The following is a 57520-nucleotide window of genomic DNA, read 5'->3' as shown; positions in this document are numbered from 1 at the left end:
CATCGAAGTGTGGCGGATAAACCACCCAGCAGAGTTCCTGCTTGCCGTCTGAAGTCGGTACCCAGCGTTCTTTTACCTCACCTAAAGTGAGTTGCTTGAGGATATGCTCGTTTTCCTGAGTCAGTTGGGTGATCTTGGCCTTCTTGCCTTTGGAGATGCTGTAGATGTCGTCCGGAGCGCTGAGGCTGTGACGCATCACCAACAGCTGGTCGCCATTGTCGGCCACACTGCTGTAGTCATAATCTCCTTCGGTCAGCGCGCGTACATTACCTTTCAGGTCGGTCTGATATACCATGCTGCGGGCGTGCCATACTCCGGTAAAGTAAAGCTGCTTGCCGTCCTTGCTCCAGTTGAATCCGTCAACACCCGACTCGAATGACTCGGTCACATAGGTCTTCTTTCCGGTCTTCAGGTCGAGGACACACAGACGGGTGCGGTCGCTTTCATAACCGTCGCGCTCCATGCTCTGCCAGGCCACTTTCGTACCGTCGGGAGAGTATTGCGGATTGGTGTCGTAACCCATGTTGCAGTCCTGGGCATTCTGATTTACGGCCTGGTGCTGCAGCGAACGACTCGGATCTGTTTTCGGAGCCTGATAACCGGCGGGCTTGCACAGGTTGGTAGTCTTGCCGGTGCTCACTTCATAGGCGAAGATGTCACTGTCGGTGCTGATGGCATAATCCACGCCCGTTTTCTTACGGCAGGTATAGACAATAGTCTTGCTGTCGGGACTCCAGTTGAATTGCTCGCTGCCGCCGAACGGAAGCATCGGACATTCGTAAGGCTCTCCGTTCAGAATGTCGGTAGTCTGGTCCGAGATGCGTGTTCCGTCAAAGTTGGCCAGGAAGATATGCGGAATAGTGCGCACATAATGATCCCAGTGCTTATAGTTCAGGTCTGTGATGACCATACCGCTGGTCAGAGGCAGATCGTCGTAAGTCTTTTCAATGGAAGCGGTGGTCTCTACTTCCTGAACCAGAATCACCTGTTTGTTGTCGGGAGAGAATTTGAAACCCTGCACTCCCTGCTCGGTGAACGACAGCTGCTTGCGGTCGCTTCCGTCGAGAGCGGCCTGCCATACTTCCGGTTTGCCGCTGGCTGTGCTCAGGAAAGCCAGATGCTTGCCGTCGGCCAGGAACTGCGGTTCCATCTCGCTGGCATTTCCCTGAGTGAAGAGCTGTTTGTCCGATCCGTCGGTATTCATCAGATAAATCAGGGTGCGACTCTTGTTCTGCTGCACACTGTAGTAAGTCACGGTGTAGGCAATCTTCTTGCCGTCCGGTGAGGTGGTCATGCCGCCGATGCGTCCCATGGCCCAAAGCGTTTCGGGAGTCATCCGGTCGTTTTTCAGTTGAATTTCATTCTTGCCGATCACCGGAGTTTCGGCAGGGCTTTGCTGCGGCGCGGCGGCCGTCAGTGCCAAAGTGGTGGTCATAATATGTAGAAAGTTCATAGGATAAATATGAAAAAGCCGGACGCGAAAAGACACGTCCGGCATAAAATGATTACTTTTTATTTTTGTCCCTGTCTTCTTTTCTGTTCTTCCAGAATAGCCTGTTGCTTTTTCTGCATTTCCTCCAGACGAGCTGCAAAGCCGGAAGTCTTTTTCGGATTCTTCTTGTTGGCTTCATACTTGGCCTCCATCTTTGCCAGCAGTTTCTTCTCATCGGTAGTCTTCTTGAGATACCACATGATCAGGATACTGGTCAAGCTGGACAGGAAGTAGTAATAGTTCAGTCCTGAAGAGTAATTGTTGAACATGAAGAAGAAGAACACAGGCATGAAATACATCATGTACTGCATCATCTTCATCTGCTGCGCCTGTTCACCAGCCATGGCAGACTGCTGCTGCTTGGTGCTGATCCAGGTATTGATGATATTGGTGGCACAGAACAGCAAGCAGAAGATGCTGATGTGATCACCGATGAGCCAGATGTGAGTGTCCCAACGGATCAGGTCGTCGTATGCCGACAGGTCGTTGGCCCACAAGAAGCTTTCTCCGCGCAACTCAATGGCGTTCGGCACAAAGTTGAAGAGCGCAATCCAGAACGGCATCTGGATGAGCATCGGCAGACAGCCGCCCATCGGGTTGGCACCGTACTGGCTGTAGAGTTGCATCATTTCCTGCTGTTTCTTCAGTGCGTCGTTCGGGTCCGGATATTTTTCGTTCAGCGCGTCGATTTTCGGCTTCAGAACGCGCATCTTGGCCGAAGCGATGTAAGACTTGCGTGTTGTCGGGTAAACCAGAACCTTGATGATAATGGTCAGCAACAGCAACACAATACCCATAGACAAGCCCAGACCGTTGAGCCAGTCGAACAGATAGATGATGAAGAAACGGTTGATCCACTTGAAGAGCGGCCAGCCCAAGTAAACCAGATCCTGCATTTCCAAATCCTTGTCGCTAAGGCTCAAATCATTGGTCGTGCTCAGAATGTGGTAGTTGTTCGGACCGAAATAGAGCTGCAAGTCGGTTGTCTTGCTGCCCGACGGATCGAAGTAAGTCTTCATTTCTGCATTGTACTCCTTCAGGTAACCACTGTTTTTAGGCTGCGGTGTGCTGGAGAGAGTAGCGTCGGTAAAGTCCTGATGCGCGATGAACACACAGCTGAAGAACTGGTTCTTGAAAGCAACCCAGTCCAGACGTTCTTTCACATCCTCGGTCTTGTCCTCGTTGGCGTTCAGATAGTCGGTACCCTCATCCTTGATCTTGTAGGTCAGGGTAGAGTATTGGTTCTCAAAGTCGAAACCCTTTTCCTGCTGCATGGCCTTGTCATACCACGACAGGTTGATGGTTTTCATTGACGGTGAGAAGTATCTGCCCAGACCCGAAGAGGCAATCTTCAGGTCGAGCATATAAGAGTCACTGTGCAGTTTGTATTCCAGATCCAGCACGCTTCCGTCCTGATTCTCCAGACGCATGGTCACACTGCTGTCGGTAGCAGCTACCGGAGTGAAGAAAAAGTCGCGAGAGTCCAGGTTCTCGTTTTTGCCTTCCAGGACAAAGCTCATGGAAGCGTCCTTTTCATTCAAAAGGCATACCGGTCCTCCCTGCTGGTTTTTATAGTCCTTGAGCAAGGCTTCCTTGACCATACCGCCACGGGTGCCCAAAGTGATCTTTACCAGATTGTTCTGCAATACGATGTTCTGATCGGTACCCTGACGGTTCTTGAAGAACAGGGAAGTAGAGTCCAGGGCTGCTTCTGCCTTTTTGGCGATGGCTGCCGCCTCCTGAGCTTTCTGTGCTGCTTCTGCCTGCTGCTTGGCTACGATTTCGAGTGAGTCTTGTCGTTGCATCTGCTGGATTTCAGCCTCGCTTGGTCGGCTGAAGTAGCTGAATCCGAACAGCACACCTGCAATCAGGATGAAACCGATGATTGTATTTTTATCCATTTTAAATTTTCTATATCTGCTTATTGGTTATTTTTAAAATCAATAGCTGCCTTTACAAAGGACAGGAACAGTGGATGTGGCTTCAGCACGGTACTGCTGTATTCCGGATGGAACTGGGTACCGATATACCAGTTCAGGTTCGGGATTTCTACGATTTCCACCAGGTTGCTGTCCGGATTGATACCTACGCACTGCATACCGGCGTTCTCGAACTCAGAAGTAAACTGGTTGTTGAACTCATAACGGTGGCGGTGACGCTCAGAGATGGTCTTCTGTCCGTAAGCTTCCAGGGTGCGGCTTCCTTCGCGCAGCTCACATTCGTAAGCACCCAGACGCATGGTTCCACCCATCTGTGTAATATTCTTCTGCTCCTCCATGATGTCGATCACATTGTGCGGAGTCTTCTCGTCCATTTCGCGGCTGTTGGCATCGGCATAACCCAATACATTGCGGGCAAACTCGATCACCATCATCTGCATACCCAGACAGATACCGAAGGTCGGGATATTGTGTGTACGGGTGTATTCTGCAGCGATGATCTTGCCTTCGATACCTCTCTGGCCGAATCCCGGACAGATAACCACACCAGACATGCCCTCGAGAGCCTCGGCAATGTTTTCCTTGGTCAGCTTCTCACTGTTTACATAGTGAGTCTTTACCTTATAGTCATTATAGGTTCCGGCATGAGCCAAAGATTCCAGAATACTCTTATAAGCATCCTGCAGATCGTATTTACCTACCAGAGCGATGTTGACAATTTCTGTAGCCTTGTTGCGACGCTCCAGGAAAGAACGCCATGGACCCAATCCCGGAGTTTCTCCGATTGGCATATCCATCTTGCGCAAAATAATTTCGTCCAGCTTCTGAGCCTGCATGCTGAGTGGTACTTCGTAGATAGAAGGCATATCCAAGCTCTGGATTACAGCGTCTTCGTCTACATTACAGAAGTGGGCCACTTTCTTACGCAGACCGGCGTTCAGTTCGTGCTCGGCGCGCAATACCAGGATATCCGGCTGGATACCCAAGCTCTGCAACTGCTTTACAGAAGTCTGAGTCGGTTTGGTCTTCAACTCGCCGGCAGCAGCCAGATAAGGAACGTAAGTCAAGTGCAGGTTGATGGCATTCTTGCCCAATTCCCAACGAAGCTGACGAATAGCCTCCAGGAATGGGAGAGATTCGATATCTCCTACAGTACCTCCGATTTCGGTGATCACGAAGTCGAATTTGTACTTCTGGCCCATCAGCTTGATGTTACGCTTGATTTCGTCTGTGATATGAGGAACCACCTGGATGGTCTTGCCCAAATAATCTCCGCGGCGTTCCTTCTCGATAACACTTTGGTAGATACGGCCTGTGGTGATGTTATTGGCACGGGTGGTCTGAATACCGGTGAAACGCTCGTAATGTCCCAGGTCGAGGTCAGTTTCCTGTCCGTCTACCGTAACATAGCATTCGCCATGCTCGTAAGGATTCAGTGTTCCCGGGTCGATGTTGATATACGGGTCAAACTTTTGGATGGTAATGTTATACCCTCTAGCCTGTAAAAGTTTACCAATTGATGAAGAGATAATGCCTTTTCCCAAAGAAGAGGCAACTCCACCAGTTACGAAGATGTACTTAGTTTCTGCCACGATAATATAATTTTAGTTTAGACTTCAATCATAATCTCAAAGTTGCAAAATTATAAAAAAAACTTGAGAATAAGGCTCTGTTCGTTCAAAAATCCTCTATCTTTGCGTTTGTTAAGTCGTTTTTAATATGAGAATTAGATTTTTGATTGTGTTTCTCTTCATTTTGGGAGCTTGCAGGGCTACGTTATCCGCTTCGGCCCGTCAGGTGGACACTTTGCGCCAGGCTGCCATTATGGAGCGTTATATGCATCAGTTAGATACTTTGTGCCGCAAATACAGAGTGCCGGCAAGCGATTCCGGGTTGCCGGTAACTTATTCACCTTATTATTATAAGATGATTTCTCCGGCCCTGCTTTACCGCGCTGCCATTGCCCAGTGTTTCGAAATCCGGTATGCCTTGCCCGATTCCGTGAATGTTTACGTATCGCAGGATACAATCAACAACGAGACCGATTCGATTTTGCTTCTGGATCGCGAAATCAATGATCTCTTGTGTCATACTTATATCAATCATCCCCGGCTGATTTCGGATACGGAAGATGAGGTGCAACAGATGGGTACGATTCGCGAAGATGTGGGAACGCAGCTGGGGCATGAGTCGGCTCTGGTGGATCAGACCAATCTGCCTACTTTTATTCCGGATATCGGCGACAGTGTGGTAGTCATCCCCAAGAAACCGAATTTCTGGAAATATTACAGCAACTCTTCGCTACAGTTCTATCAGTATTATAATACCAAGAACTGGTATAAGGACCGGACCGACAATTACTACAACATGTTGGCCGCCTTGAAGATGGGCTTTTCTTACAACAATAAAAGCAAGTTCAACTGGGAAACCAATCTGGAAATGCGTCTGGGCTTCCGGCCTTACCCCAAGGATACGGAGCATCAGTTCAAAACCTCTGAGGATTTGATCCGACTGAATTCGAAAATCGGTTATCGGGCTACGGAGCACTGGAACTATACCTTCTTTGTGGAAGGAACCACCCAGATGTTGCGCAGTTATTATGACAACAGCGACGAAGTCCGTTCGGATTTCATGTCTCCGTTTTCGAGTGTGATTTCGCTCGGTATGGAGTATAGCATGAGTTGGAAAAAGTTTTCCTGTTCTGCCAATTTGTCGCCCATTGCCTACAATTTCAAATATGTGGCCCGTGATAATCTGGCCACCCAGCATGGCATCAAGGAGCACCACATCACTTATAACAAATTCGGTCCGTTTATCAATATAACCTATAACTGGCAGATTATGGACAATATCAAGTGGAGTGCGCGAATATATTGGTTCAGTGATTTGAATATGAATACAATCGAGTGGGAGAATACGTTTACTTTCAATGTAAACAAGTATGTTCAGGCCTCCTTGTTCCTGTATCCCCGTTTTGACGACAGCTCGCCCAACTACCGCAGCCCGGTTAATGACGGGTTCTTCATGTTCAAGCAATGGCTGAGTTTAGGACTTACTTATAATATATAATATAGGTAAAGAGGTCATGCCGGACGCTTATGCTCCGGTCATGACCTCTTTATTGATCTGCTCGATATAATCCAGAATTTCCTGTCTTCCGGTTTTGTTTTCGGAAGAGGTGATGAAATAAGGCGGGAGTTCCTCCCATTGTTTCTTCAGTTCCTTGAGATAGAAACTGATGTTCTGTTTCAGTTTTCCGCCTCCCAGTTTGTCGGCTTTGGTGAATACGATGCTGAACGGTACTCCGTTTTCGCCCAGCCATTCCATAAATTCCAGGTCGATTTTCTGAGGTTCGTGACGGCAGTCGATGAGCAGAAACAGATTGATCATCTGTTCTCTTTTCAGAATGTAGCTGGAGATCATCACTTCCAGCTTGTCCTTGTCTTTCTTGCTTCTTTTGGCGTAGCCGTAGCCCGGAAGGTCCACCAGATACCACTCGTTGTTGATAAGGAAGTGGTTGATCAGCATGGTCTTTCCCGGAGTGGCCGAAGTCTTGGCCAGTTTGCTCCGTCCGGTGAGCATATTGATCAGGCTGGACTTGCCCACATTGGAGCGTCCGATGAAGGCATATTCCGGATTGTTGGTGTTCGGACATTTGCTCACAACGGCGTTGCTGATGATAAACTCTGCACTCTTGATTTCCATAATAAAGCTAATTTTTGAAGCAAAGATATAATAATTTAATTTGGTTTTGGTATCTTTGCTCCTAATTATGCATTTCTAATGAATAAAAACATGTCTCAACAATATTCTTCCGCCTTGTTGGAGAAGGCTGTTTCCGAGTTCTCCAAGCTCCCCGGCATCGGTCCGAAAACGGCCATGCGTCTGGTGTTGCATCTGTTGCGTCAGAATGTGGCTTCGGTGGAGAGTTTCGGTAATTCCATCATCAAACTGAAGCACGAAATCAAGTATTGCAAGATTTGTCACAACCTGTCCGACACGGACATCTGCAACATTTGCAGCAAGCCCGACCGCGATCATCAGACCATTTGTGTGGTGGAGAATATTCAGGATGTGCTGGCCATCGAGAATACCCATCAGTTTCACGGAGTGTATCATGTGCTGGGTGGGGTCATCTCTCCGATGGACGGTGTGGGACCTGCCGATTTGCAGATTGCATCGCTGGTGGACCGCGTGACCGGCTCTGAGGTAAAAGAGGTGATTCTGGCGCTCAGTCCGACGATGGAAGGAGACACCACCAACTTTTATATTTTCCGTAAACTGGCCGATACCGGCGTGAAACTGAGCATCATTGCCCGAGGAGTGGCCCAGAATGATGAATTGCAGTACACGGACGAGATTACTCTGGGGCGCTCTATTCTGAACCGTATTGTTTTTACCGGACAAATATAAATCACATGGACAAGACCATTTTCAATTTACGACTGAATTTCTTTTTCTGGCTGTTGTTGGCCTTACTGACTTTGGTGCTTTTTGAAACCGAATGCTGGATGCCGGGAGCATGGGCCGGAACGGGAATGTCGGAAGGCTTCTTTTTTCTGCAGACCATCATGATGATTGTCACCCTTTGTGTCATTCCGGTGGCACTGAAACTGCTGCACTGGCCGTGGGTGAAGAAGCAGATCACCGGCGACGGCCGTCAGGGGCAAAAGGCATATCTGCGATGGAGCATGCTGCGCTGCGGGGTGCTGGGAGTCTGTCTGTTGTTGAATCTGGTTATATATTATAATGTATTGGAGAAGTCCAATGCGCTCTGTGCGCTGATTCTGCTGTTGGCCTATTTCTTTTGCTGGCCTTCTGCTGTCAAGATGAAGGCCGAGACAGAATGTGTGGAATAAAAGTGCGGCAGACAAAAAGCAGAGTATCATGAAATTATCCGTCGTTATCGTCAATTTTAACGTAAAGTATTATCTGGAGCAGACCATTTGTTCGGTGTATCGGGCTGCCCGGAATCTGGAACTGGATGTGTGGGTGGTGGACAATGCCTCGACCGACGGTTCTCAGGAATATATCACTCACCGATATCCTCAGGTGCATTATCTTTATAATGAAGAGAATGTAGGTTTCTCGCGTGCCAACAATCAGGCTATCCGTCTTTCCGAAGGAGAGTATGTGCTGCTGCTGAATCCCGACACGATTGTGGGGGAGGATGTGCTGGATGCCTGTGTCCGTTTCCTGGACGACCATCCGCAGGCGGGAGCCGTAGGTGTGTCGATGCTCAAGGACGACGGAGGCTTTGCCTGGGAGTCACGGCGCGGAGTGCCTACTCCGTTCACTTCCTTCTGCAAGATGAGCGGACTGTGCAGCCTGTTCCCGAAGTCGCGCACCTTTGGCAAGTATTACATGCGCTATCTCGATAAGGATCAGGTTAATGAGATCGAGATTATTTCCGGAGCCTTCAATATGCTCCGCCGTTCTACGCTGGATCGTGTCGGACTGCTCGACGAAACTTTCTTTATGTATGGCGAGGACATTGACCTCTCTTACCGTATTCTTCTGGGAGGTTACCAGAACTATTACCTGCCGGTGCACATCGTTCATTATAAGGGAGAGAGCACCAAGAAGAGCTCTTTCCGTTATGTGCACACGTTTTACAACGCCATGCTGATTTTCTTCAACAAGCATTTCCGCCGGAAGCATCTGTTTCTCTCCTGGCTGATTCATCTTGCCGTGGTGCTGCGGGGAGCTCTGGATCTGCTGAAAAACAAATGTCTGCACCAGCAGGCCGATCCCGACGATGAGGCGGCCGGCAACCGGGTGCTGTGTCTGGGAGGGCGTGAGGCCTTGGCCGAGATGAAAAAGATTCTGGAAGACAACGGCATGGAAGCGGTGCTGGTTGAGACCGACGAGGAACGGATGCCCGAAGGACATCTTACCGAAGGGCTGGACTTTACGGCATACGATCGGGTGGCCTATGATGTGGATGCCTATTCCTTTCAGTGCATTCTGCAACAGCTCTACCGCGGTTGCGCGCGCAAACCGCTGTTGCTGGGCACCTATTCGCGCCAGTGGGGCCATCTGATTACACATAAAAGAATATGGTATGGAAAGAATTGACGACAAGCCCTTCTTCGAAGGACGGAAGGTGGTGCTCCGGGCCATGGAACCCGAAGACCTGGATACTCTTTATCAGATAGAGAACGACACCACACTATGGGCACACGGCATTTCCAATGTGCCCTATTCCCGTTATGCCTTGCGGAAATTCATCAACGAAAGCCTGAACGATATTTATGCCGACCATCAGCTGCGCCTGATTGTGGAGCTGAAGGAAACCCGTGAGATAGCCGGGTGTATCGACCTGTTTGATTACAGTGTGCGCCATCATCGTGCCGAGATAGGGCTGGTTATCCGAAAGCCCTTTCAGCGTCGTGGACTGGGGTGCGAGGCTTTGGGGCTGCTGTTGCGCTATGCCTTTTCTTTCCTCCGGCTGCATCAGGTCTATGCTTATGTGGCCAGTGAGAACACTCCGGCTGCTTCGCTGTTCGAACAGACCGGTTTTGAGCGGAGCGCGGTTCTGAAAGACTGGATTCAGGAGGCCGGGGAGTATAAGAGTGTGGTTCTTTATACTTTATGTCAGGATTGAATCGGTATAAAAAACGGCGTTTTGCTTGCTCATGTAAGGAAAAAGTATAACTTCGCACTATAAATTCTCAAAAAAGGTGGCCTATGTTATACTATGCTTTAAACCTTACCTTGCCTCTTGAGGATCCCATTCTGAAGTTCCTCATTATCCTTCTGATTATTTTAGGGGCACCTTTGCTGCTGAACAAACTGAAGATTCCCCATCTGTTAGGCCTGATTATAGCCGGAGCCATTATCGGACCGCACGGTTTCAACCTGGTGTTGCGCGACAGCAGCATTATCATGTCCGGAACAGCCGGTCTGCTGTATATCATGTTTCTGGCCGGTATGGAGATAGACATGAACGATTTCAAACGCAACAGTTTGAAAAGTCTTGTTTTCGGCTTATACACCTTTATGATTCCCATGCTGGTGGGCACTGCGGTGGGCCGGTGGGTGTTGGGCTTTTCGTGGCTCACGTCCGTGCTGCTGGCCAGTATGTTCGCTTCGCACACCCTCATTGCCTATCCCATCATCAGCAAATACGGCATCGTGAAGAATCCGGCGGTAGGCATCACCGTGGGCGGTACGATGGTGACCGATATGCTGGCTCTTTTGGTGCTGACCATTGTGGTGGGCATGACCACCGGTGAGGTAAATTCCGTGTTCTGGATTCGTCTGGGTGTGTCCATCCTGCTGTTTACCGCCATTATTCTTTTCCTTTTCCCTTTGATTACGCGCCATTTCTTCAAGCACGTAAGCGATTCCATTTCGCAGTATATCTATGTGCTTGCCCTGTTGTTCCTGGGAGCCTTTCTGGCCCAGCTGGCCGGCATAGAGGGTATTATCGGTGCCTTTCTGGTGGGACTGTCGCTGAACCGGCTGATTCCGCGAAGCTCCCCGCTGATGAACCGGGTGGAATTCGTGGGCAATGCCCTGTTTATTCCTTTCTTCCTGCTGAGTGTGGGTATGCTGATTGACTATCGGGCCTTTTTCGAGAGCTGGGAAACCCTGTTTGTGGGCGTGGTCATGATTCTGGTGGCCACGGGTACCAAGCTGGCTGCGGCCTGGTTCACCCAGCGCACGTTCCACTTTACGGCCGATCAGCGACGGGTGATTTTCGGACTGAGCAATGCGCAGGCAGCGGCCACTCTGGCTGCCGTTCTGGTGGGATATAACATTATTCTGGGCGAAGACGCACAGGGTAATCCGATCCGTCTGCTCAACGACAGTGTGCTCAACGACACCATCCTGATGATTCTGGTTACCTGCATCATTGCCACCGTCATTGCACAGAAAGGTGCCCGCAACATAGCACTGGAGGAAATGAAACATGCCGCCCCGAAAGACAAAAAGGAAATCTATCACGAGCATATCCTGATTCCGGTCAGCAACCGGCACACGGTTGAAGAACTGATCAACCTGAGTCTGGCTGTCAAGTACCCGCAGAACAAAGATGGTATTTATGCCCTGCGTGTCATCAACACCAACGAGTCGGACGAGCGGGAGCTCAAGGCTTCGAAAGCCCTGCTGGAGCAGGCCGTGCATACCGCGGCGGCAGCCGATGTGCATGTGCACGATCTGATTCGCTATGACTTGAGTGTATCCAACGCCATTTCCAGCGTGGTGCGCGAGAATGACATCACCGACATTGTGCTGGGACTGCACCAGAAACATTCCGTGCCGGCCGATATCTTGGGAAAAATCAACGATGGAGTCATCGGCCGAATCTGTGTGAATGCCTTTATCTACAAGGCTGTGCAGCCTCTGGCCACCGTGAAGCGGAACATCTTCATGGTTCCGACCAATGCCGAGAAAGAGACGGGATTCATGCATGTGTTGCAGAAAATCAAGACGATAACGGCCAATACCGGAGCCGCCGTGGTGGTCTATGCGGCCGAAGAGACCTTGGGAGTGATCCGGATTTTCTTTGGCGAAGAAGCGGCAAAGATTGATTTCCGCGATTTTGACGACTGGAATGATTTTCTGATCGCCTTCCGCGAGGTGAAGGCAAACGATTGCCTCTGGATTCTGTTGAGCCGTCGCGACGGCTTGTCCTATCACCCGATTATGCCGAAGATACCGGGCTATCTGAACCGCTATCTGCAAAACAACAACTTCATCCTGATTTATCCGCAGCAGGATGAAGAGGCAGAAAAGGGGCCGTTCCTCATCTGAAAAAAAGCTGTTTTCTGCATGGCGGAACAACAGCATCATCATGTCTTAGAATCATCCCGATCTTTTTCCGAAAGCATTGGGATGATTTTTTTATTTCATTGGGATGAAATTTTTGGGGGGAGAAGAAAAAAGGCGGCACCCGTTACGATGGGTGCCGCCTTTGCAGGTATGCGGGTTGCATTAAATCTGTTTGCCTACCCAGTTGCCCTTGCGGATATACCGGAAACAGAGCAGGAAAAGTACCAGTCCGTAAACGTGTTCCGAAGTCCAGCAGAAAGCCACGTTCAGGCGCAGATGCATGATGATGATATAAATATAGACCACATAGACACACAAGGTGGACAGTTCGAGCAGGAAGGCTGTCCGTGTGTTGCCCGTTCCCGATACCGACTGGAAGAAGATGTTTCCCAGTGCGGTGATGAACGGCGTTGTGCAGAACACCCACAGCGAAGGAATGGCCGCCTCGATCAGGTCCGGCATGTCGGTGTAGATGCGCAGAATCAGCTGCGGGAAGCAGGCAAAGAAGCAGGCCATCGGCAAGATGATGTAATAGGCCAGCCGGATGTGTTGCCAGATGGTGGCACGCACCAGATCCGAGTCTCCGCGCCCGATGAGGTTACTCACCAGAGAGCTGCATGTGGCCGAGAAGGCTGATACAATCATGAACAGTATGCCCGAAATGTTGCGGATAATGTTCGTGATTGCGAGCGAACGTTCGCCCAGATGCTCCACAAACAGGAAGAAGAGGAACCAGGTGGACAGGGAGATAAAGTTCTGGATCATGGTCCAGATGGAGATATTCAGAATCTTTCCCAGACGGCGCCGGTTGAAGCGTCCGATCTTGTTCAGCCCGTATTTCTCCAGATCAATCTTCTTGACCGTGTAGATGATAAAGAACAGGGCCGACAGCATTTCGGCCAGGGAGGAGCCCAGCGCGGCACCGGCGATGCCCATTTGCGGGAATCCGAACTTTCCGAATATCAGGATGTAGTTGAACACCACATTCGAAGCCACCATCACCAGAGAGTTGAGTGTCAGCGTCTTGGTCTGGGTGGTTCCGACAAAGAAGGCGCGGAACATCACCGCGATAAACGAAAAGAAGAAACCGATGACACGGTATTCCAGATAACTCAGAGCCGCCTGACTGACGTGTGCGGAGGATACGATGGACGGAAGAATGTGGGGAGCCAGAATTCGGGTAGCCGTGAACGTGAGGGCCGCCAGAAAGATCATGAAGTACAGTCCCTGATAGAAGATGTCGCCGATCTCCTGATAATGCTGCTCTCCGTTTCGGCGGGCAATCAGAATCTGCGAACCGATGCTGAAGCCGAATCCGATCATGAAGATGGCCAGATAGAAGATACCTCCGATGGCAGAGGCACCGAGTTCCACTTCGCCCACACGCCCCAGAAAGGCGGTGTCGGTCATTCCGATCAGCTGTTCCATGATGAGGCTGATCAGAATCGGGTAGGCCACCTGTAATATTTCCTTGTTGCTAAAAGCTCTTGGCATATTGATTAGGGTTTTTAAGAAAGTAAAACGAGGGGTTAGCCGTGAACAAAAAATCTTGCTACCAAGCATGAAATACTTTATAGCAAGATTCTTATAAGAAATAATCAAGTAAGACGATTAGTTATTGAAATAGTAGATGAAGATGGCAACTCCCTCCAGGGCTTTCTTGTTGCTGTCTTTGATTTCAATAGTGAACTTGATTTCAGCTTTTGCAGCTCCGCGCAGGTTGGCCAGTGACTGGAGTTTGGTTTTCAAACGGATGCTGTCACCGCTCAGAACGGCCTGGCCGAACTTCATTTTGTCAATACCATAGTTAATCATCATTTTCAGGTTGTTCACCTCGATGATTTCATTCCACATGTGAGGCAACAGAGACAGGGTAAGATAACCGTGTGCGATGGTGCTCTTGAACGGGCTTTCCTTCTGCGCACGTTCTGTGTCTACATGAATCCACTGGTGGTCCAGAGTAGCGTCGGCAAACAGGTTGATGCGCTCCTGGGTTACTTCCAGATATTCAGAAACACCGAGTTCCTGACCCACATATTTTTCAAACTCTTCGTAAGAATTGATAATAAGTTTGCTCATGATTGAATTTGGTTTATTTGAATGAATTGCAAAGATACAAATTTTGCGGGGAATAAGCTAATATTTAGAGGCTTTCCTTATTTTATTCGTAGATTTAATATTTTTGCGGCAGTCAAAGAGAGAACAATCCGTGAAAAAATGGTATCTTTGCTCTATAAACTAATTCGTTTTTTTATGGAATCCATTTTTATTGCCGGTCCGTGTGTCATAGAATCCGAGGAGATTCTGCAGGAAGTGGCATCCGAACTGTTGCGTCTGAAAAATAAATACAATAAGGAAATCTATTTCAAGGCATCTTTCGATAAGGCGAACCGCACCTCCGTGCATTCTTATCGGGGACCCGGACTGGAGAAAGGCTTGCAGATGCTGGCCGACATCCGCGAAAAGTATGGACTGAAACTGCTTACCGACATCCACGAGAGCTGTCAGGCTGCGCCGGTGGGCGAGGTGGTTGATGTCATTCAGATTCCTGCTTTTCTGTGCCGGCAGACCGATTTGCTGGTGGCTGCGGCCAAGACCGGAAAGGTTGTCAACATCAAGAAGGCCCAGTTCCTGTCGGGACTGGACATGCAGTATCCGGTGGAAAAGGTAAAGGAGAGCGGCGGTCAGGAAGTCTGGCTCACCGAGCGTGGAAATATCTACGGATACAACAATCTGGTGGTCGACTTCCGGAACATTCCTGACATGATGCGCTTTACGCCCCGTGTCATCATGGACTGCACCCACTCGGTGCAGCGCCCCGGAGCAGCCGGCGGCAAGAGCGGCGGCAACCGTGAGTTCGTACCGTCCATGGCACTGGCAGCCAAGGCTTTCGGAGCCAACGGCTATTTCTTTGAGGTGCATCCTGATCCGGAGCAGGCATTGAGCGACGGACCGAACATGCTTTATTTGAAAGATCTGGAAGGTGTAATTCAAACTTTGTTATAATGGGAATAAGAGATGTTGCTATAAAGTGTTTCCGGGATGAGGCACAGGCCATTTTGGACCTGATTCCTCAGCTCGACGAGAATTTTGACCGTGCAGTAGAGTTGATCCTGGCCTGCAAGGGCAAGGTGATTGTAACCGGTGTGGGCAAGAGCGGACATATCGGCGCCAAAATGGCGGCCACCATGTCCAGTACCGGTACTCCGGCATTTTTCATCAATCCGCTGGATGTGTTCCACGGCGACTTGGGTGTGATGACCCCGCAGGATGTGGTGATTGCCATCTCCAATTCCGGTCAGACCGACGAGCTGCTTCGCTTTATTCCTTACCTCACCGAGCAGAAAATCCCGTTGATCGGTATTTCCGGCAATGCGGAATCACTGCTGGCCCAGTATGCTACCTGCCATCTTACGGCTCGTGTGGCCCGTGAGGCATGTCCGCTGAATCTGGCACCCACTTCTTCGACCACGGCCACTCTGGCTATGGGCGATGCGCTGGCCTGTGCGCTGATGGAAGAGCGTCATTTCAAGGCCAAGGATTTTGCGCAGTTCCACCCGGGCGGCTCTTTGGGCAAACGCCTGCTCACCACGGCGCGCAACATTATGCGCACTGAGGACTTGCCGGTGATTTCGCCCGATATGGTGTTGGGTGAGGCCATTCTTCACGTCAGCAAGGGTAAGTTGGGCCTGTGCATTGCCGTGCGCGACGGTAAGGTGGCCGGACTGATTACCGACGGTGACGTGCGCCGTGCCATGGAAAAGATGCACGACAAGTTTTTCAATATCCCGGTTTCCGAGGTGATGACACAGCACCCCAAAGTGGTTTCTCCGGATACTAAGGTGGATGCCATCCAGCAGATGATGATTTCGCAGAAAGTGCATACCGTGCTGGTGGTCGATGATGAGAATCACCTGTTGGGAGTGGTCGATCACTTTGGCTGCATGCTCTGACATGAACAGATGGATTGTCATACTATGCGTCTGGTTGATAGGGGCCGTTTCGTCCTTCTCGCAGGAGCGTAGCGATTCGCTCACCGTGGAATCTCTTGAGGAGATGGGGGTGGATTTTACACACGACAACCGTGTGGTGCTGCTTCGTAGCGGAAAGGAAAAGTTTGATGACATGCTTGCTGCCATCAGTCAGGCGCGTTATTATGTGCATCTCGAATACTTCAACTTCAGAAATGATTCCATAGGTAATGTCCTGTTTACCCTCCTGGCACAAAAGGCCCGCGAGGGTGTTCAGGTGCGGGCGCTGTTCGACAGTTTCGGAAACAGCAGCAACAGCCGTCCGCTCAAGAAACATGACTTGAATAAAATCCGTTCGGCGGGTATTGAAATCTATGCGTTCGACCCGATTGTTTTTCCGTGGATTAACCATGCCTTGCACCGTGATCACCGGAAAATCGTGATTATCGACGGCAAGATGGTCTACACCGGCGGAATGAATGTGGCCGACTATTATATCTACGGTAAGCCGGAATTTGGCGAATGGCGCGATATGCACATGCGCATCGAAGGCGGTGTCGTGGAGGATTATGAGGAGATTTTCAGCACGATGTGGGAGAAAACCACCGGAGGAGCCGTACCCGAGGATTCGCTCTTTGCCGAAGATATGCGCAAGGATACGACGGCATACACGGGACTGAAACCGGATACTTGTCTGAGTGCCGGCCACAAGATGGTGGGCGTGGTAGACCGGGTTCCGATAATCCGTCCCAAGATTATGCGCCGCTCATACCAGTATGCCATTGATCATGCCCGCTATCGGGTGCAGATCATCAATCCCTATCTGACTCTGGTACGCAGTGTGCGTAAAGCCTTGTACCGGGCTTTGGAGCGTGGTGTGCGTGTGGAGATTATGGTTTCCACCAAGTCGGATGTCAAGATTGTGCCCGATGTGGTGGCTTATAATGTGCATAAACTGATGAAACGGGGAGCGGAAATCTATTATTACGAAACCGGATTTCATCATACCAAGGTCATGATGGTGGACGATTCTTTCTGTACGGTAGGGTCGGCCAATCTGAACAGTCGCAGTCTCACTTTCGATTATGAGGTCAATGCGTTTATCATGGACAGTTGTACCACGCACCAGTTACAGTATATTTTTGAGGAAGACAAAAAGAAATCCACGCTGCTCACTCCTGAAAACTGGAAGCAGCGCCGCAATGTGTGGCAGCGTTTCAAGGGATGGTTCTTCCAGATATTGGTTCCGCTGATTTGAGAATATCACGGAACAGAATACTTACAGAGGCGGCTTCCTTTCGTTCGGATTGGTCCGAAACGGAAGGAAGCCGCCTCTGTTGTTTGAGTATGTTGTGTCGTTTTGCTGCCTTATTGCTGGTTTTCCGGTCTGATGATTTCTTTCATCAGGCAAATGTCTCTCCGGTTGATGCCGTACGATTCCAGAATGTCTTCATTCTCTTCAAAGGCATCCAGCCAGGTGCCTCTTTGGGAATCACTGCTTTTGCCGAATTCCCGGATAAAGGTCCGGTAGTGACTGATAGCCTTTTGGATGTCTCCGTTAATCCAGGCTGTGTTTCCGGCATTCAGGTAGTCTCCCCAGATAATTCCGTTTCCGGCCAGAAGCTGGTCGTAATACTTTTGTGCCGTTTCCGGCTTCTGGGTTTTTAGAGAACACCAGGCAATGCTGCGGTCAGCAAAGGAAGAGTTCTGCTCCAGATATTTCATTTTGTAGCATCTTTTCAGAGCTTCTTCATATTGTTCGCTTTCAATCAGGCTGAATACCATTCCGATTTCCAGATCTGTATCCAGCGGTTGGAGCTCTTCAATGCGTTTCAGATAGTTTACCCGCATGGTGTGCTTGTCCAGAAACAGGCAAAGCTGCTGGATGCTGAGCAGGATGTTGATGTTGTCCGGATCAAGCAGTTCGGCCTGTTGCTCATACTGCAAAGCGCGGGCAGAGGCTCCCTGTTGCTGATAGGTCACTGCCAGGGAATGCAGCGCCCAGGCATCGGCCGACTGGATCTCCAGCAAGGCAAGCAAGGCATCCTGTGCCTGCTGATATAATTCTGTCTTCATGAAGAAGCGGGCCATTTCGTTCAGGAATTCCCCTTTATTCACAATCTGCATCACGGGATTGCTTTCGGCAAAGAACGGAACTGCGTCGAACGGGTTCTTCAGATTCTTTTTCTGCAAGCTTTTGGTGTAGAAGCGGTATAAATCCTGAATGTGACTCCGTATGACGGACTGCTTTTCTTTTTCCGGATCGGGAACGATGCTCTGGTCTTCTATTTCCATTTGCATGCCGCCTTCGAGCATAGCGCCCCGCATGCTTTCCGGCATGTGGTTCAGGATATATCCCATGGCATATTTGTCCAGTTCGCAGAGTCTTTGCGAGCGTCCCAAGGTTTGCAGCATCTTTTCGCCCTGTTCATTTTTCCGGAAGTCCGCCAAATCTGGGTGATGGAGATCGAAATTGCAGAACCAGTTGTTGAACTTGGAGAAGAAAATGTTCCGGCACATGGAACTGAACAGGTTGTAGTTGATGTCATAACCTGTCTGGGTCATCTTGCTCAGGTGTTCCATATTATTCTCCAATGCAGCGCCCATACCTCCCATGTTTCCTTGGAGCAGGCTGTCGATACTCATGTTTGGATCCATCTGGTTCAGGTTGCCCAGTCCGGAGCGCATCATGTTCGGCAGAATGTCTTTATTGAGAATCTGTGAGGCTTTTTCGGTTTCCTTGCTCAGGAACAGCTGTTTCTGTATGCTGATGATGGCTTTGTCGATTCCCGGAACTTCTTTCAGCATAAGAAATTCATGATGGAACACCTCATCAATTTCAATCAGACTGCTGTGCTGATGATAGAGGATGAGTACGGCCGTCAGTGCCTGAATGCCGAGACGGACAGAGTTGCTTCTTACAAAGTGGAACAGTATCTTGAGTTTATTCAGGTCGAGCGCCTCCATGCAGTTCAGATAAAGAGCCTCGAGCAGCATGCAGGCATAAACTTCCGGCAGACGGTTGATGCAGGAAATCACAAGGCGTTTTTTCTCCTCGTCAAACAAGTCGGCGGTAAGCAGATAATTAAAGAAGCGGTTCAGTTCCCGATAGAGATCCTGATACAGATGTTCTATGCTTTCCTTGTTGCGGTCACCTTCAGAGGTGTAGTCTTCCAGTAAGGAAAGCGGTTTGAGAAGCGCTTCGATATAGCTGTTCGGATCGTCCGAAGAGATTGTCTGGTCTGTACGCATGGTCTCGCCGATATGATTGCTTCCGTAAAGGAGCAGATATTGGTGATGGATGCGGTAAAGCAGATTGCAGGCTCTCAGAAGGAAAGTCTGGTGCATGTTCTCCTTTTGCGGGTCGTTTCCTCCCTGTGCCATAAACTGAAGCATCAGTGCGTAGTCATTCCGGATGCTTTCTTCTTCAGTAATCAGATAGCTTTGTCTCAGTTCTTGCGATGCTGTTTTCATGGCATCGAGTGCACTGAAGAGCTGAAAACTGCCCAAAGCCTGGGTAGCCTGATCAAATAAATCTTTATAATTATCTGTATTCATGATGTTTATTTCGTAAGAAACGAGGTTACCAGTGTATCGCCGTTATATTGCTTGCTGATGAGTTCTTGTGCTCGAAGCCATTCGATGGCTTTTTGTACCTGTTTGGCATCAGGAACAGATGCTTTGTGGTATTTGGGAAGCTTCAGGGAGTCCAGAACCTGTTGTTTCAGTCCAAAAGGTTTCAGCAGGTTGCGTGCGGAGTCCTGATTGCTTTTATCTTTCATTTTTTGTACAGCCAAGTCATATCCTTGAATCAGCTGATGCAGCAGTTTGGCCTTTTTCGGATCTTTCTGGGCCTGCCAGCTGGCCATCATACACATCAGGTGAATCTTTTCTTTTGGGGTGCTGTAGATGCTTCTGTTTTTCAGAAGTCGTGCCTGTGTGGCATAAGGTTCGGGCAGAAATGCGGCATCGATTGTGGCATTCTGCACCATGGCTGCTCTCAACGAGATGTCGTTGATTTGTGGTTTGTATAATTCGTCCGGACTGATATTTCCTTTCTTTACAATTTCGCTGCAAAGATAGTCCGTGACGGAATGGCGCGCCATGCCCACCATTTTTTCCTTTAGTTGTTTGGGAGATTTCAGACGTTTGCTGAAGGCAGTAATCAGTTCGTGACTACCGTCTGTCCGCATGATCACATTCAAAGCCGTGTCTTTACTTTGTAAAAGGGCGGCCCGGATCAGGTCTGTATAGGCTACATCCACATGTTTCCGGCAGAAGGCTGTGTCGCAATCCATCTGAGCCATGTAATTTCTGATTTCGATATTGGCATTCAGACTGTCGAAGATACCTTGTTGCTCTGCATAATAAAAAGGAAGACAGTCTACAGTAGGCATCAAGGCCACGTAGAGTACGGTGGAATCTTGTGGGGATACTTTTTCAGCCTGTTTGTTACCGGTTTTGTGGCATGACGCCAGACCGGCCAGGGCTGCCAGCAATAGGAATACCTTTTTCATGAATGTAGAATTAAAAGAAAGGGTAACCCGATAAAACAAGTTACCCTTTCCTGATGGATTATCAAATAAAATGATTATTCGCCTTTGATAGCTGCGATACCCGGAAGGATCTTACCTTCGATAGCTTCCAACAGAGCACCACCACCGGTAGAGATGTAAGAAACCTGGTCAGCCATACCAAACTTGTTGATACATGCTACTGAGTCACCACCACCGATCAGAGAGAAAGCACCCTCTTTGGTAGCTTCAGCGATAGCCTCGGCGATAGCCTTTGAACCAGCTGCAAAGTTATCCATTTCGAATACACCGGCAGGACCGTTCCACAAGATAGTCTTGGCACCCTTGATAGCAGCCTTGAACTCTTCCTGAGTCTTAGGACCTGCATCCAGACCCATCCATCCGTCAGGAATATTGCTGTCTGCACATACCTGAGTGTTGGCATCGTTAGCAAACTTGTCAGCAGCGATGCAGTCGCAACCCAATACCAAGTTTACACCTTTAGCCTTAGCCTTAGCGATGATATCCAAAGCCAGCTGCAGTTTGTCGTCCTCTACCAAAGAGTTACCGATCTTACCACCCTGAGCCTTAGCGAATGTGAAGGCCATACCACCACACAGGATCAAGTTGTCTACCTTGTCCATCAAGTTCTCGATGATACCGATCTTGGTAGAAACCTTAGAACCACCCATGATAGCAGTGAATGGGCGCTTGATGTCTTTCAATACATTGTCAACAGCCTGAACTTCCTTCTCCATCAGATAACCCAACATCTTATTGTCAGCGTCGAAGTAGTCAGCGATAACAGCTGTAGAAGCGTGCTTGCGGTGAGCTGTTCCGAATGCATCCATTACGTAGCAGTCAGCGTAAGAAGCCAAAGTCTTGGCGAATTCTTTCTGAGCAGCCTTCATAGCCTTCTTAGCCTCTTCGTAAGCAGGATCTTCCTTATCGATACCTACTGGCTTTCCTTCCTCTTCAGGATAGAAACGCAGGTTCTCCAACAGCAGTACTTCACCCGGCTTCAAAGCAGCGGCAGCCTCAGCAGCCTTAGCGCAGTCCGGTGCGAACTGTACAGGTACACCCAACTTCTCAGAAACAGCGTCAACGATCTGGCTCAAAGAGTATTTAGCGTTTACCTTACCTTTTGGCTTACCCATGTGTGACATGATGATCAGAGCACCACCGTCCTTCAGGATCTTAGTCAAAGTAGGGAGGGCACCGCGGATACGGGTGTCATCAGTGATTTTACCATTCTCATCCAATGGAACATTGAAGTCCACACGAACAATTGCCTTTTTGCCGGCAAATTTGTAACTGTCGATAGTCATAATTCTTTTATTTAGTTATTAAAATGGTTTGTCTTGTTCTCTTTTCAAGTCCTTGCAAATTTAATAAAAAAAATAATAGGACATGTTTTTTGGGCGATAAAATCTAGTAAAATTTTCGTTCAGCCGCAGGTGTGCGTTTGATTCTTCCCGACGGTTGTTGAGGCGGACCCGTAAACTGGCTTGCCTTCCCAAAGGTCAGTCCTGCCGGCACGATTCCAGAATATCCTGAAGCAGATAGGAGGCATTCAGGTTCTGGGCCACTCCCTTTTGGATGCGGTAACTGTAGCGGATGTCGTGTGCCAGTTCTATCTCAAAGCAGTAGTTTTGATAGAGCGAGGCATCCTTTTCTTCCAGTCGGGCCAGTTCCAGGTCGTGTGTGGCAATCAGAGCCGACATGTTGTAGCAGGCTATTTCGTTCAGGAAGAGGATAGAACCCTGTAACTTGTCCTTGGAGTTGGTGCCTTTCAGAATCTCATCGAGGATGATGAGTGTGTAGTCCTGATGACGGACATGCTGAATGAGCTGTTTCAGGCGGAGCAGTTCCGCATGGAAATAGGAGAGGTCGCGCGACAGATTGTCGGCGGTGCGCATGCTGGAGAAGAGCGACACGATGGAGAAACCGAACTCACGGGCACAGACCGGTGCTCCGGTGGTGGCCAGAATATAGTTCACGCCTATGGTGCGCAGGAAGGTGCTTTTGCCGGCCAAGTTCGCGCCCGTAACGATGGCGATGCGTTTCTTGTCCAATGTAAAGCTGTTGGCCACCGGTTGTTTGTGTGCCAGAAAGGGGTGATAGGTGTCGCAAGCCCGAATCACCGGATCGGTGGCATCCGTAAGAATTTGCGGGATAGTGTTGTTCGGATTGTTGGCGGCATAGTTTCCCAGGCTGACCAAAGCGTCAAATTCGGACACCTGATTCACCCACATTTCCACGTGCGGCAGGTATCTCGTCATCCATTCGTCAAATTTCCGTTGTAGGAGAAGGTCATACAGGAACAGTCCGTTCAGGACGACATACATCAGCGCATTGCTCCGCTGGTCGAACAGATTTTGCAGACGGGTCAGTTGCCTGAAGGCGCGGATACTGTTTTCCGGTCCTTCAAACAGTTGCTTTTGAAGATGTTTCAGAGCTTCTGCCTGAAACGGTTCCTGTTGAATTTCGCGCAAAAGGTCCAGATAGCCTTTGAATTCATGGTGCAGCTTATCGGTAGCGAGAATCGTGTGCTGCATCTTCTTGCCCCGGATGATGCAGACAGCCAGCTGAATGAAGAAGAGCAGGGAAAACCACACCCCCGGCCACCAGTCGCAGATATAGCCGAGCAGGGCCAGTAAGGTCAGTGCGGAAGAGGCGTAAGGAATCAGGTGCTGTATCTTGCCGACAGGAGATACCGGCGCATTGCTTAAAGATTTTGAGGACATTTCCCGGCACAGTTGCACAAACTTGCTTTGTACCTGTTCACCGGCCATGAAGCGCAGACGCCAGTCGAACCGTCCGCTCAGATCGTTTATGGCCTGCTGATTGGCCTTGATGGTCTCGATATCCGTTTCCAGAACCGACAGTTTTCGGGCCAGACGGTCGCTGCCTTCCTCGGTGCGGGTGCGGTTGATGCGCTGGAACAGTGAGTCGCGACCGAAAATATCCAGGTTGTATGCAAATTCATGTTCCGGTGAGGCATAACGCGCTCCGTCGTCGAATGCCCGGAAATCTCCTCTCAGATAGCCCAGTTCATTCTGACAGGCTTTGATCAGAGCATCCATCCGTTCCATGTCGCGGATGCAGCGTCCGTCGCGGATCAGTGCGAATACATAAACCGCAGCACTGATCAAAGCCAGGGCACTGAAGAGTAAAACATAAGGCATGGTACAGGCGCCATAGATGAACGCAGCCATAGCCAGAAATGAAACCAGCTTCAGTGAGAGCAGAAACTGGCTTTTCTTTTTTCTTTTTCTTCGTTCGGTCTGTAAGCGGCCGATGGTTTCCGTGTATTTTTTCTCCATAAGAAACAAGTGTTTTTATTTTCAAAAGTAGTCAGTTTCCTTGGGGAGACAAAATTGAAGGAGAGAAAATCTTGCTGCCCGATTTAAAATCTAAACAAATGTTTAGCGCTTATTCCTGCAAAAGTTTCTTTCGGATGCGGCTCATGTGTATGGGAGTGATGCGCAGGAACGAGGCGATTTCCTTGAGCGGTATCCGCTGGACCATTTCCCGGTGTTGCCGGAGGAGCTGTTGGTAACGCTCTTCGGGAGTGAAACGGTACAGGTCCATATAGCGGGAATAAATCTGCATGAACAGCTGTTCGGCTGCGATGCGGGCATGCGTCTGATTCTCCAGACTCTGCTCGAAATGTTGCATTAATTTTTTTGCCGGACACAGAATCACCCGGCAGGGAGTGAGGGCCTGGATCTGCACTTCCGGTTTCCGCTGATACAGACAGTTGGGATAGTCGCCCACAAATTCACCTTCGAAGGCGAAGCCGATGGTGTGCGTCTTGCCTTCCGTGCCCGGACAGGAATATTTGAACACCCCGCTTTCTACCAGTCCTACGTAGGGAAACACCTCCCCATGAAGCAGATATTCCCCTTTCCGGTACGAACGCGTTTCACCATGTTGCAGACAGATGGTCCGAAAGAAGTCGGTGTCTATTTCCGACATATAACGATTGTATGGAGCCATGAGCTGAGGCTTTCCGGTTATTTCTTTTCCGACAATTTATACTTCTTGCGATATTCGCGGCAATAGGCTTTCAGACCGCAGGCATCGCATTTGGGATTGCGCGCCGTGCAGGTGTAGCGTCCGTGCAGGATGAGCCAGTGGTGCGCCTTGGGGATCAACTCTTCGGGGAAATAGCGCATCAGTTGTTTTTCCACGCTCAGCGGGGTGGTGCAGCGGTCGGTCACCAGACCGATGCGATGGCTCACGCGGAACACATGCGTGTCCACTGCCATAGCCGCCTTTTGGAAAATTACTGCCTGAATCACATTGGCCGTTTTGCGTCCCACTCCCGGCAGGCGCACCAGCTGGTCCAGGTCCGAAGGAACCTCTCCCTGATAGTCTTCCAGCAGCATGCGCGCCATGCCCACCAGATGCTTCGCCTTGTTGTTGGGATAGCTCACACTGCGGATATATTCAAACACCGTGTCGGGGCTTTGGGCGGCCAGAGTCGCCGCGTCGGGAAAAGCCTCGAACAGAGCCGGAGTGATCTGGTTCACCCTTTTGTCGGTACATTGCGCCGACAGGATGACGGCCACCAGCAGTTCGAAAGGATTGGAATAGTGCAGCTCGGTTTCGGCCACGGGCATGGCCTCTTCAAAATAGTCGATAATATGTTGATACAGTTCTTTTTTAGTCATAGAATGATTGGATTTTTGGAGGAAGACATGAGGCTGCCTCCCGAAAAACATGATGCAATATTCGCAATTTTTTCGGAATCCGGCAAGAAAACTTCTTCTTGTTTCTCACTTCTTCCGCAACTACATTTAAAAACAAAGCTTGGCGAAGTCCCGAAAACTCTTTATTTTTGCGACAAAACCAATATACTGTTATGAAAAGAAAGAAAAGCATGCTGGCCGCTCTTCTGCTGTCCTGTCTGGGCATTTCGGGAGTGTGGGGCCAGAATTTTGACACCTATTTTGAGAACCGTACCTTGCGTCTGGACTATACCTTTTCCGGTACAGACAAGCAACAGCAACTGTTTGTAGACCAGCTTTGTTCGTTTCCGGGATGGGCCGGACGCCGTCATCATCTGAAGGACCTGCACCTGCGCGGCTACGGACAGATCACGATGTGCGATGCCGCCACGGGCGATACGATTTACCGCAATTCCTTCGCTACTCTGTTTCAGGAGTGGCAGGGCACCGAGGAGGCTACCCGTGTGGCCAAATCCTTTGAGAACTGTTTCCTGGTGCCTTATCCCAAAAACAAGGTGAACATCACCGTGTCCTTGTTCGACAATCGCGGAAAAATCTCCTCCTCGCTCACGCATCCTGTCGACCCGAAGGATATTCTGATCCGCCGGCTCGATTCGCTGCCCGTCACTCCGCACCGCTATATCCGTCAGAACGGCAGTCCGGAGCAGTGCATTGATGTGGCTTTTGTGGCCGAAGGCTATACCGCTGAGCAGATGCCCCAGTTCTACAAAGATTGCGAGGTGGCTGTGGAAGCGCTGCTCGACCACGAACCTTTTAAGTCGCAGCAGAAGCATTTTAACTTTGTGGCCGTGGCTTCGGAGTCGGACGATTCGGGAGTAAGCATTCCCGGAAAAGGCATCTGGAAGAAAACGGCCGTCGATTCGCATTTCGACACCTTCTATTCCGACCGTTACCTCACCACGCTGCACCTGAAGCAGCTGCACAATCTGTTGGCCGGAGTGCCCTATGAGCATATTGTGATTCTGGCCAATACGGAGAATTATGGCGGGGGCGGCATCTATAATTCCTACACGCTGACTTCATCGCGCCACGAGAGCTACCGCTCGGTGGTGGTGCATGAATTCGGACACAGCTTTGCGGGACTGGCCGACGAGTATTACTATGACGATGAGTTTGAGCCGATGTATCCGGCCGGCGTGGAGCCTTACGAACAGAATATCACCACGCTGACGGACTTTGACAGCAAGTGGAAGGACATGCTGCCCGAAGGTACCCCCATACCGACACCGGCCACGGGAAAAGACCTGTACACCAAAATCGGAGTGTACGAAGGTGGCGGTTATCAGTCAAAGGGCGTGTACCGCGCTTTTCAGGACTGCCGCATGAAGACGAACGACGCTCCGGTGTTCTGTCCCGTTTGTGTGCGCATTCTGGACCGTCTGATCCGTTTCTATACTGAATAACCTTAAAAACAGAAAGATATGATTGTAACGACAACCCCTTCGATTGAAGGAAAAAGAATTGTCCACTATTACGGAATCGTGAGTGGCGAAACCATTATCGGTGCCAATTTCGTGCGCGACCTGTTTGCTTCGGTGCGCGATATTTTCGGAGGCCGTTCCGGTTCGTACGAAGAAGTGCTGCGTGAAGCCAAAGCCACGGCGCTGAGCGAGATGCAGCAGGAAGCCGAGCGTCTGGGCGCCAATGCCATTGTGGGCATTGACTTGGACTATGAAACAGTAGGTTCCAACTCCAGCATGCTGATGGTGACTTGCAGCGGTACGGCCGTGTGGGTGGAATAAACAGAACAGACGGCTGTATGAGTTGGATAATCTTGATCATTGCCGGGTGCTTTGAATCGTGCTTTGCCTTTTGTCTGGGCAAGATGAAAGGCGTTTCCGGTATGGAGTTCTATTTGTGGGGAGCCGGTTTCCTGGTCAGCCTGACTTTGAGCATGCTGTTGCTGGCCAAGGCCGTGCAGACCCTGCCCATCGGTACCGCCTATCCCGTGTGGACCGGCATCGGCGCGGTGGGAACGGTGCTTCTGGGTATCCTTTTCTTTCACGAACCTGCCTCTTTCTGGCGCCTGTTTTTCATCGTCACACTGATCATCTCGATTATAGGGCTGAAGATGGTGTGATAAATGATCCCAATCAAATAAAAAAATCATCACGAGGATTTTTTCATTTCATCGTGATGATTTTTTTTGTTTGCAGCTGGCATATAGCCGGGCATTATTTGCCCAGTTGATTTTCAGCGTTTGCGTCTGCGCTAAAGTCAAGGGAAAATTTATAATGAAAATTGTGCATTCCCATTCGTTCATAAAAACAATGGGTTCGTTTTCGTAATTGATTGCACGCAACTTCTATCTGTACGCAACCAGCTTTTTGGGCTTCTTTGCACGCCTTTTCAAACATGTTTTTGCCGATACCTTTATTTCTGTATTCCTGGCAAACGGCAAATTCCATGATTTCACAGATTCGGGCTGCATGGTGTAGTTGCCATTCCATGCGCAGATTGATGACTCCTATTACCTGGTTTTCAACTTCACATACCAGACACAGAAAGTTGTCATCATGCAGTTGGGCTTCGTATATCCGGTTAAATTCGGTGACAGGTAGAGTTTTTTGCTCCATGTCGTTGATCAACTGTCGGATTGCTTCACAATCTTTCCCTGACGAACGTCTGATATTCATAGTTTATTCCTTTGTCTTTTACTACATTATTTATATAGTTCGGGGAGTCTGTTTGCAGAGATGCCCTCAGGCAATATCCTGACTGCTCTTGAGCTGCTCCGACTTGCGCGAGCAGAAGCGTTTGCACTGCATGCACACATCATATCCCAGCAGGGCTCCCAGAATGAAGTCCTCTTCGGGAGTAAGCAGATTGAGCGGACGGTCCACAAACATGCGGATGGCGGCAATACATTCCTCGCAACCGATAAACAGATTGATGCGGCAGCCGTCAATCTCCTGAATGGCATAGGCCAGTCCCTGACTTTTTACGCGTGCCACGGCATAATCCAGGTTTTTCTTGTTCATGGTGTAGAGAGCCATGCGTCGCACTCCTTTTTTCAGTTCGTAGATATGGTTAAACAGCACTTTTATTTCGGGGATGTTCAAATCCGGAAAATCTATTGTACTCATGTTCTAGCGGATATTTACAGTTTTTACGTACTGCAAAGTAACAGCATTCCGGAAAACCCGTCAATACCTTTTTTCCATGATTTTTTGCTCCGGTCTGTTCCCGATTATTGGGTATTTTCCACTGCTTCCTAGTATTTCACCTTGTCGGCTTTTCTTTTCCAGGCCTCAAATGCCCGCAGAGCCTCGTCGTGAAGCAGTTCGGTCATTTTCTTTTTCCGGTCCTTGCGGTCCAGAGCCAGTTCCTCGTAGATAAATGAGTCGTCAAAGCCGATGGCGGCCGCATCGTCCTTGTTGTTTCCGTAATAAATATGGTCAATGTGTGCCCAGTAGATGGCACCCAGACACATGGGGCAAGGTTCGCACGAGGTATAGATGTCGCATCCGCTCAGATCGAATGTACCCAGCAGGGCGCAGGCACTGCGTATGGCACTGACTTCGGCATGGGCCGTGGGGTCGTGGTTGGTGGTCACCCGGTTCACTCCGGTTGCAATGACTTCATTATCCTTTACGATGACAGCTCCAAACGGTCCGCCGCCGTTCTTGACATTTTCTATGGACAGAGTTATTGCCATTTTCATGAAATCTTCTTTTTTCATAGGCTTTGTTGATTTTTTCTTCGGTAAGTGACAAAGTTAGAGATTATTTGTAAAAAAACAACTTTTAGGGTTCTTTATTTACAAAAACTTTTTCGGAGGGGAGGAGGAGACGTAAGGGTACAAAAAAACGGAACCACATGGCTCCGCTCATATCTACAAATTAATAAATCTCAATTTTAAAGTGCAAAGCCCCGTTTATTAGCAGGCTGCACTGTTTTTCAAGTCCTCATCACGGAAAAACATTGTTGTTCCTTTCTTGAAGAACTTACCATTACTCTTGTTAAACTCTACTACTGCTGCACTAACACCGACAGCGATAATTACAAACATAAAAAATGCCATAATTCTTAATTTTTTGTATTAAACAATCTTTCGTCGCTCCGATCTCTATCGGTAGCCCTTTTTATTTGTGTTATCCTTTGTTTTGCACTGCAAAGATACGATGAAAAGTTCGCCTTCTCCAAATAAAAACATGCTTTTCAGCATAAAATGGCGCATTTATTGACTTATGTCAAGTGCATACACCTTTGTTACCATTACAAAACGAGATTTTCATTATCTTGTAGATTGTTTGTTACATATCCGTAACTTATGCTTGCCGCTATCTGAGCTTATTCTTCTGAAAATGCGGGGTAACAACACGGTTAAAGTATATCATGGATACCAGGCACAGGACGGTTCCAAACAGATAAACCGTGGAGAAGGAGAACCATTCGGCAATCAGACCGCCGGTGAGAATACCCAGTCCCACTCCCACATCCCAGGCGGTGAGATAACTGCTGGTGGCCGTGCCTCGCTGATTGTTGGGAGCCAGATTCACATAGAGCGTGTTGTAGGCCGGAAACATGGTGCCGAAGCCCACTCCAAGCATAAAGGGAATGGTGTAGAATACGACCAGACAGGCCATAGCGTTCAGACTGTGGATCCATCCGCAGGCCGAGAGCAACAGAAAGGCTGCCGTGACCAGATAGAATCCGTAGGAAATGGTTTCCGTGACATATCCGCGGTCCACATACCGGCCGGCAAACAGACGGCTCACTCCCATACCGGCAGCCATAAGCGTAAAGAAGAATCCTGTGGGGGCATCCAGTCCGATTTGTTCGGCATACATGGCTACATAGTTGGTGGTGGCCCCATAGGGAATGGAAAGCAGAAAAAGTGCTATACTGGCGGGAATACCTTTAATAAGAAAGAAGCGGTCGAGCGATATGGGCGGTCGCTTTACGGTTTGTTTCACCGGTGCCTTGACGGCTGAGGCTGCCAGCAGGCCGGCAATGCAGCTGCCCAGTCCGCAGCAGAATATGGCTTCGAAGGACACGTGATGATCGTGGAGCAGCAGTCCGGTCATCGGCCCGATGCTCATGGCAATGTTGTTGGTCAGTCCGTAGAATCCTAAGGCGGTGCCGCGCCGCTGTGAAGGTGTGATGTCGATGACCAGAGTGTTTCCACCGACGGTTACCGTACCGAAGGCAATGCCGTGCAACACGCGCAGCACAATAAAGAGCAGCAGACTCTTCGTACCGACATAGCCCGCAAAAATGAGCATGAATATAAGGTAAGCCACCAGATAAAGCGGTTTGCGCGGAAAACCGTCATAGAGGTAGCCCATGAACGGTCGGGTGCACAGCGAAGAGATGGTATAGGCACACAACACCAGTCCTATGGTACTCTCCGGACACTGGAAACTTTCTTTCAGATAAAAGGGTAAAACGGGTATTAGCAGCCAAAACCCGAAATACAACAGGAAATTGGCTGCTAATATACAAATGTAACTGCTTGTAAACAGTTTTTGAGTGTTATGTAAAGAAGCCGGATCAGTTGGCTGATTCGAACTCTTCAAGGAATCTGGTATCATTTTCAGAGAACATACGTAAGTCTTTTACCTGATACTTCAGGTTGGTGATTCGTTCGATACCCATACCGAAGGCATAGCCGGTGTAGACGCTGCTGTCAATTCCGTTGGCTTCCAGTACGGCAGGATCCACCATACCGCATCCCAGAATCTCAACCCATCCGGTGTGCTTGCAGAAAGAACATCCCTTACCGCCGCAGATGTTACAGCTGATGTCCATTTCGGCAGAAGGCTCGGTAAATGGGAAGTATGACGGACGCAGACGGATCTTGGTGTCGTTGCCGAACATTTCCTGAGCGAAGAGCAGAAGTACCTGCTTCAGGTCAGTGAAAGACACGTTCTTGTCGATATAAAGACCTTCTACCTGATGGAAGAAGCAGTGTGCACGGGCAGAAATCGCCTCGTTACGGTACACACGTCCCGGGCAGATGACACGGATAGGAGGCTGCTGGCTCTCCATGGTGCGTGCCTGTACGGATGAGGTGTGTGAGCGCAGGATGATGTCCGGATGAGCCTCTACGAAGAAAGTATCCTGCATGTCGCGTGCCGGATGATCATCGGCAAAGTTCATGGATGAATACACGTGCCAGTCATCTTCCACCTCAGGACCTTCGGCCATGGTGAAGCCCAAACGTGAGAAAATATCCACAATCTCGTTCTTCACGATAGTCAGCGGGTGACGGGTTCCCAGCTGGATCGGATAAGCGGTACGTGTGAGGTCCAGATCATCGTGACTGTTGTCTTGTATGGCTACAGCTTCTTTCAACGCATTGATCTGCTCCTGTGCTTTGTTCTTCAGCTCGTTCAGTTTCATACCCACTTCCTTTTTCTCTTCAGCAGGCACGTTTCTGAAATCTGCCATTAACGCATTGATCACACCTTTCTTACTCAGGTATTTGATTCTCAGAGCCTCTACTTCTTCAATACTGTTTGCTTGTAGAGTTTCTACTTCTTCAAGAAGTTGTTGAATTTTAGCTATCATAAATGTTCAGAAAATAGTTTTCGTTTTAAAATATGACAAAGGTAATCATTTATACGCAAAACTTTCACTCCTTTTAAAAATAAAAGCGTAAATTTGTGCGTTTTTTAGAAAAAGGTTCCGTACCTTAATTATAGAATGATGAAAAAAATAGAAAATTTATTCTTGTTGGTTTTGTTGTTGGCTGCTTGTGATTCTAAAAAAGCAGATACTCAGGATGACGGAAACCGGGCTGATACGGCAGATTCTGTTTGTGTGGCAGACACCGGTTTGAACCTTTCCGCAGAGATCTCAGACGGATTGACGAATAAGAATGTCGATGAGTTCTTCGGAGATTTTATTTTCAGTTTTATTCAGGATCGTCGTTTACAGGTAGAACGTGTACGCTTTCCGCTGAAATATGTCAAGATGACGGCAGGGAAGCAGATCACTTCTGTAATCGAAAAGAATGCCTGGAAGCATGAGCGTATCTTCGTTTCGCCCGAATATTACACCGTGTTGTTCAATAACGAAGATCAGATGGAACTGGAGAACAGCACCGAAACCAAAGTGGTGGATATTGAAAAAATCAACCTGAAGAAGAATTTTATCAAGGTTTTTCATTTTGAGAAAGTAAATGGTTTGTGGATGTTGTGCCAGGAATCAGAGCACCCGATGGGGAAGTCTCCGCTGGCAGAATTCCTGGATTTCTATCGGAAGTTTGCCAGTGACTCTCTGATGCAGCGCAAGTCTATAGAGGACCCGTTGCGTTTTGTCACTGCCGATCCCGAAAACGATTTCGGTACTATTGAAGGAACCTTGTCGGTAGATCAGTGGTTTGCCTTTAAGCCGGTGCTGCCCGAAAACGAGATTACCAATATCCGTTACGGACAGAGTTACAAGAATCCCAATCATATTGTTTTTGTAAAAAGAGGGATTTCTAACGGTATGCTGGATGTGCTGACCTTTACAAAGAAAGACGGTCAATGGAAATTTGTTTCTTACGAAAATTAATATTGAATGAATACAAAATACAATTACTCATTATTAAAGCATAATACTTTCGGCATTAATGTTGCCGCAGATACTTTTTTTGAATACAGCAGTGTGGAAGAGTTGAGCGACTTTATTACCACTCTTCGGCACACTTCCGAGGAACAGAAACCGATTCTGCATATCGGCGAAGGAAGCAATCTTTTGTTTTTGGATAACTTCAACGGAGTGATTCTGCATTCACAAATCAAGAACATACAGCGAATTTCCGAGCGTAAAAACGTGATTGTGCTGCGTGTGGGCAGTGGATTGAAGTGGGACGACTTTGTGGCTTACTGTACTCTGAACGGTTTTTGCGGTATTGAGAACCTGTCAGGCATTCCCGGTGAGGTGGGAGCCAGTGCGGTTCAAAACATCGGTGCCTACGGTGTGGAGGCGGCCGATACCATTTTGCGCGTAGAGGTTGTGGATCTCGAAACAGGAAAGAAACGTTTGATTTCCAAGAAGGACTGTCAGTACGGCTACCGTAACAGTATCTTTAAGAATGAATATAAGGGACGTTATGCCGTAACTTATGTACATTATAAACTTTCCAAGAAATTTGTGCCGAACCTTTCTTATAAGGCGTTGAAGACTGTGGTTGATGTAAAATATGAGCGTCGTCAGCTCACACCAACCGACATCCGTAAGGAGGTGATTCATCTGCGTGATGAGAAACTGCCCGATCCGAATGTATTGGGCAATGCCGGCAGTTTCTTCATGAACCCTGTTGTCGGAAAGCAGCAGTTGGAACAGTTCCAGAAGGAATATACGCATGTGCCTTTCTATGAAATCGACGAGGAGCGGGTGAAGATTCCGGCAGCCTGGCTGATTGAGCAGTGCGGATGGAAAGGAAAGATTCTGGGCACTGTTGGTGTATACAGCAAGCAGCCGCTTGTTCTGGTAAATTGTGGAGGAGCCACAGGGCGTGATGTTGCCGATCTGGCAGCAGCCGTGAGCCAGAGTGTACACGAAAAGTTCGGCATTGACCTGCATCCGGAGGTGAATTTTATAGCTTCGTAAATTTATGAGAGTAACTTTTCTGGGCACGGGTACCAGTACAGGAGTTCCACAAGTGGGGTGCAGTTGTGCCGTATGTACCAGCGACGATCCGCGTAATGTCCGCCTGAGAACCTCGGTTCTTCTGGAAGAAAACGGCAAGAGACTGCTGCTGGATTGCGGTCCTGATTTCCGTCAGCAGATGTTGCGTGTTCCTTTTGGGCAGATTGACGGAGTGCTGGTTTCGCATGAGCATTATGATCATGTAGGCGGAATAGACGATTTGCGTCCTTTCTGTACTTTGGGTTCTATACCTTTATATATGGAGGACTATGTGGCCGAGCGGATACGTACACGTCTGCCTTACTGTTTTCTGGAGAACAAGTACCCCGGAGTTCCGAATATCGAGTTGCATTCTGTGCCTTTGCATGAAACATTCACGGTTGCCGGTTTTCAGGTCACTCCGTTGCGGGTGATGCATGCGGCGCTTCCGATTTATGGTTACCGGGTTAATAACATGGCTTATATCACCGATATGAAGACCATCCCCGATACGGAACTGGAGTATCTTCAGAATCTGGATCTTCTGGTTGTAAATGGACTGCGTCATAAGGAGCATTATTCGCATCAGACCATAGAAGATGCCTGTGCGTTTGCTCGCAAGGTGCAGGCGCGCCGTACTTATCTGATTCACATGAGCCATCAGGCCGGTTTGCATGCCGAGTTGGAAAAGCAGCTTCCGGAGCATATTTTTGCGGCTTATGACGGTCTTTCCGTGGGTTGTGTTTGATATTTATGTTAAAAGAAGTTATACGGTCTCATTTTTCTCGAAATCTATTGCTTTGATAAAATAAAAGATTACTTTTGCAATGTGTTTTTCATAGTATTAGATTTAAGGTTAACAAAGGTGAGATCTTAGCGAAGATCTAAAAAAATCCTACCTGCAGTGATTGCAAGTAGGATTCTTTTTTTATATGCCCTTGGCAACCTTCTTGTTGAACCTCCAATAGAAAAGCATTCCTGCAACAGACAGGGCTATCGGAAAGGCCATCCAGATGCCTACCGGTCCCCAGGCAAACTGTATTCCCAGAAAAAAACTTAGTGGCAAAGAGATAACAATGTAGCTGATGAATGCATAGCGCATCATCGGTTTTACGTCGGCAATACCGCGCAGGGCATTCGCAAAATTGGTCTGTAGTCCGTCACCGAGCTGATAGAGTACGAAGGGCACCATAAGGCTCATGACAATGGAGCTGACTGCCGGGTCGTTCGTAAAGAACGAGCTGATCTGATGGCGGCAGAGCACCATCATGCTGGAGAGGATAACGCCGCAGAACAGAATCATGCGGTAGCCTGCAAAGGCACAGCGGCGCACATTGCCCGTATCTTTCAGACCGGTGAAGTGACTGATACGGATGGCTACAGATGCTCCAATTCCATAATAAATCATATAACATACCGATGCCACATTGGTCATAATCTGATGGGCTGCCAGTGCGGAAGTGCCGATCCAGCCCTGCATTACGGCGCACAGGGCGAAAGAAGCGCACTCCATACCCATCTGCAAGCCGATTGGAAGGCCCAGTCGGTTCAGCTTCTTGCGGAGTTCGCGATTGCCTTCACGAAGGCGGAATCCCTCCTGATAAGTCCGGAAAGAGGAAGAGCGGTAGAAGATGAAAGTCATGCAGAGCAGCATACCGATGCGCGACAGGCAGGTGGAGATGCCGGCTCCGAGCAGTCCCAGTTCGGGGAAAGGGCCCCAACCGTAAATCAGGAACCAGTTGCCGATGATGTTGAAGACATTGGCTCCGATCATGATCCACATGGCTATCTGGGTCTTTCCGATTCCGTCGAAGAATTGTTTATAGGCGTTGAACAGAATCTGGAAAGGAAGAGAAACCAGAATGACCAGATAGTAGGGACGGATGATGGGAAGCAGTTCCTCCGGTTGTCCCAGTCGGTCCAGAAAAAAATACAGACTGCCCATGAGCAGTACGATGACAGCCGCCAGAATGCCGTTGGTCTGCAGGCTGCAGCGCAATGACTGTCCGATGTGGTGATGCTCCTGACGGGCATGATAGGCACCTACTACCGGTGTCAGTCCATAGGAATAACCCATGGCAAAGATCAGTACCAGAGTCATTACATTATTAACAAAACCGGCGGCAGCAAGCGCTTGCGAGCTGTATTGTCCGGTCATGATCGTGTCGGCCAGTCCTTGTACAATGGTACCGATCTGTCCGATGATGATGGGAAACCCCAATGCGATAAGGGAACGGATATGGGTTTTGTAACTTAAAACTGATGATGGATTCATTTTTCTGTTTTCGTTTTAAAGCCGATGATTTTTTGGTATCTTTGCATTTACCAAGAATTAAGTGTATATGAAGATTGTATTGGATTTGCATACTCACTCCATTGCTTCGGGTCATGCCTACAGCACCATTCAGGAAATGGCTGCCGCTGCTGCCGAAAAAGGACTGAGTTTTTTGGGAATTACGGAGCACGGGCCTTTGGTACCGGGTGCGCCCGACCCTATTTATTTCAGAAATCTGCATTGCATTCCCAAGGTTATCTCCGGAGTGCGTATTCTGCATGGTGCCGAACTGAATATCTGCGATTTGCAGGGAAATCTGGATTTGGGAGAGGAATATTACAAGCGTTTTGACCATGTGGTAGCCGGAGTGCATAAGGTTTGCTTCCCGGCATCTACGCAAACAAAGAATACGGATGCGGTATTGGCAGCCATGCACAATCCCCGGGTGAACATTATCAGTCATCCGGCAGACGGGGCCGCCACCGTGAATCTGGAGGCACTGGTGCGCGCTTCACGCGAGACAGCCACTCTGCTGGAGGTCAACAACAGTTCGCTGAGCCCGCAGCGCAAGAATCCGGTGGCCCGTGCACTGAACACGGAAATGTTGCAGCTGTGCCGCAAATATGATGTTCCGGTGATTCTCGGAAGCGATGCCCATATATCCTTTTCCATAGCCGATTACACCCATGTGTATGAGCTTCTTCGGGAAACGGCTTTTCCCGAAGAACTGATTGTCAATACAGACATGCACCGCTTTAACCGTTTCACCGGGCTGCAGCTGGCCTAGTGAAACATGTTTCTGTAGAACACCTTCCGGTCCTGAAAGGCATAACGGATTCGGTTGGCCAGATACACGCAGGACAGGCGCAGGTCATAGAACGGGAGATAGATGCCGGCAGTCTTGATACGGAACAGCTGTGCGGCGGTTTTCATTTCGCGGATGCGCAGTCCGGTCCACAAGCCCAGCAGAATGACAATGCCCGCCGTAATCTCCCAGTGTTGAGTCAGAATGCTGATGCCGAGTGCCGTGATGCTGAGCAGGAAAAGCAGCCAGATCATGGTCATGCGGAGACCTCCGCACAGACGGAAGAGTGTGCTGTGCGTGTAGAAGCGTGCCGCCTCTTTCTGGCAGAGCATTTCGTGCTTCCAGTTTTTGCTGTCAGCAGTTTCCGTTTCCAGCAGCAGGGCTTCCGGCTCGATGCAGACCCCTGTTCTTTCTTTCTGGCTGAATCGGTTTACGAAGACGCTCTCCACTCCGGAGAGCAGGATGCCATATTCGCCGAAGTTCTTGCAGGAAAGCAGTTTCTCTTTGCGGAAAGCCAGATTGACCTCATTGCAGCGGAACGCCTGATGGCCGATGGCCCACGACAGGAAGCGGTTCTGTTCCAGCAGACAGTGGAAGGCACGGAGAGAACTGCTGCCGGTATTTACCGAGCGTGCTCCCAATACGAAGTCTCGGTCTGCCGTCATTTGTGCAGCCAGGTGGCGCAGCCATTGTCCGGATGCCGGCTGGAAGTCAGGAGTCAGAAGCACGATCCAGGGATAACGGGCTGCTTTGGCTCCCAATATCAGGGCCAGGGTGTGTATGCTCACCTGGCGGGTATCTTTGGGAATGAAGGTGTGCTGCAGGTTTTCATATCGTTTTTCCATATTTTCCAGAAGTAGACGGGTGTTGTCTGTTGAGTTCTTGTCCACCACGACTACTTCAAACGAGTCATATGCCTGTTCCAGCACATTTTCCAGCAGGGGCGTCAGTTTCTGTTCCTGATTTTCGGTCAGGATGATCACGGAGATACCGGGCATTTCCGTTTGACGGGCGCTTTCGGTGTCTCTTCTGTTCTCTTTTCCTTTTAATTTCTTGTTCAGGGCATTCGGTTGGCATACTCTGAACAAATTAACTGCCCACACAAGCAGAAAACTTGTGTAGGCAGTGATTTCTATCGGATTTGTCAGAAAAAACATTTATAAAAGATCTTCTGTGGTATATCCTAAAGGCAACTCGCGGCAGTTGTACTGCGAAGCCATGATTTCTCCATAAGCTCCGGCGGAACGCAACGCAATCAGGTCGCCCCGGTGACATTTGTTTAATTTATATTCTTTTGCAAAGACATCGCTCGATTCGCAGATCGGTCCTACAACGTCGTACACCTCTTCGGCTTCTTCGCTGCTCAAATTCTCAATCTGGTGATAAGCGTGGTAGAGAGCCGGACGGAGCAGGTCGGTCATACCGGCATCTACGATGGCAAACTGCTTTACCGTAGCCTGCTTTACGTAGAGCACCCGGGTGATGAGGCTTCCGCACTGTCCCACAACGGCGCGTCCCAACTCAAAATGCAGGTGCTGACCGTCGCGCAGCTTCAGATTCTTTTCGTAAGTCTCGAAATAGGCTTTGAAGTCTGGAATCGGATTGGCGTCCGGTGCCTGATAGTCAATACCAAGTCCGCCACCCACGTTGATGTTCTCTACGCTGATTCCTGCCTTCTCCAAACGATCCTGCAATTCGTTGATGCGGTTGCACAAAGCCTTGAAATCGTCCATTTCAAGAATCTGTGAACCGATGTGGAAGTGCAGTCCGATGAACTTCACATGATTCATTCCGGCAGCGATGCCAATCACTTTCTCCATGTCCTCCATGGCGATTCCGAACTTGTTTTCGGCCAGTCCGGTAGTGATATTGGCATGCGTGTGTGCTCCCACATTCGGGTTGATGCGGAAAGACACGCGGGCCACCTTCTGTTTCTGGGCTGCCAGTTCATTGATCACTTCCAGTTCGGCAATGCTCTCCACGTTGAAGTAGGCAATGTCGGCGTCCAGTCCCAGATTGATTTCCCAATCGCTTTTTCCCACTCCGGCATACACGATTTCCTCGGCCGGGAATCCTGCTGCCAGACTGGCGCGGATTTCGCCGCCGCTCACGCAGTCGGCGCCAAATCCTGCCTGGCTGATCAGTTTCAGTACTTTCGGGTTTGCATTAGCCTTTACGGCATAGTGCAAATGATAGTTTGGTTTGTCTTCGATTTCTTTCTTGATGGCTTCGAGTGTCTGTGTCAGAAGCTCGGTGTCATAATAATAGAACGGAGTGCGTATGTCTTTGAATTTGTCTGCGGATATTTTGTGCATCATAAATGTTGTTGTATTTATTTCTTGTGGAATAATGTATCACTCAAAGCCTGCAAAGTGCGTTTCTTGTCTTCACCCTTCACCAGGAATGAAATGTTGTGATTGCTTCCTCCATAAGAAATCATACGTACCGGAATGTCCTTCAGAGCTTCTGTAGCCAGAGTTTCGAAGCCTACGTTGCTCCATGCCAGGTCACCCACAACACAGATGATACACATGTTCTCGTCTACGGTTACGGTTCCGTATTTCATCAGGTCGGCGATGATGTCCTTCAGATATGAAGTGTTGTCAATGGTAATCGATACACCCACCTCAGAAGTACATACCATGTCGATGCTGGTCTTGTAGCTTTCGAAAATCTCGAATACCTTTCTCAGGAAACCGTAAGCCAACAACATGCGGCTTGACTGGATCTGGATAGATACGATATTGTCCTTGGCAGCCACGGCCTTGATAACGCCTTTCTCGATCTTGTTGTTGATGATGGTTCCCGGAGCTGTCGGATCCATAGTGTTCAACAGACGTACCGGAACACCGGCAAACTTGGCAGGCTGGATACAAGTCGGATGCAGAATTTTGGCACCGAAGTAAGCCAACTCGGCAGCCTCCTCAAAGTGCAGCTGACGTACCGGTTCGGTGTGGTCTACGATTCTCGGGTCGTTGTTGTGCATACCGTCGATGTCGGTCCAGATCTGGATCTCCTCAGAGTTCAGTACAGCACCGATCAAGCAAGCAGTGTAGTCAGAACCACCGCGCAGCAGGTTGTCCACCTCGCCGTAAGCGTTCTTGCAGATGAATCCCTGAGTGATATAGATTTCGTAACCCGGGTTCTTCTCCATGATCTCATTGGTCTTCTCCTTAATGAAGTTCATGTCCGGTTCCGCGTTCTTGTCGGTACGCATGAATTCCAGTGCCGGCAACAGGATAGTCTTCACACCGCACTCTTTCAGGTAGTTGGTCACCATGTTGGTGCTGATGATTTCACCCTGAGCCAGGATGATCTTCTCCTCGAAAGAAGTGAACATCACCTTGGTGAAGGTTCTGATGTAGTTGAACTCTTCTTTCAGGAATTCCAGAGTCTTCTGTTTGTATTCCTCGGTAGCATACAGTTCCTCTACATGCTCGATATATTTCTGTTCCAGGCGGTTGATGATGTTGTTTGCGCCTTCCGGATTTTTCTTGTACAGGTAGTCAGAGATCTCAACCAGTGTGTTGGTTGTTCCCGACATGGCAGATAATACTACGATTTTAGTTTCTCCGTCACTAGTAATCAGTTTAGATACATCTTTCATTCTCTGAGCAGAGCCAACAGATGTTCCACCAAATTTTAAAACTTTCATATTATTCCTTATGGTAAAATGGTTATTATTAAATTCTTTACTTAAAGTGATACCTGTTTGCGGAAGCTTTCTGTGCATTCTTCCAGCTGCGCGTCTTTGCAGCGATATACGGCACCCGGGAATTCCTGAATCAGCTGTTCGTTGTGCGTGCTCATGATCACGGCGGTGCCGTTCTTGCAGATTTCATAAAGCAATGCCGCAGTCTTGCGTCCCGTTTCGGCATCCAGATTTCCGGTTGCTTCGTCAGCGATGATGAGTTTCGGCTTGTTGAGCAGTGCCCGGGCGATGCACACCCGTTGCTGTTCGCCTCCGGAGAGCTCATAGGGCATACTCTTTTTATAGTTTTCCATCTCCACCAGTTGCAGCACCCGGTCGATACGTTCCTTCCGTTCTTTTTTCTTTTTCCATCCGGTGGCGCGGAGCACAAAGTTCAGGTTTTCCTCTACATTCCGATCGAGCAGCAGCTGAAAGTCCTGAAACACGATGCCCAGTTGGCGCCGTAGGGTAGGGATCTGTTTTCTTTTTACATGACACATGTCGGTATTCAGCACCATGGCCTTGCCTTTGTTCACGTCCAGTTCGCCATACAGCGTCTTGAGCAGCGACGTTTTTCCGGTGCCTACCTTACCGATGATGTAGACAAACTCTCCCTCGTTCACTTGCAGTTTAACGTCTTTCAGAATCAGATGATCTTCCTGATACACCTGCACCTGATCAAAATCCACTAACATAAAAAATGGAACTAAGGAGTCTGGTTAATGTTTCTTCCAGCCCGGATTGTGGCGTACCATCAATTCCTGAGCCATGTCCTCAATGCGCAGTCCCTTGGCGGTCAGCAGCACGATGAGGTGATAAATCATGTCCGAGCCTTCATAGATGAGGCGCTCGTCTGTGCCGTTCACCGCTTCGATGACTGCTTCCAGAGCTTCTTCGCCCACTTTCTGTGCCATGCGGTTCAGACCGTCCTTGAACAGACTGGTGGTGTAAGAGCCTTCCGGCATTTCGCGGTGTCTTTTTTCGATGAAGTCCTGCAACTCGGTGAGGAACAGCAGCGGGTTCATCCGGTTCTCTTCGCCCCAGCAGGTGTCGGTGCCGGTGTGGCATACCGGGCCCACCGGGTTCACACGGATGAGCAGTGTGTCCTGATCGCAGTCGTTTTTGATGGAAACCACGTTCAGGAAGTTTCCGCTTTCTTCTCCCTTGGTCCACAGTCTTTGCTTGGTTCTGCTGTAGAAAGTCACCTTGCCCGTCTCCACGGTTTTATCGTATGCTTCCTGGTTCATGTAACCGAGCATCAGCACGTTCTTGGTCTTATCGTCCTGTATGATGGCGGGAACCAGTCCACCCATTTTGTCAAAATCGATTTTCATGTCTTTGTGGTTATTTTATAGTCTGACTTCAATACCCTCGTCTTTCAGATAATGTTTCAGGTCGGGTATCTTTATTTCTCCGAAATGGAATACGCTTGCAGCCAGTGCCGCATCGCTCTTTCCTATGGTAAAGGCATCCTTGAAATGCTCCATATTACCGGCACCGCCCGAAGCGATTACGGGGATGCTCAGGCTGTCGGCCAGCTGCGCCAGTGCTTCGTTGGCGAATCCGGTCTTTACGCCGTCGTGGTCCATGGACGTGAAGAGGATTTCTCCCGCGCCGCGGTCGTTCACTTCACGGGCCCATTCCAGCAGCTTGCGTTCTGTCTTCACGCGTCCGCCGTTCAGATAGCAGAACCAGCCCTCTTCGGTCTGTTTGGCGTCAATGGCCACCACACATACCTGCGAGCCGAAATGACGGGCAATATCGTCGATGAGTTCCGGGCGTCGCAGTGCGGCCGAGTTGATGCTGATCTTGTCGGCTCCGGCATTCAGCAGCCGGTCCACGTCCGCCAGTTCGTTGATTCCTCCTCCCACGGTAAAGGGGATGGAGATCTGTGCGGCCACCTGCTGCACCATCGAGGTGAAGGTCTTTCTTCCCTCATGGCTGGCGGTAATATCCAGATACACCAGTTCGTCGGCACCCTGTTCGCTGTAAGCCTTGCCCAGCTCCACCGGGTCGCCTGCCTGGCGCAGATTCACAAAATTCGTTCCTTTCACGGTCTGTCCGTCCTTGATGTCCAGACACGGTATGATTCTTTTCGCTAATGCCATAATTATCGGTTTTTTTCCATCCAGAGAGCCAGATCCTTCAGTGCGATGCGTCCCTCGTAAATAGCTTTTCCAAACACTACGGCCGGGATGTCGGCCTGATCCAGTTCCTTCAAGTCATTCATGGAGCTCACGCCTCCGCTGGCAATGAGATGGCATTGCGGATATTGGGTCATGATTTCCCGGTACAGCGCTGTGGCCGGTCCCTGCAGGGTGCCGTCCTTGCTGATTTCCGTGCAGAGCACTTTCTGCACCCCCTTTTGGATATATTTGTCCAGAAACGGAATCAGCTCGTCGCTGCTGTCTTCTTTCCATCCGTTGATGGAGATGCGTCCGTTCTTGACGTCCGCTCCGAGGATGATGCGCTCGCTGCCCAACTGCTGGAGCCATCCCAGAAACAGTTCCGGCTGGGTTACGGCCACACTGCCCACGGTGACCATCTGCGCTCCGCTTTCCGTAGCGATGCGGATGTCCTCGTCCGTTTTGATTCCGCCGCCGAAGTCGATTACCAGATTGGTAGCCTGCGCCATGCGTTCCAGAACCTTATGGTTCACCACATGTTTGGAGCGGGCTCCGTCCAGGTCCACCACGTGCAGTCGTTTGAAACCATATTCTTCAAATTCCCGGGCCACTGCCACAGGATCCTCGTTATATACTTTCTGGGTGTCGTAGTCACCTTTTGTCAGGCGCACACACTTCCCTCCGATCAGGTCTATAGCAGGAATCAGTTCTATCATATTCTAAGGGTTAGAGGTCCAAGAAATTCCGGATGATACGTTCGCCCACGCTGCCGCTCTTTTCCGGATGAAACTGAGTGGCATAGAAATTGTCCTTGTGCAGCGAGGCACTGAACGGCTGGATATATTCGGTTACCGCCGTAGTCTGCTCGCACACCGGCACATAGAAGCTGTGAACGAAATAAACAAACTCATCTTCTGCAAAGCCCTTGAACAAGGCATCTTTGGGCTGTTTCAGGGTGTTCCATCCCATGTGAGGCACCTTGTCTTCGTGTCTCTGCGGTCTGAATTTCAGTACGTCCACGTCGAAGATGCCCAGACAGTCCACATCCCCTTCTTCCGAATGGCGGCACATGAGCTGCTGCCCGATACAGATGCCCAGCACGGGCTGTTTCAGGTCGCGGATCAGCTGGTCCAGCTTGTGCTCCTTCAGATAAGCCATAGTGTTTTTGGCTTCTCCTTGTCCCGGAAAAAGAATCTTGTCTGCCGCGAGAAGCTCCTCGGGGTTGTCTGTGACGAGCGGTGACACGCCGACACGGTGCAGTGCATTGACAACAGAGCATATATTTCCGGCATTATACTTTACAATGGCTACTTTCATTCAGTCTTTAAATTACATTATGAGCTATTTAGGCGCAAATATACGAAAAAAAAAGCAACTAGGTCCTTTTGCCAGAAAAAAAGTAAAAGGAGTAGCGGCAAATTAAGAAATGACCTTTTGAGGGGGCTTGTTTTGTGGGGGCGGCCCCGGTTTGCGGATGAGGTTGGAGAGGGGCGGGTTTCTGTAGAAAATACGAAAAGAAACGGAGTGCCGGATGGGGCAGGTAAAACAAAAAAATCGTCCTGATGATTTGTTTCATTGATTTCGATGAAAATTCCAAATCATCAGGACGATTTTTCAGAGCCTTTCCGAGGCCTTCCTGTTCTGGGTTACATGTGAGTGAGCCTTACCGGTTTCCCTGTTTGCAAAGCACCAGTTCATGACTGATCACCGGAGGGAGGTCTTCGGCATAATGAGTGACCATAATCAGCGTTTTGCCCGCTTTCTCCGCAAACTTTTCGATGATGAATTTCACCCGTTCGCGGTTGGAATGATCCAGTCCGTGCAGCGGTTCGTCGAGGATGAGCAGCGGAGGATTCTTGACAAAGGCCCGGGCCAGCAGGCAGAGCCGCTGTTCGCCGCTGGAAATTTTCAGGAAAGTGCTGTCCTTCAGATGAGCGATACCGAACAGCTCCATCCATTTCACGCAGATTTCCTTCTGTTCCGGTTTGGGGCGCACATAAAGACCTACCGAGTCATTCAGTCCGCTGGCCACGATGTCCAGTGCCGGCATGTCCTTCAGGTAGGCGCGGTGCATTTCGGGGCTGACATATCCGATCTGTTTCTTGATGTCCCAGATGCTCTCGCCCGTTCCTCTCTTTTTGCCGAACAGCTCGATGTCGCAGGCATAACTTTGCGGATTGTCGGCGCATACCAGACTCAGCAGCGTGGATTTTCCGGAGCCGTTCTGGCCTTTCAAAGCCCATTTTTCTCCTTTTTTCACCTGCCAGTTCAGTTGGTCCAGAATCACCCGTTTGCCATATTGAATGTGGATGTTGTTGAATTTCAGAATATCCCCACCCAGGTTTTCTTCCGGCTTTTCGTCTTTTTGCAACTCGCTGAGCATGAGTTCGATGGCATGTGCATCAAAATGAGCGCTTTCCGGGTTCTGTTCCAAGAAGGCGTTACGCTCTGTTTTCGGCAGTACCTCCAGGTCTTTTACCGGAATCACGTGCGTGATGAAATCCGGAATGTCACTGTTGCGTGAAAGCACCAGAATCACCTGCAAGTCCGTTTCCGCAATCAGCTTTTTCAGCAGGTCGGTCAACTGTTCGCGTGCCGTGCTGTCCAAGCCGATATATGGGTTGTCCATGATCAGCACCTTCGGGGCGGCCAACAGCGTTTTGGTCAGCTGGAACTTGCGCAGCTCACCGCTGGACAGGGTGATGATGCGTTTGTCCTCCAGCTCCTCCAAGTGGAACAGACGGTACAGCTTGTCGCGCAGTTCTTCCTTGCGCCGGCTTCCGGCTTCGTCCTGACGGCAGTTGTTGCGGAAGCACTCTTCGAGCAGAGTGCCTACGGTAGGCACCGAATCGTCAATGTCGTGCTGGTTCCACCGCTGCTGGTAATAATAAGTACCGTCGTGGTCGCCATACGAGTCGCGGAAAGTGATGGATTTGATGTTGTCGCTGATGAGCGGATAAGGAGACGGGGAGAAGTCATACGCCACTTCGTTGCGCAACAGCGGCAGTTTGCCCGTGATGATGTCCACCAGACGGGTTTTTCCGCTACCGTTTTCGCCCACAATGGCAATCTGTTCTCCCTTGCAGATGCACAGGTCTACCGGAGTCTTGGTGCGGTAAAGCGGATGCCGGGTTACTCCCTGAACTATTTCTATTACTTTTTGCTCCATGATGTTTCTTTATAATCCTTTGACTTTATTCGGATTCTTCTGTATGAAATCCTTCCATCCCGAGTAGGCCTTGGTGGTGTCGGGGCGTCCCATCTGCAGAAAATGGCAGTAGGCGGCCGCCAGTCCGTCCGTGGCATCCAGATAAGGCAGCATGTCAGAGTCGGCTATTTTCAGGATGCGTTGCAGCATGCCCGCCACCTGCTCCTTGCTGGCCTGTCCGTTGCCGGTAATGGCCATCTTGATTTTCAGAGGCGCATATTCCGTAATCGGTACCTCATGCTTCATGGCAGCCGCAATGGCCACTCCCTGCGCACGCCCCAGTTTGAGCATACTCTGCACGTTCTTTCCGAAGAAAGGAGCCTCGATGGCCAGCTCATCGGGCAGATAAGACTCGATGATGCCGCTCAGGCGGTCGAAGATACGTCCCAGTTTGAGATAAGGGTCGGTATATTTTCTCAGGTCAATCACCCCCATGGCCACCATTTCCGCACGGTTACCCTTTACCTTCAGGATGCCGTAACCCATGAGGTTGGTACCCGGGTCCACCCCCAGAATGATTTTTTCGCAGTCCTTCTTCGGTGTCATGCTTCTTCGATGATTTCCATCAGGGTAGAGAAGGCCACTACCTTTTCATTGAACAGAGCCACCATCTCGTCGTGCAGCTGTTTGCCCAGCTTGGTGTACCACTGGTGAAGCACGGCCGAGCTTTCCACCTCAAACTGCAGGGAGAAGCACTCCGTATCCTCGTCGCGGTGTGAGAGGATCTTGCTCAGACGGGCTTTCTGCAGCAGACCGGTTTCGAGCGTTTTCTGGATATATACCTGATGAGCCCAGATGACGAAGTTGCGCGCTTCGTTGAAATCCACCTGGAAAGTGATGTTGTAGACTAGCATATTGTTCTGATAATTTGTTTGTAATGAAGTGCAAAGTTATAATAAAAATAGGAAACCGCAGGGTCAAAAATCTTAAACTGTAGGTAAAATGTTGTTTTTTAAGTATAAAATGTAGACGGTTTCATTTTTTAATCTTACTTTTGCAACCGGAATAATTTTAACCCTAAAAAGAAGATTATGAAGAAGGTTCTAGCTTTTACCCTCCTGTGTTTTGTAATGCTGACTACTGCATTCGCTCAAAATGCCGCCAAGCAGGCCGACATCAAGTTTGACAAAACAAGCCACAACTTCGGTACTTTTTCGGAGGACAATCCTGTAGTGACCTGTGTGTTTACCTTTAAGAATACCGGAACAGCCCCGCTGATTATCCATCAGGCCGTGCCATCTTGCGGATGCACCGTGCCAACCTATACCAAAGAGCCGGTGAAACCCGGAGAGAGCGGTAAGTTGGAAATCCGTTATAACGGAGTCGGCAAATTCCCGGGACACTTCAAGAAATCCATCACCGTGCGCACCAATGGCAAGACCAAGATGGTACGCCTGTATGTAGAAGGTACGATGGAGGCTTCAAAAAAATAAACTGCATGTTGCAAACAAAAAGATAAACCACGAAAAACTCATTTCCGGATGCTCAGGCATTCTGAAATGAGTTTTTTTTTGAATTAAAACACAATATTCTTATGGAATGTAAAGCAATTTTTCTGGATATTGACGGCACACTGGTGTCTTTCAAAACTCATACGATCCCTGCATCGACGCTCGAAGCCGTGAAGGCGGCACGCCGTAAGGGAATAAAAGTTTATGTGGCAACCGGTCGCCCCCTGCTCTTCATAGACAATTTGGGAGAGCTGGAGTATGACGGTCTGGTGACGACTACCGGAGCCCACTGCATCGACCGTGAAGGCAAGTCCTTCGCTTTGCGTACGGTAGACCGCGGGGATGTGGAGCGCCTGGTGCATCATCACGAAACCTGTCCTCAGGAGGCTTTCCCCATTATTTTTGTGGCGCAGGATGAACTGTTTGTCACCGGACTGTCGCCCGAACTGGAGGATCTGTCCCGTCTGTTGAACTTCGAGATTCCAGCCGAGTTGCCGGTGGCTCATGCTTTGGAAAAAGATATTTTGCAGATTATCGCCTTCTTCCCGCCTCAGGACGAAGCCCGCTATATGGAGCAGCTGATGCCCGGATGCGTGGCCATGCGCTGGCATCCCACCTTTGTGGATATCATCACGCGGGGAGTAAGCAAGAGCTACGGCATCGACCGCATGCTGGAGCACGAGGGTATTTCTCTGGAGCAGACTGTGGCTTTTGGCGATGGAGGCAACGATATCGACATGCTGCGACATGTTGGTCTGGGAGTGGCTATGGGCAATGCTTCCGACGAAGTGAAGGCCGCTGCCGGCTTTGTGACCCGCAGTGTGGACGAGGATGGAATAGAATATGCCCTGCATACACTGGGAATTCTGTGATTTTTTATGCGGAAACTGTTCCGGTTGTCCGTTTTATTGTTTATTTTTGCATGAGTAAGAACTTATAAACCCTATGAACATGAAGAAACAATTAAAGAAAGTACTGGTGCTGGGTTCCGGTGCCTTGAAAATCGGTCAGGCCGGAGAGTTTGACTATTCAGGTTCGCAGGCTTTGAAAGCTTTGCGCGAAGAAGGTATCCGTTCTGTTCTGGTCAATCCGAACATTGCTACGATCCAGACCTCTGAAGGTATTGCCGATCAGGTATATTTCCTCCCGGTTACTCCTTATTTCGTAACCGAAATCATCAAGAAAGAACGTCCCGACGGTATTCTGCTCGCCTTTGGAGGACAGACCGCGCTGAACTGTGGTACGGAACTCTATCAGAAAGGTATTCTGAAAGAATATGGTGTAGAGGTGCTCGGTACTTCCGTTGAGGCTATCATGTATACTGAAGACCGCGACCTGTTTGTAAAGAAACTGGACGAGATCGAGATGAAGACTCCGGTGAGCCAGGCCGTGGAAAATATGGAAGACGCTTTGGCAGCCGCCCGTCGTATCGGTTATCCGGTAATGATCCGCTCGGCTTATGCTTTGGGTGGTTTGGGTAGCGGTATCTGTCCGAACGAAGAGAAATTTGTGGAACTGGCCGAGAGTGCCTTCACTTTTGCTCCTCAGATTCTGGTAGAGGAATCCCTGAAAGGCTGGAAGGAGATCGAGTTTGAGGTAATCCGCGATGCCAACGACCACTGCTTCACAGTGGCCAGCATGGAAAACTTCGACCCGCTGGGTATCCACACCGGTGAGTCTATCGTGGTGGCACCGACTTGCTCTTTGACCGAGGAACAGGTGACCATGCTTCAGGAACTGTCTAAGAAATGTATCCGTCACTTGGGTATTGTGGGTGAGTGTAACATCCAGTATGCCTTCAACGCCGATACCAACGACTATCGTGTCATCGAGGTTAATGCCCGCTTGAGCCGTTCATCAGCTCTGGCTTCCAAGGCTACCGGTTATCCGTTGGCTTTCGTAGCCGCTAAGATCGGGTTGGGTTATACTTTGGACCAGATCGGTGAGATGGGCACTCCGAATTCAGCTTACGTGGCTCCTTCTTTGGACTATCTGATTTGTAAGATTCCTCGTTGGGACCTCACCAAGTTTGCCGGTGTATCCCGTCATATCGGTTCCAGCATGAAGTCTGTGGGCGAAATCATGTCTATCGGCCGCTCTTTCGAGGAGATTATCCAGAAGGGACTTCGTATGATCGGTCAGGGTATGCACGGGTTTGTGGGCAACGACAACCTGCACTTTGACAATCTGGACGACGAACTGGCCAATCCGACCGACTTGCGTATCTTTGCCATTGCCCAGGCTTTGGAAGAAGGATATACCATTGACCGCATCTTCGAACTGACTAAGATTGACCCTTGGTTCATCGGCAAGCTGAAGAACATCGTGGACATGAAGGCCCGTTTGCAGGAATACAACAAGCTGGAGGATATCTCTGCCGAGCTGTTGCGTGAGGCTAAGGTGCTGGGCTTCTCTGACTTCCAGATTGCCCGCTTCGTGCTGAAACCACAGCAGGGAAATATGGAGAAGGAAAACCTTCAGGTGCGTGCTTACCGTAAGCAGTTGGGCATCCTACCGGCTGTGAAGCGCATCAATACCGTAGCTTCAGAGCATCCGGAACTGACCAACTACCTGTATATGACTTACGCCGTAGAGGGTTACGACGTGAACTATTATAAGAACGAGAAATCAGTTGTTGTACTGGGTTCAGGAGCTTACCGAATCGGTTCTTCCGTAGAGTTCGACTGGTGCTCTGTAAATGCCATTCAGACTGCCCGCAAGCTGGGTTATAAGTCTATCATGATCAACTACAACCCGGAGACTGTTTCTACCGACTACGACATGTGCGACCGTCTGTACTTCGATGAGTTGTCTTTCGAGCGTGTACTCGATGTCATCGATCTGGAGCAGCCACGCGGTGTGATTGTATCTGTGGGTGGTCAGATTCCGAACAACCTGGCCATGAAGCTGCACCGTCAGTCAGTGCCTATCCTGGGTACCTCTCCGGTATCTATCGACCGTGCCGAGAACCGTAACAAGTTCTCCGCAATGCTCGACCAGCTGGGTATCGACCAGCCGGCATGGCAGGAACTGACCAGCCTGGACGAGATGAAAGCCTTTATCGACAAGGTAGGTTATCCGGTTCTGGTTCGTCCGTCATACGTGCTTTCCGGTGCTGCCATGAACGTATGTCACAACGAAGAAGAGCTGACCCGCTTCTTGCAGATGGCTACCGAGGTGTCTAAGGAATATCCGGTTGTGGTTTCTCAGTTCATGCAGGAGACCAAGGAGATTGAGTTCGACGCGGTAGCTCAGAACGGTGAGGTGGTAGAATATGCCATTTCCGAGCACGTTGAGTTTGCCGGTGTGCATTCCGGTGACGCTACACTGGTATTCCCGGCACAGCAGATCTACTTCTCAACAGCACGTGCTATCAAGAAGATCAGCCGTCAGATTGCCAAGGAATTGAACATCTCCGGACCATTCAACATCCAGTTCCTGGCCAAGGGCCGTCAGGTGAAGGTTATTGAGTGTAACTTGCGTGCTTCACGAAGCTTCCCGTTCGTATCTAAGATTCTGAAGCGCAATTTCATCGAAACCGCAACCCGCATTATGCTTGATGCTCCATACAGCCAGCCGGACAAGTCTGCATTCGACATCGACCGTATCGGTGTGAAGGCTTCTCAGTTCTCATTTGCCCGTTTGCAGAATGCCGACCCGGTATTGGGTGTAGACATGTCTTCAACCGGTGAGGTAGGTTGTTTGGGTGATGACTTCAACGAAGCTCTGTTGAACGCACTCATCGCTACCGGTTACAAGATTCCGAAGAAGTCTGTCATGTTCTCTTCCGGTGCTGCCAAGTCTAAGGTGGATCTGCTCGACGCAAGCCGTATGCTGGCTGCCAAGGGCTATGAAATTTACGCTACTCCGGGCACTGCGGCCTTCCTGAACGAGAACAATGTTCCGGCTGTTACCGTGCACTGGCCGGATGAAAATCCGCAGGATGAGAATAATGTGATGAAGATGATTGCCGACCATAAGTTCGATCTGATTGTGAACATTCCGAAGAATCACAGCAAGCGCGAGCTGACCAACGGTTACCGCATCCGTCGTGGTGCCATCGATCACAATATTCCGTTGATGACCAATGCCCGTCTGGCCAAGGCCTTCATCGAAGCCTTCTGCGAGATGAATATGGAAGACATTCAGATCAAGAGCTGGCAGGAGTATAAATAATTCTTCTGATCCAACTTGTGAAACGCTATAAACTCTCTCCGGCAAATCTCTGGATTCGCCGGAGAGAGTTTTTTTATATTTGTTTGCTTTTTGTCCGGATTTTTTATACTTTTGTCCGATTTTATTGATATTATTGACTGATTAAATTCTAAAACAATGAAAAGAACAACCCGGCTGTTTCTCGCTCTGTTGGGAATCGTTGTCCTGCTTTTTTCCTGTAAAAAAGAGCAGCGCATAGAGATTGTGAAGGTGGTGCATGAGAGTAACTATGATGATCTGGAACAGATGATCGGGGAGGGGATCATTGAATATGATTCTGTATGTTTCTCTGACGGTTCTACAGCCGTGTATCGTTTACAATGGGCGCCTCAGAACAGTCTGACGGAGTTTCGTGACCCGAAAGGACGTGTTGTGGCCACATGGGCCCATGCTTCTGAATGCACGATGCAGGTCATGATCCGTCGTTATGATGATCAGGACCGATTACTCCGTTTTCTTACTTTTGACTGTGAGGACATTGGGGTTACAGACAGTATTTATAAGGAGTGGTTTGGGAATGGAGATTCTCTTTATCTGGTGTTCCGGCAAAAGATGGAACATTGGGATGATGAGGTTTGGGATACGACACACTATTCCCGCTTTGATGTGGAATACAATGCAGAAGGACATGCCGTGCGTGTTTCGCGAAATCAAGGAGCTTCTGAAATTGTGGCTCCCGAGGGCTGTCAGTTGCTGGTGGATATCCAGCCCTGTCAGAGTTTTTGGGTAAGCGATTTGGATGGAGGCCGGTTTGTTTTCCTGGTCGATCAGGTTCCGGCGCAGGCTGATGCTTCAGATTATGTAGTGAAGCGTTATGCCGATATGCTTCCTACCATGGACTTGACCTTTAAGTCAGGCAAGCTTGCTCGGATTCTGTGGCATGCCGAAACTTCGTATTCGGATGCTAGGGCTATGACCTTTACGCATGAAATTATAGATGGAAAGCAGGTTTATACCCGTCAGGAAGAAGGTAGTCCGGTGGCATACCGTAATATCTGGCAAGATGGCAAGTTATTATACCGCCAGCTGATTGGTGCCAACGGAGAAGTTTTGAAATCAGAAGAATCACCTGACTTGCCTGTGGATAATGACGGCAATCCTCTTTATGAAAAAGACGAGATGAATCCTTTTCGTCATAGTTTTTATTGGTATAATGTGTATGACTGTATTCTGCCGGACTACAGTAAGAAGAAATGAGCTGTTTGGCTAGTAAAGTGCCCCCAAAAGTTTATGCTTAACTTTTTGGGGCATTTTACTTTTTTCTAGAAAACTTCTGTTTTCATTAGGGTCCAATGAAAATGGACAAGTTGAAAAAATAATTAAATAGTCCTTCAGAAAGGTGACAATCGAGTTCTTTGACATCGTTGAAATCAGACTTATCGAACAGTATGTAAGTGATTTTATCTATTAGAGAGATGCTTAGAATCTGCAAAACTTCATAAGTAGATCGTTGCAATTGCATTTCGTGTGTGACAATTAAGTGATGATTGCCACATTATTTGAATGCGTACAGCACTTTCTTTTGTACTCCAGAATCTTTTTATTTTAAGGTGTTGCTTTAGCCATTTAAAGAATAGCTCGACCATTGTTGAACAGAGTTCTGTTCAGAAAAGCGGTAAGTTGAGCGAATACGTATTTATCTTGCTTCATAGCGGTTTTTAATTTGGCTGCTAAGCAATGAGTTCAAATCAGTTTCATTCTAAAGTGCTGCAATACAGTTGTTTGAAAGGTCAATTAATCCACTTATACGGGATTGTAGTGAGATTTTATTACAAATAAACTTTCTAATTAGAATTTTATTACAAATAAATATTTACCTTTGTAAAGGTAAATTGACTATATAAAAGTTTCTCTATAGGTTTAATCATTCTGTATGAATTCACGGCCACAAATCATAGGAGGAATAAAACAAAGGAGTAAACAGACTTATGAATTAACGAAAAATAGTCAACTTTTAAGCTAAACATTATTAATTAACAAAGAAATTGGTACTATTGTATTATTAGTTTGAATTCAGAAAATGATTAGATTATGAAAAAACTTTTTAATGGATTGCTTTGCGTATTACTTGTTATGACATTAGGTGTGACTGATATATCTTGTAGTAGTGATGATATTGAAATCCCTGTAGGTACAGCTCCATCTCCTGATGATAAAGATGCTGAATATGATTTCAAGGCTAATAATGTGTATTATGTTGTATATCCAAACATGGAATGTGGTGTCACTTACGGGTATAAAAATGATGATAATTATAACAATTATTCAGGTAAGGTTATAATTCCAACTTCAGTAGAGTTTAATGGAAGTATTTATAAAGTAACAAGAGTGGATGAAGATGCTTTTAAAGGATCGAAGACACTAATTTCGGTTGTTTTACCTCAGACATTAGAGAAAATAGCATCTGAAGCTTTTTCTGATTGTTTTAATCTCTCTGAAATTAATATTCCTGCATCAGTAAAGGAGATGGCAGATTATACACTTGCAAATTGTACAGGATTGAGAACTCTTACTTTAGAGGATGGTATAAAGGAAATTCCTAATGGGTTTTGTAATAGATGTACCTCATTAGAGTCTATTTCTATGCCGAAAAGTGTGACAAAAATAAATGATGGAGCTTTTGCCTATTGTACATCTTTAACATCAGTAAATATGCCTCAAGTAGATTCTATATTTAGTGGTGCATTTTCTTATATTACATCTTTAGTAAATATTGAATTTCCAAATGTTAGATTTATAGAATATAAGCAAGACTATGATTTTCCAGAAGAACAAGCATTTTATAATTGCAATTCATTAATTTCAATTAAACTTCCTAAGGCCATTTCAATAGGTGGATTCTCTAGTTGTGATTCTTTGTTAGAAATTGAACTACCACAAGCAAAAAACGTATATGGTTTTCAAAATTGTAATAAACTAAAAACGCTAAAATTGCCAAAAGCTGAAATTATTGATGATACATCATCTTCTGGAGGATTTAGCTTTTGTGATGATTTAGAGTCAATTAATTTACCACAGGCAACGTCTGTTAGTGGATTTGTTCATTGTCCCAAATTAAAATCGGTAACATTGCCTGTAGTACAATTTATTCATGATTCTTTTAATTATTGTGATGAATTAAATAGCATAATACTTCCGGATAGTCTTGAAAGAGTTGAACAATCATTTAATAATTGTCCTTCATTAAAATCTGTTTATTGCAAAAGCAGTAATCCTAGCAACATATACTTATCTTCGTCATTTCGCATTAATTATGTCGGCCATACTAAAGCAACCTTATACGTACCAATAGGAACTTTAGATGCATACAAAAACTGGAATTATTATTTCACTAATATAGAAGAGTATGATTATGAGGAGTAATAAGATATTTTATGGTTGTAGACCTTGTTTGTTTTGAAATATGAACAATTTGTAGTTTTCTACTTGTAGTTAAATTCTATCACACAATAGAAAGAAATATTGGATACTATAAAATATTTTGTGTAAATGGAAATACGGGATTCACATCAGTTTGAGTCTCGTATTTTTTATTTTAGATTTTTCTCGGTTTGACTTAACCGATTGAGAAATAAACTTTTAGCGAATTATTTGAGAAATAGAGGTAACGATTTAGCAACTGTGCGAATTTCAGCGTTTTACATTGCTATGCTGTCAAATAACTCTTTCATTTGCAAATATAACATCTTTTTCCGAAAGTACGAACTTTCGGTGACAATTTTATAAAATCGACTTGCGAAAAAAGAAAATTATCGTGAATGGTCTAACTCTATATACCAGCCTTCCTTGACGGGCTTGTATAGCGTAGTGTCATTGTATGTCCTGCGGTAAATTTTGTTCAGGTCGCCGTGTTCGGTGATACGGATGTCACGGCGGCTTCTCAATTCGAGATCGTAAACGAAACTCTTGGATGTTCCCGCATCCACGATGCCGTGGGAGTAGTACAGCATAAATAAGCTCACATATACCGAATCTGCCGTTTCCTGCTCCCTGCGGTCAACAAGGACAAGACCGCATCCAATCTCTGACAACAAGGAGTCGAGTTGTATTCGGTCAGATCTTGATAACCCGTGTACCGGCGTGTCCTGCACTTGGTTCGGTTGGTAGGATATTTGTCCTGCCGAATCAAGGATGAGAATATCGCAGGGAGAGAGCGGTGGATAGTGAAAGCTTCCCTCCGAACTCTCCGCCATGATTTTGCGTATCTTGTCGAATGCCGCCTCGTGCGTGGCGAAGTGGCGTATCATTTCCTCGTCCGTCGGCGGCATGGGTGGCTCGCAGCTTACGACCGATGCAAGCGTTAAAAGTAGTATTATGATAACTATCTTCATCTCTGTTTAAGCCCCACCTTCACCATGCCATGTGCAGGTTTGGGTATTGTTATCATAGTTATGTTCTATCCATTGCCCCGATTTCTCGCCGTCAGTGTATTGTCCCTCGATAGTTATATAGGGTTTGCCGTCCCGTGTCGATTCCACACGATAAGAGCCGTCAAGTTTTCCGTTACGGTAGTGGCGTATTATCCTGCTGCGAAGCGTGCTCGCATCCTCGAAGATTTCCCACTCCTCGCCATCTTTTTTCCCGTCGATATAATGAGATTCAAAAATCTGCTCTCCTGTCTTGCTGTCAAAGCGGCGCTCCCGCCCGCTCTCCACACTCTGCTTATATTCCTTTTCGGCTTCTATTTTGCCGTTACGAAAATAGGTCTTTACAGTTCCGTCTATCTTGCCTTGCTGCATGGGTGTTTCCTTTCGGGGAGTAACGCCGTCTTGGTAATACTCCGTGAATGTGCTGTTACGCTTGCCTTTGGCATATATACCCGATTCACGCAGCACCCCATCACGATAGCGGCGATAATCACCGTTTATCATGCCATCGGAAAATTTAACACACTCCTCGTCAAGTCCTCGTATAATGCGATATTTTCCCCGTAACGGCTGTTTTCTGCCTTTTTTATAATAGACCGTGCGCCGTGAGTTATCTGTTATAGTCTGCAAATCGCTCCATTCTACGATTTGTTGTGCGGAAACCGTGCCACACAATAGTAAAAAGATGTATAGTGCCAATATTCTATTCATTGTATTTTTTGTTTTTCAAGGTTGCGGCTAACACGTGGCTCAATCACCACGAAAAGCGATTGAGCCACACGCCATTATCCGCATAAATCGAACTTGTTAGCCTCTTCACTTCTTCAACAAAGCGAAAAATTCCTCGTATCGCTCGAAAGATTCAAAGAATCCTGCATGCAATGTTATTTGTGTATCATCCGTCAAGAAGATTTCCAATTCTCCTTCTTCATCGTCATATTTAAGATGTTTTATATCCGATATTTTAAATAAAAAAATCACAATGTTTTGTAAATATGAAATATTGTTTTAACTTTCGCATATTTAAGAGTTATGCGGCAGCTTAAAAAACGACAGCAAACCAGAAAAATCATCTTGACAAACCAACTTTGAATTATGAAGGGTGAAACTTTTCGGGGACAACTTCCAGCATTTCCAAAAAACAGTTTTTCCATTGACTTGGCGACAAACAGACAATTTGGGAGTTAAGGTTTATTCCGAATTTTTCCGAAATTGACCTGACCTGATTTTTTCTGAAAATCGACTTTAAAGCTGTTTTGACAGATAAATCAGGCTTCTGTAACAGACAGGAAATAAAAGCTAAATATTTGACTTTAAGCTCAAAATCCTCAAATCCGCAACTAAGCTCTTCAGCGTCCTTCT

The 57520-nt window shown here is 48.4% G+C and carries 54 protein-coding genes and 1 pseudogene (1 of these 55 cut by a window edge); 21 read left to right on the top strand and 34 right to left on the bottom strand.

Features of this window, described 5'->3' with window-relative positions; translation table 11 throughout:
- The 3 genes in view from DXA74_RS08035 to DXA74_RS08025 are tightly spaced (at most 59 nt apart) and all read right to left on the bottom strand, a layout consistent with a single transcriptional unit that may run on beyond the window.
- On the bottom strand, window positions 1-1453 hold the 5' portion of the coding sequence (locus DXA74_RS08035) for a S9 family peptidase (RefSeq protein WP_118526485.1). 746 nt of this gene lie to the left of the window's left edge; only the first 1453 of its 2199 coding nucleotides appear in the window; it begins with the start codon at window positions 1451-1453; its stop codon lies off the left edge, out of view.
- Window positions 1454-1512: 59 nt separating this feature from the next.
- Window positions 1513-3393: a membrane protein insertase YidC gene (gene yidC / locus DXA74_RS08030; RefSeq protein ID WP_118526449.1), complete on the bottom strand. Its 1881-nt coding sequence runs from the start codon at window positions 3391-3393 to the stop codon at window positions 1513-1515.
- 20 nt (window positions 3394-3413) lie between these two features.
- The gene (locus DXA74_RS08025; protein WP_118526447.1) at window positions 3414-5024 is read right to left on the bottom strand and encodes a CTP synthase; all 1611 of its coding nucleotides are present in this window, start codon (window positions 5022-5024) and stop codon (window positions 3414-3416) included.
- Between the two features lie 127 nt (window positions 5025-5151).
- Between DXA74_RS08025 and DXA74_RS08020 the strand changes: the two genes are divergently transcribed.
- On the top strand, window positions 5152-6501 hold the full coding sequence (locus DXA74_RS08020) for a DUF3078 domain-containing protein (RefSeq protein WP_118526445.1): 1350 nt from the start codon (window positions 5152-5154) through the stop codon (window positions 6499-6501).
- 27 nt (window positions 6502-6528) lie between these two features.
- Here the strand turns inward: DXA74_RS08020 and yihA are convergent, their stop codons facing one another.
- The gene (gene yihA / locus DXA74_RS08015) at window positions 6529-7137 is read right to left on the bottom strand and encodes a ribosome biogenesis GTP-binding protein YihA/YsxC (protein ID WP_118526443.1); all 609 of its coding nucleotides are present in this window, start codon (window positions 7135-7137) and stop codon (window positions 6529-6531) included.
- Window positions 7138-7227: 90 nt separating this feature from the next.
- Between yihA and recR the strand changes: the two genes are divergently transcribed.
- The 5 genes from recR to DXA74_RS07990 all read left to right on the top strand — a co-directional run bounded on the left by recR (window position 7228) and on the right by DXA74_RS07990 (window position 12195).
- Complete coding sequence (gene recR / locus DXA74_RS08010; RefSeq protein WP_118526441.1) at window positions 7228-7845, top strand: recombination mediator RecR; 618 nt, start codon at window positions 7228-7230, stop codon at window positions 7843-7845.
- A gap of 5 nt (window positions 7846-7850) precedes the next feature.
- Window positions 7851-8291, top strand: coding sequence for a hypothetical protein (locus DXA74_RS08005; protein WP_118526439.1), 441 nt, complete (start codon window positions 7851-7853; stop codon window positions 8289-8291).
- A 28-nt stretch (window positions 8292-8319) separates the two neighbouring features.
- Window positions 8320-9510: a glycosyltransferase family 2 protein gene (locus DXA74_RS08000; RefSeq protein ID WP_118526483.1), complete on the top strand. Its 1191-nt coding sequence runs from the start codon at window positions 8320-8322 to the stop codon at window positions 9508-9510.
- The gene (locus tag DXA74_RS07995) at window positions 9497-10039 is read left to right on the top strand and encodes a GNAT family N-acetyltransferase (RefSeq protein ID WP_118526437.1); all 543 of its coding nucleotides are present in this window, start codon (window positions 9497-9499) and stop codon (window positions 10037-10039) included. Before DXA74_RS08000 ends, DXA74_RS07995 begins: the two co-directional genes overlap by 14 nt.
- 83 nt (window positions 10040-10122) lie before the next feature.
- Window positions 10123-12195 carry a cation:proton antiporter gene (locus DXA74_RS07990; RefSeq protein ID WP_118526435.1) on the top strand — a complete coding sequence of 691 codons (2073 nt, stop codon included), beginning with the start codon at window positions 10123-10125 and terminating at the stop codon, window positions 12193-12195.
- 180 nt (window positions 12196-12375) lie between these two features.
- On the opposite strand, the gene DXA74_RS07985 is transcribed toward DXA74_RS07990, so the two are convergent.
- Together DXA74_RS07985 and DXA74_RS07980 are read right to left on the bottom strand one after the other, a co-directional pair.
- Window positions 12376-13707: an MATE family efflux transporter gene (locus DXA74_RS07985; RefSeq protein ID WP_118526433.1), complete on the bottom strand. Its 1332-nt coding sequence runs from the start codon at window positions 13705-13707 to the stop codon at window positions 12376-12378.
- Window positions 13708-13824: 117 nt separating this feature from the next.
- Complete coding sequence (locus tag DXA74_RS07980) at window positions 13825-14292, bottom strand: MaoC family dehydratase (protein ID WP_118526431.1); 468 nt, start codon at window positions 14290-14292, stop codon at window positions 13825-13827.
- A gap of 174 nt (window positions 14293-14466) precedes the next feature.
- Between DXA74_RS07980 and kdsA the strand changes: the two genes are divergently transcribed.
- From kdsA to DXA74_RS07965, 3 genes are read left to right on the top strand one after another with little or no spacing between them, the layout of a single operon-like run.
- Window positions 14467-15219 (top strand): 3-deoxy-8-phosphooctulonate synthase, encoded by a 753-nt coding sequence (gene kdsA / locus DXA74_RS07975; protein ID WP_118526481.1) that lies wholly within the window; start codon window positions 14467-14469, stop codon window positions 15217-15219.
- A complete protein-coding gene (locus DXA74_RS07970) occupies window positions 15219-16166 on the top strand; it encodes an SIS domain-containing protein (RefSeq protein ID WP_199666127.1) in 948 nt (315 codons plus the stop codon). The genes kdsA and DXA74_RS07970 overlap by 1 nt, the downstream gene beginning before the upstream one ends.
- Before the next feature lies 1 nt (window position 16167).
- Window positions 16168-17442, top strand: a complete 1275-nt coding sequence (locus tag DXA74_RS07965; protein ID WP_118526427.1) for a phosphatidylserine/phosphatidylglycerophosphate/cardiolipin synthase family protein — start codon at window positions 16168-16170, stop codon at window positions 17440-17442.
- A gap of 110 nt (window positions 17443-17552) precedes the next feature.
- On the opposite strand, the gene DXA74_RS07960 is transcribed toward DXA74_RS07965, so the two are convergent.
- The 6 genes from DXA74_RS07960 to nth all read right to left on the bottom strand — a co-directional run bounded on the left by DXA74_RS07960 (window position 17553) and on the right by nth (window position 25377).
- Complete coding sequence (locus tag DXA74_RS07960) at window positions 17553-19742, bottom strand: lipopolysaccharide assembly protein LapB (protein WP_118526425.1); 2190 nt, start codon at window positions 19740-19742, stop codon at window positions 17553-17555.
- A gap of 5 nt (window positions 19743-19747) precedes the next feature.
- A complete protein-coding gene (locus DXA74_RS07955) occupies window positions 19748-20701 on the bottom strand; it encodes an ABC transporter substrate-binding protein (RefSeq protein ID WP_147401053.1) in 954 nt (317 codons plus the stop codon).
- A 74-nt stretch (window positions 20702-20775) separates the two neighbouring features.
- Window positions 20776-22026 (bottom strand): phosphoglycerate kinase, encoded by a 1251-nt coding sequence (gene pgk, locus DXA74_RS07950; protein ID WP_118526421.1) that lies wholly within the window; start codon window positions 22024-22026, stop codon window positions 20776-20778.
- Between the two features lie 195 nt (window positions 22027-22221).
- Entirely contained in the window at window positions 22222-24024 is a 1803-nt protein-coding gene (locus tag DXA74_RS07945; protein WP_118526419.1) for a DNA mismatch repair protein MutS, read from the bottom strand.
- Between the two features lie 109 nt (window positions 24025-24133).
- Window positions 24134-24700, bottom strand: a complete 567-nt coding sequence (locus tag DXA74_RS07940) for a Crp/Fnr family transcriptional regulator (RefSeq protein WP_118526417.1) — start codon at window positions 24698-24700, stop codon at window positions 24134-24136.
- Between the two features lie 17 nt (window positions 24701-24717).
- Window positions 24718-25377 carry an endonuclease III gene (nth, locus tag DXA74_RS07935; protein ID WP_118526415.1) on the bottom strand — a complete coding sequence of 220 codons (660 nt, stop codon included), beginning with the start codon at window positions 25375-25377 and terminating at the stop codon, window positions 24718-24720.
- A 191-nt stretch (window positions 25378-25568) separates the two neighbouring features.
- Between nth and DXA74_RS07925 the strand changes: the two genes are divergently transcribed.
- The 3 genes from DXA74_RS07925 to DXA74_RS07915 are packed head-to-tail and all read left to right on the top strand — an operon-like array spanning window position 25569 to window position 27535.
- Entirely contained in the window at window positions 25569-26858 is a 1290-nt protein-coding gene (locus DXA74_RS07925) for a M64 family metallopeptidase (protein WP_118526411.1), read from the top strand.
- 18 nt (window positions 26859-26876) lie between these two features.
- Window positions 26877-27197 (top strand): heavy metal-binding domain-containing protein, encoded by a 321-nt coding sequence (locus DXA74_RS07920; RefSeq protein WP_118526409.1) that lies wholly within the window; start codon window positions 26877-26879, stop codon window positions 27195-27197.
- A gap of 17 nt (window positions 27198-27214) precedes the next feature.
- The gene (locus DXA74_RS07915) at window positions 27215-27535 is read left to right on the top strand and encodes a multidrug efflux SMR transporter (RefSeq protein ID WP_118526407.1); all 321 of its coding nucleotides are present in this window, start codon (window positions 27215-27217) and stop codon (window positions 27533-27535) included.
- A 94-nt stretch (window positions 27536-27629) separates the two neighbouring features.
- Here the strand turns inward: DXA74_RS07915 and DXA74_RS07910 are convergent, their stop codons facing one another.
- From DXA74_RS07910 to pheS, 6 genes are all read right to left on the bottom strand, one after another.
- Complete coding sequence (locus DXA74_RS07910; protein WP_118526405.1) at window positions 27630-28091, bottom strand: GNAT family N-acetyltransferase; 462 nt, start codon at window positions 28089-28091, stop codon at window positions 27630-27632.
- 66 nt (window positions 28092-28157) lie between these two features.
- Window positions 28158-28541: a DUF2023 family protein gene (locus tag DXA74_RS07905; protein WP_118526403.1), complete on the bottom strand. Its 384-nt coding sequence runs from the start codon at window positions 28539-28541 to the stop codon at window positions 28158-28160.
- 128 nt (window positions 28542-28669) lie between these two features.
- Entirely contained in the window at window positions 28670-29137 is a 468-nt protein-coding gene (locus DXA74_RS07900) for a nucleoside deaminase (protein WP_118526401.1), read from the bottom strand.
- Between the two features lie 198 nt (window positions 29138-29335).
- Window positions 29336-29467 (bottom strand): hypothetical protein, encoded by a 132-nt coding sequence (locus tag DXA74_RS16860; RefSeq protein ID WP_255420797.1) that lies wholly within the window; start codon window positions 29465-29467, stop codon window positions 29336-29338.
- A 271-nt stretch (window positions 29468-29738) separates the two neighbouring features.
- Window positions 29739-30992 carry an MFS transporter gene (locus DXA74_RS07895; protein ID WP_118526399.1) on the bottom strand — a complete coding sequence of 418 codons (1254 nt, stop codon included), beginning with the start codon at window positions 30990-30992 and terminating at the stop codon, window positions 29739-29741.
- Entirely contained in the window at window positions 30952-31971 is a 1020-nt protein-coding gene (pheS, locus tag DXA74_RS07890; RefSeq protein ID WP_118526397.1) for a phenylalanine--tRNA ligase subunit alpha, read from the bottom strand. The genes DXA74_RS07895 and pheS overlap by 41 nt, the downstream gene beginning before the upstream one ends.
- A 138-nt stretch (window positions 31972-32109) precedes the next feature.
- On the opposite strand from pheS, the gene DXA74_RS07885 reads away from it, so the two are divergent.
- The 3 genes from DXA74_RS07885 to DXA74_RS07875 are packed head-to-tail and all read left to right on the top strand — an operon-like array spanning window position 32110 to window position 34768.
- Window positions 32110-32961: a DUF4348 domain-containing protein gene (locus DXA74_RS07885; protein WP_158576042.1), complete on the top strand. Its 852-nt coding sequence runs from the start codon at window positions 32110-32112 to the stop codon at window positions 32959-32961.
- A 6-nt stretch (window positions 32962-32967) separates the two neighbouring features.
- Window positions 32968-34002, top strand: coding sequence for a UDP-N-acetylmuramate dehydrogenase (murB, locus tag DXA74_RS07880; RefSeq protein WP_118526393.1), 1035 nt, complete (start codon window positions 32968-32970; stop codon window positions 34000-34002).
- A gap of 4 nt (window positions 34003-34006) precedes the next feature.
- Window positions 34007-34768, top strand: coding sequence for an MBL fold metallo-hydrolase (locus DXA74_RS07875; RefSeq protein ID WP_118526391.1), 762 nt, complete (start codon window positions 34007-34009; stop codon window positions 34766-34768).
- Window positions 34769-34948: 180 nt separating this feature from the next.
- Here the strand turns inward: DXA74_RS07875 and DXA74_RS07870 are convergent, their stop codons facing one another.
- On the bottom strand, window positions 34949-36295 hold the full coding sequence (locus tag DXA74_RS07870; RefSeq protein WP_118526389.1) for an MATE family efflux transporter: 1347 nt from the start codon (window positions 36293-36295) through the stop codon (window positions 34949-34951).
- Window positions 36296-36362: 67 nt separating this feature from the next.
- Between DXA74_RS07870 and DXA74_RS07865 the strand changes: the two genes are divergently transcribed.
- The gene (locus tag DXA74_RS07865) at window positions 36363-37082 is read left to right on the top strand and encodes a phosphatase (protein WP_118526387.1); all 720 of its coding nucleotides are present in this window, start codon (window positions 36363-36365) and stop codon (window positions 37080-37082) included.
- On the opposite strand, the gene DXA74_RS07860 is transcribed toward DXA74_RS07865, so the two are convergent.
- The 11 genes from DXA74_RS07860 to DXA74_RS07810 form a co-directional block, all read right to left on the bottom strand.
- Complete coding sequence (locus tag DXA74_RS07860) at window positions 37079-38257, bottom strand: glycosyltransferase (protein WP_118526385.1); 1179 nt, start codon at window positions 38255-38257, stop codon at window positions 37079-37081. The two genes, DXA74_RS07865 and DXA74_RS07860, sit on opposite strands and share 4 nt — an antisense overlap.
- A complete protein-coding gene (lysA, locus tag DXA74_RS07855; RefSeq protein ID WP_118526479.1) occupies window positions 38258-39415 on the bottom strand; it encodes a diaminopimelate decarboxylase in 1158 nt (385 codons plus the stop codon).
- A gap of 17 nt (window positions 39416-39432) precedes the next feature.
- Complete coding sequence (locus tag DXA74_RS07850) at window positions 39433-40755, bottom strand: aspartate kinase (protein ID WP_118526383.1); 1323 nt, start codon at window positions 40753-40755, stop codon at window positions 39433-39435.
- Between the two features lie 41 nt (window positions 40756-40796).
- Entirely contained in the window at window positions 40797-41486 is a 690-nt protein-coding gene (locus DXA74_RS07845; protein WP_118526381.1) for a cell division ATP-binding protein FtsE, read from the bottom strand.
- 24 nt (window positions 41487-41510) lie between these two features.
- Window positions 41511-42125: a bifunctional phosphoribosyl-AMP cyclohydrolase/phosphoribosyl-ATP diphosphatase HisIE gene (gene hisIE, locus DXA74_RS07840; protein ID WP_118526379.1), complete on the bottom strand. Its 615-nt coding sequence runs from the start codon at window positions 42123-42125 to the stop codon at window positions 41511-41513.
- Window positions 42126-42140: 15 nt separating this feature from the next.
- Window positions 42141-42899 (bottom strand): imidazole glycerol phosphate synthase subunit HisF, encoded by a 759-nt coding sequence (gene hisF, locus DXA74_RS07835; protein ID WP_118526377.1) that lies wholly within the window; start codon window positions 42897-42899, stop codon window positions 42141-42143.
- 2 nt (window positions 42900-42901) lie between these two features.
- Window positions 42902-43633: a 1-(5-phosphoribosyl)-5-[(5-phosphoribosylamino)methylideneamino]imidazole-4-carboxamide isomerase gene (gene hisA / locus DXA74_RS07830; protein WP_118526375.1), complete on the bottom strand. Its 732-nt coding sequence runs from the start codon at window positions 43631-43633 to the stop codon at window positions 42902-42904.
- Between the two features lie 10 nt (window positions 43634-43643).
- Window positions 43644-44234, bottom strand: a complete 591-nt coding sequence (gene hisH, locus DXA74_RS07825; protein WP_118526373.1) for an imidazole glycerol phosphate synthase subunit HisH — start codon at window positions 44232-44234, stop codon at window positions 43644-43646.
- Between the two features lie 346 nt (window positions 44235-44580).
- Window positions 44581-46086, bottom strand: coding sequence for an ATP-binding cassette domain-containing protein (locus DXA74_RS07820; RefSeq protein WP_118526371.1), 1506 nt, complete (start codon window positions 46084-46086; stop codon window positions 44581-44583).
- 9 nt (window positions 46087-46095) lie between these two features.
- Window positions 46096-46671, bottom strand: a complete 576-nt coding sequence (gene ruvC, locus DXA74_RS07815; RefSeq protein ID WP_118526369.1) for a crossover junction endodeoxyribonuclease RuvC — start codon at window positions 46669-46671, stop codon at window positions 46096-46098.
- A complete protein-coding gene (locus DXA74_RS07810; RefSeq protein ID WP_118526367.1) occupies window positions 46668-46979 on the bottom strand; it encodes a DUF4286 family protein in 312 nt (103 codons plus the stop codon). Before DXA74_RS07810 ends, ruvC begins: the two co-directional genes overlap by 4 nt.
- A 177-nt stretch (window positions 46980-47156) precedes the next feature.
- On the opposite strand from DXA74_RS07810, the gene DXA74_RS07805 reads away from it, so the two are divergent.
- The 4 genes from DXA74_RS07805 (at window position 47157) to DXA74_RS07790 (ending at window position 52988) form a co-directional block, all read left to right on the top strand.
- Window positions 47157-47558, top strand: coding sequence for a DUF1573 domain-containing protein (locus DXA74_RS07805; RefSeq protein WP_118526365.1), 402 nt, complete (start codon window positions 47157-47159; stop codon window positions 47556-47558).
- 101 nt (window positions 47559-47659) lie between these two features.
- Entirely contained in the window at window positions 47660-48448 is a 789-nt protein-coding gene (locus tag DXA74_RS07800; RefSeq protein ID WP_118526363.1) for a Cof-type HAD-IIB family hydrolase, read from the top strand.
- Window positions 48449-48527: 79 nt separating this feature from the next.
- A complete protein-coding gene (gene carB, locus DXA74_RS07795) occupies window positions 48528-51752 on the top strand; it encodes a carbamoyl-phosphate synthase (glutamine-hydrolyzing) large subunit (protein WP_118526477.1) in 3225 nt (1074 codons plus the stop codon).
- A 156-nt stretch (window positions 51753-51908) separates the two neighbouring features.
- Complete coding sequence (locus tag DXA74_RS07790) at window positions 51909-52988, top strand: hypothetical protein (RefSeq protein WP_118526361.1); 1080 nt, start codon at window positions 51909-51911, stop codon at window positions 52986-52988.
- A gap of 85 nt (window positions 52989-53073) precedes the next feature.
- Here the strand turns inward: DXA74_RS07790 and DXA74_RS07785 are convergent.
- A pseudogene (locus DXA74_RS07785) lies at window positions 53074-53374 on the bottom strand (hypothetical protein); the annotation flags it as partial.
- Window positions 53375-53822: 448 nt separating this feature from the next.
- Here DXA74_RS07785 and DXA74_RS07780 point away from each other — a divergent pair.
- Window positions 53823-55154, top strand: coding sequence for a leucine-rich repeat domain-containing protein (locus tag DXA74_RS07780; protein ID WP_118526359.1), 1332 nt, complete (start codon window positions 53823-53825; stop codon window positions 55152-55154).
- A gap of 386 nt (window positions 55155-55540) precedes the next feature.
- Here the strand turns inward: DXA74_RS07780 and DXA74_RS07770 are convergent, their stop codons facing one another.
- The 3 genes from DXA74_RS07770 to DXA74_RS07760 all read right to left on the bottom strand — a co-directional run.
- Entirely contained in the window at window positions 55541-56122 is a 582-nt protein-coding gene (locus tag DXA74_RS07770; protein ID WP_008144980.1) for a DUF4948 family protein, read from the bottom strand.
- A gap of 6 nt (window positions 56123-56128) precedes the next feature.
- On the bottom strand, window positions 56129-56869 hold the full coding sequence (locus DXA74_RS07765) for a toxin-antitoxin system YwqK family antitoxin (RefSeq protein WP_008144979.1): 741 nt from the start codon (window positions 56867-56869) through the stop codon (window positions 56129-56131).
- 382 nt (window positions 56870-57251) lie between these two features.
- Window positions 57252-57520, bottom strand: a 269-nt coding sequence (locus tag DXA74_RS07760) for an rRNA adenine N-6-methyltransferase family protein (protein WP_233550482.1), incomplete at its 5' end; no start/stop codon positions are given.

This window comes from Bacteroides sp. OF04-15BH (assembly GCF_003477995.1).
GTDB lineage: Bacteria > Bacteroidota > Bacteroidia > Bacteroidales > Bacteroidaceae > Paraprevotella.
Note: the sequence above shows the minus strand (reverse complement) of the source record. Positions and strands in the feature narration are given on the sequence as shown.

Bases quoted from the DNA above. Each gene is read 5' to 3' on its own strand.
- yidC (WP_118526449.1), bottom strand. From the start codon at position 3,393: ATGGATAAAAATACAATCATCGGTTTCATCCTGATTGCAGGTGTGCTG.
- DXA74_RS08020 (WP_118526445.1), top strand. From the start codon at position 5,152: ATGAGAATTAGATTTTTGATTGTGTTTCTCTTCATTTTGGGAGCTTGC.
- yihA (WP_118526443.1), bottom strand. From the start codon at position 7,137: ATGGAAATCAAGAGTGCAGAGTTTATCATCAGCAACGCCGTTGTGAGC.
- recR (WP_118526441.1), top strand. From the start codon at position 7,228: ATGTCTCAACAATATTCTTCCGCCTTGTTGGAGAAGGCTGTTTCCGAG.
- DXA74_RS08005 (WP_118526439.1), top strand. From the start codon at position 7,851: ATGGACAAGACCATTTTCAATTTACGACTGAATTTCTTTTTCTGGCTG.
- DXA74_RS08000 (WP_118526483.1), top strand. From the start codon at position 8,320: ATGAAATTATCCGTCGTTATCGTCAATTTTAACGTAAAGTATTATCTG.
- DXA74_RS07995 (WP_118526437.1), top strand. From the start codon at position 9,497: ATGGAAAGAATTGACGACAAGCCCTTCTTCGAAGGACGGAAGGTGGTG.
- DXA74_RS07990 (WP_118526435.1), top strand. From the start codon at position 10,123: ATGTTATACTATGCTTTAAACCTTACCTTGCCTCTTGAGGATCCCATT.
- DXA74_RS07985 (WP_118526433.1), bottom strand. From the start codon at position 13,707: ATGCCAAGAGCTTTTAGCAACAAGGAAATATTACAGGTGGCCTACCCG.
- DXA74_RS07980 (WP_118526431.1), bottom strand. From the start codon at position 14,292: ATGAGCAAACTTATTATCAATTCTTACGAAGAGTTTGAAAAATATGTG.
- kdsA (WP_118526481.1), top strand. From the start codon at position 14,467: ATGGAATCCATTTTTATTGCCGGTCCGTGTGTCATAGAATCCGAGGAG.
- DXA74_RS07970 (WP_199666127.1), top strand. From the start codon at position 15,219: ATGGGAATAAGAGATGTTGCTATAAAGTGTTTCCGGGATGAGGCACAG.
- DXA74_RS07965 (WP_118526427.1), top strand. From the start codon at position 16,168: ATGAACAGATGGATTGTCATACTATGCGTCTGGTTGATAGGGGCCGTT.
- DXA74_RS07960 (WP_118526425.1), bottom strand. From the start codon at position 19,742: ATGAATACAGATAATTATAAAGATTTATTTGATCAGGCTACCCAGGCT.
- DXA74_RS07955 (WP_147401053.1), bottom strand. From the start codon at position 20,701: ATGAAAAAGGTATTCCTATTGCTGGCAGCCCTGGCCGGTCTGGCGTCA.
- pgk (WP_118526421.1), bottom strand. From the start codon at position 22,026: ATGACTATCGACAGTTACAAATTTGCCGGCAAAAAGGCAATTGTTCGT.
- DXA74_RS07945 (WP_118526419.1), bottom strand. From the start codon at position 24,024: ATGGAGAAAAAATACACGGAAACCATCGGCCGCTTACAGACCGAACGA.
- DXA74_RS07940 (WP_118526417.1), bottom strand. From the start codon at position 24,700: ATGGCTCCATACAATCGTTATATGTCGGAAATAGACACCGACTTCTTT.
- nth (WP_118526415.1), bottom strand. From the start codon at position 25,377: ATGACTAAAAAAGAACTGTATCAACATATTATCGACTATTTTGAAGAG.
- DXA74_RS07925 (WP_118526411.1), top strand. From the start codon at position 25,569: ATGAAAAGAAAGAAAAGCATGCTGGCCGCTCTTCTGCTGTCCTGTCTG.
- DXA74_RS07920 (WP_118526409.1), top strand. From the start codon at position 26,877: ATGATTGTAACGACAACCCCTTCGATTGAAGGAAAAAGAATTGTCCAC.
- DXA74_RS07915 (WP_118526407.1), top strand. From the start codon at position 27,215: ATGAGTTGGATAATCTTGATCATTGCCGGGTGCTTTGAATCGTGCTTT.
- DXA74_RS07910 (WP_118526405.1), bottom strand. From the start codon at position 28,091: ATGAATATCAGACGTTCGTCAGGGAAAGATTGTGAAGCAATCCGACAG.
- DXA74_RS07905 (WP_118526403.1), bottom strand. From the start codon at position 28,541: ATGAGTACAATAGATTTTCCGGATTTGAACATCCCCGAAATAAAAGTG.
- DXA74_RS07900 (WP_118526401.1), bottom strand. From the start codon at position 29,137: ATGAAAAAAGAAGATTTCATGAAAATGGCAATAACTCTGTCCATAGAA.
- DXA74_RS16860 (WP_255420797.1), bottom strand. From the start codon at position 29,467: ATGTTTGTAATTATCGCTGTCGGTGTTAGTGCAGCAGTAGTAGAGTTT.
- DXA74_RS07895 (WP_118526399.1), bottom strand. From the start codon at position 30,992: ATGATACCAGATTCCTTGAAGAGTTCGAATCAGCCAACTGATCCGGCT.
- pheS (WP_118526397.1), bottom strand. From the start codon at position 31,971: ATGATAGCTAAAATTCAACAACTTCTTGAAGAAGTAGAAACTCTACAA.
- DXA74_RS07885 (WP_158576042.1), top strand. From the start codon at position 32,110: ATGAAAAAAATAGAAAATTTATTCTTGTTGGTTTTGTTGTTGGCTGCT.
- murB (WP_118526393.1), top strand. From the start codon at position 32,968: ATGAATACAAAATACAATTACTCATTATTAAAGCATAATACTTTCGGC.
- DXA74_RS07875 (WP_118526391.1), top strand. From the start codon at position 34,007: ATGAGAGTAACTTTTCTGGGCACGGGTACCAGTACAGGAGTTCCACAA.
- DXA74_RS07870 (WP_118526389.1), bottom strand. From the start codon at position 36,295: ATGAATCCATCATCAGTTTTAAGTTACAAAACCCATATCCGTTCCCTT.
- DXA74_RS07865 (WP_118526387.1), top strand. From the start codon at position 36,363: ATGAAGATTGTATTGGATTTGCATACTCACTCCATTGCTTCGGGTCAT.
- DXA74_RS07860 (WP_118526385.1), bottom strand. From the start codon at position 38,257: ATGTTTTTTCTGACAAATCCGATAGAAATCACTGCCTACACAAGTTTT.
- lysA (WP_118526479.1), bottom strand. From the start codon at position 39,415: ATGCACAAAATATCCGCAGACAAATTCAAAGACATACGCACTCCGTTC.
- DXA74_RS07850 (WP_118526383.1), bottom strand. From the start codon at position 40,755: ATGAAAGTTTTAAAATTTGGTGGAACATCTGTTGGCTCTGCTCAGAGA.
- DXA74_RS07845 (WP_118526381.1), bottom strand. From the start codon at position 41,486: ATGTTAGTGGATTTTGATCAGGTGCAGGTGTATCAGGAAGATCATCTG.
- hisIE (WP_118526379.1), bottom strand. From the start codon at position 42,125: ATGAAAATCGATTTTGACAAAATGGGTGGACTGGTTCCCGCCATCATA.
- hisF (WP_118526377.1), bottom strand. From the start codon at position 42,899: ATGGCATTAGCGAAAAGAATCATACCGTGTCTGGACATCAAGGACGGA.
- hisA (WP_118526375.1), bottom strand. From the start codon at position 43,633: ATGATAGAACTGATTCCTGCTATAGACCTGATCGGAGGGAAGTGTGTG.
- hisH (WP_118526373.1), bottom strand. From the start codon at position 44,234: ATGAAAGTAGCCATTGTAAAGTATAATGCCGGAAATATATGCTCTGTT.
- DXA74_RS07820 (WP_118526371.1), bottom strand. From the start codon at position 46,086: ATGGAGCAAAAAGTAATAGAAATAGTTCAGGGAGTAACCCGGCATCCG.
- ruvC (WP_118526369.1), bottom strand. From the start codon at position 46,671: ATGACACCGAAGAAGGACTGCGAAAAAATCATTCTGGGGGTGGACCCG.
- DXA74_RS07810 (WP_118526367.1), bottom strand. From the start codon at position 46,979: ATGCTAGTCTACAACATCACTTTCCAGGTGGATTTCAACGAAGCGCGC.
- DXA74_RS07805 (WP_118526365.1), top strand. From the start codon at position 47,157: ATGAAGAAGGTTCTAGCTTTTACCCTCCTGTGTTTTGTAATGCTGACT.
- DXA74_RS07800 (WP_118526363.1), top strand. From the start codon at position 47,660: ATGGAATGTAAAGCAATTTTTCTGGATATTGACGGCACACTGGTGTCT.
- carB (WP_118526477.1), top strand. From the start codon at position 48,528: ATGAAGAAACAATTAAAGAAAGTACTGGTGCTGGGTTCCGGTGCCTTG.
- DXA74_RS07790 (WP_118526361.1), top strand. From the start codon at position 51,909: ATGAAAAGAACAACCCGGCTGTTTCTCGCTCTGTTGGGAATCGTTGTC.
- DXA74_RS07780 (WP_118526359.1), top strand. From the start codon at position 53,823: ATGAAAAAACTTTTTAATGGATTGCTTTGCGTATTACTTGTTATGACA.
- DXA74_RS07770 (WP_008144980.1), bottom strand. From the start codon at position 56,122: ATGAAGATAGTTATCATAATACTACTTTTAACGCTTGCATCGGTCGTA.
- DXA74_RS07765 (WP_008144979.1), bottom strand. From the start codon at position 56,869: ATGAATAGAATATTGGCACTATACATCTTTTTACTATTGTGTGGCACG.